The 41,468-nt window shown below is 62.5% G+C and carries 38 protein-coding genes; 12 read left to right on the top strand and 26 right to left on the bottom strand.

The window, feature by feature from the left end:
* Positions 1 to 288: 288 nt before the first annotated feature.
* Positions 289 to 918, top strand: coding sequence for a flavin reductase family protein (locus HX881_RS29700; protein ID WP_017123997.1), 630 nt, complete (start codon positions 289 to 291; stop codon positions 916 to 918).
* Positions 919 to 933: 15 nt separating this feature from the next.
* Here HX881_RS29700 and HX881_RS29695 read toward each other — a convergent pair whose 3' ends face one another.
* Together HX881_RS29695 and HX881_RS29690 are read right to left on the bottom strand one after the other, a co-directional pair.
* Complete coding sequence (locus HX881_RS29695; RefSeq protein ID WP_017123998.1) at positions 934 to 1,164, bottom strand: hypothetical protein; 231 nt, start codon at positions 1,162 to 1,164, stop codon at positions 934 to 936.
* 192 nt (positions 1,165 to 1,356) lie between these two features.
* Positions 1,357 to 1,722 carry an antibiotic biosynthesis monooxygenase family protein gene (locus tag HX881_RS29690; RefSeq protein WP_017123999.1) on the bottom strand — a complete coding sequence of 122 codons (366 nt, stop codon included), beginning with the start codon at positions 1,720 to 1,722 and terminating at the stop codon, positions 1,357 to 1,359.
* 346 nt (positions 1,723 to 2,068) lie between these two features.
* On the opposite strand from HX881_RS29690, the gene HX881_RS29685 reads away from it, so the two are divergent.
* Complete coding sequence (locus HX881_RS29685) at positions 2,069 to 2,998, top strand: AraC family transcriptional regulator (protein ID WP_042934492.1); 930 nt, start codon at positions 2,069 to 2,071, stop codon at positions 2,996 to 2,998.
* Here the strand turns inward: HX881_RS29685 and HX881_RS29680 are convergent.
* From HX881_RS29680 to HX881_RS29655, 6 genes are all read right to left on the bottom strand, one after another.
* Complete coding sequence (locus HX881_RS29680; RefSeq protein ID WP_177088143.1) at positions 2,995 to 4,059, bottom strand: ABC transporter ATP-binding protein; 1,065 nt, start codon at positions 4,057 to 4,059, stop codon at positions 2,995 to 2,997. The two genes, HX881_RS29685 and HX881_RS29680, sit on opposite strands and share 4 nt — an antisense overlap.
* An 18-nt stretch (positions 4,060 to 4,077) precedes the next feature.
* The gene (locus HX881_RS29675) at positions 4,078 to 4,926 is read right to left on the bottom strand and encodes an ABC transporter permease (RefSeq protein ID WP_103032688.1); all 849 of its coding nucleotides are present in this window, start codon (positions 4,924 to 4,926) and stop codon (positions 4,078 to 4,080) included.
* The gene (locus HX881_RS29670; RefSeq protein ID WP_042934493.1) at positions 4,923 to 5,831 is read right to left on the bottom strand and encodes an ABC transporter permease; all 909 of its coding nucleotides are present in this window, start codon (positions 5,829 to 5,831) and stop codon (positions 4,923 to 4,925) included. Before HX881_RS29670 ends, HX881_RS29675 begins: the two co-directional genes overlap by 4 nt.
* Positions 5,832 to 6,060: 229 nt before the next feature.
* Positions 6,061 to 7,164 (bottom strand): ABC transporter substrate-binding protein, encoded by a 1,104-nt coding sequence (locus HX881_RS29665; RefSeq protein WP_017124004.1) that lies wholly within the window; start codon positions 7,162 to 7,164, stop codon positions 6,061 to 6,063.
* Between the two features lie 208 nt (positions 7,165 to 7,372).
* Positions 7,373 to 8,821: an aldehyde dehydrogenase family protein gene (locus HX881_RS29660; RefSeq protein WP_177088142.1), complete on the bottom strand. Its 1,449-nt coding sequence runs from the start codon at positions 8,819 to 8,821 to the stop codon at positions 7,373 to 7,375.
* Positions 8,821 to 10,458 (bottom strand): 5-guanidino-2-oxopentanoate decarboxylase, encoded by a 1,638-nt coding sequence (locus HX881_RS29655; protein ID WP_177088141.1) that lies wholly within the window; start codon positions 10,456 to 10,458, stop codon positions 8,821 to 8,823. Before HX881_RS29655 ends, HX881_RS29660 begins: the two co-directional genes overlap by 1 nt.
* A gap of 142 nt (positions 10,459 to 10,600) precedes the next feature.
* Between HX881_RS29655 and HX881_RS29650 the strand changes: the two genes are divergently transcribed.
* The gene (locus HX881_RS29650; RefSeq protein ID WP_177088139.1) at positions 10,601 to 11,491 is read left to right on the top strand and encodes a LysR substrate-binding domain-containing protein; all 891 of its coding nucleotides are present in this window, start codon (positions 10,601 to 10,603) and stop codon (positions 11,489 to 11,491) included.
* A gap of 51 nt (positions 11,492 to 11,542) precedes the next feature.
* On the opposite strand, the gene HX881_RS29645 is transcribed toward HX881_RS29650, so the two are convergent.
* Positions 11,543 to 12,214, bottom strand: coding sequence for a DNA-3-methyladenine glycosylase I (locus HX881_RS29645; RefSeq protein WP_177088137.1), 672 nt, complete (start codon positions 12,212 to 12,214; stop codon positions 11,543 to 11,545).
* Between the two features lie 10 nt (positions 12,215 to 12,224).
* Positions 12,225 to 13,049: a tRNA 2-thiocytidine(32) synthetase TtcA gene (gene ttcA, locus HX881_RS29640; RefSeq protein WP_177088135.1), complete on the bottom strand. Its 825-nt coding sequence runs from the start codon at positions 13,047 to 13,049 to the stop codon at positions 12,225 to 12,227.
* A gap of 302 nt (positions 13,050 to 13,351) precedes the next feature.
* Between ttcA and HX881_RS29635 the strand changes: the two genes are divergently transcribed.
* Together HX881_RS29635 and HX881_RS29630 are read left to right on the top strand one after the other, a co-directional pair.
* Complete coding sequence (locus HX881_RS29635) at positions 13,352 to 13,954, top strand: Yip1 family protein (protein ID WP_017124010.1); 603 nt, start codon at positions 13,352 to 13,354, stop codon at positions 13,952 to 13,954.
* Between the two features lie 130 nt (positions 13,955 to 14,084).
* Positions 14,085 to 14,579: a SprT family zinc-dependent metalloprotease gene (locus HX881_RS29630; RefSeq protein WP_017124011.1), complete on the top strand. Its 495-nt coding sequence runs from the start codon at positions 14,085 to 14,087 to the stop codon at positions 14,577 to 14,579.
* A gap of 33 nt (positions 14,580 to 14,612) precedes the next feature.
* Here the strand turns inward: HX881_RS29630 and HX881_RS29625 are convergent, their stop codons facing one another.
* Positions 14,613 to 15,794 (bottom strand): CaiB/BaiF CoA transferase family protein, encoded by a 1,182-nt coding sequence (locus tag HX881_RS29625; protein WP_177088133.1) that lies wholly within the window; start codon positions 15,792 to 15,794, stop codon positions 14,613 to 14,615.
* Between the two features lie 163 nt (positions 15,795 to 15,957).
* Complete coding sequence (locus HX881_RS29620) at positions 15,958 to 17,289, bottom strand: dicarboxylate/amino acid:cation symporter (RefSeq protein ID WP_017124013.1); 1,332 nt, start codon at positions 17,287 to 17,289, stop codon at positions 15,958 to 15,960.
* Positions 17,290 to 17,622: 333 nt separating this feature from the next.
* Here HX881_RS29620 and HX881_RS29615 point away from each other — a divergent pair, with 333 nt between their 5' ends.
* Positions 17,623 to 18,621 carry an AraC family transcriptional regulator gene (locus tag HX881_RS29615; RefSeq protein WP_177088131.1) on the top strand — a complete coding sequence of 333 codons (999 nt, stop codon included), beginning with the start codon at positions 17,623 to 17,625 and terminating at the stop codon, positions 18,619 to 18,621.
* A 4-nt stretch (positions 18,622 to 18,625) separates the two neighbouring features.
* Here HX881_RS29615 and HX881_RS29610 read toward each other — a convergent pair whose 3' ends face one another.
* Complete coding sequence (locus HX881_RS29610; RefSeq protein ID WP_017124015.1) at positions 18,626 to 19,975, bottom strand: ATP-binding protein; 1,350 nt, start codon at positions 19,973 to 19,975, stop codon at positions 18,626 to 18,628.
* Entirely contained in the window at positions 19,972 to 20,649 is a 678-nt protein-coding gene (locus tag HX881_RS29605; protein WP_017124016.1) for a response regulator, read from the bottom strand. Before HX881_RS29605 ends, HX881_RS29610 begins: the two co-directional genes overlap by 4 nt.
* Positions 20,650 to 20,872: 223 nt before the next feature.
* On the opposite strand from HX881_RS29605, the gene HX881_RS29600 reads away from it, so the two are divergent.
* Positions 20,873 to 21,598, top strand: a complete 726-nt coding sequence (locus HX881_RS29600; RefSeq protein WP_218171805.1) for a 4'-phosphopantetheinyl transferase family protein — start codon at positions 20,873 to 20,875, stop codon at positions 21,596 to 21,598.
* Between the two features lie 10 nt (positions 21,599 to 21,608).
* Here HX881_RS29600 and HX881_RS29595 read toward each other — a convergent pair whose 3' ends face one another.
* Together HX881_RS29595 and HX881_RS29590 are read right to left on the bottom strand one after the other, a co-directional pair.
* Positions 21,609 to 23,216: an ATP-binding protein gene (locus tag HX881_RS29595; protein WP_017124018.1), complete on the bottom strand. Its 1,608-nt coding sequence runs from the start codon at positions 23,214 to 23,216 to the stop codon at positions 21,609 to 21,611.
* A complete protein-coding gene (locus tag HX881_RS29590) occupies positions 23,213 to 23,935 on the bottom strand; it encodes a winged helix-turn-helix domain-containing protein (protein ID WP_177088127.1) in 723 nt (240 codons plus the stop codon). Before HX881_RS29590 ends, HX881_RS29595 begins: the two co-directional genes overlap by 4 nt.
* A 736-nt stretch (positions 23,936 to 24,671) precedes the next feature.
* On the opposite strand from HX881_RS29590, the gene HX881_RS29585 reads away from it, so the two are divergent.
* Positions 24,672 to 27,578 (top strand): ribonucleoside-diphosphate reductase subunit alpha, encoded by a 2,907-nt coding sequence (locus HX881_RS29585; RefSeq protein ID WP_103032550.1) that lies wholly within the window; start codon positions 24,672 to 24,674, stop codon positions 27,576 to 27,578.
* 342 nt (positions 27,579 to 27,920) lie between these two features.
* Here HX881_RS29585 and flgE read toward each other — a convergent pair whose 3' ends face one another.
* The 6 genes from flgE to HX881_RS29555 all read right to left on the bottom strand — a co-directional run bounded on the left by flgE (position 27,921) and on the right by HX881_RS29555 (position 32,944).
* Positions 27,921 to 29,258: a flagellar hook protein FlgE gene (flgE, locus tag HX881_RS29580; protein WP_017124021.1), complete on the bottom strand. Its 1,338-nt coding sequence runs from the start codon at positions 29,256 to 29,258 to the stop codon at positions 27,921 to 27,923.
* A gap of 32 nt (positions 29,259 to 29,290) precedes the next feature.
* Positions 29,291 to 30,019 carry a flagellar hook assembly protein FlgD gene (flgD, locus tag HX881_RS29575; RefSeq protein ID WP_017124022.1) on the bottom strand — a complete coding sequence of 243 codons (729 nt, stop codon included), beginning with the start codon at positions 30,017 to 30,019 and terminating at the stop codon, positions 29,291 to 29,293.
* A gap of 15 nt (positions 30,020 to 30,034) precedes the next feature.
* Positions 30,035 to 30,478 carry a flagellar basal body rod protein FlgC gene (gene flgC, locus HX881_RS29570; RefSeq protein WP_017124023.1) on the bottom strand — a complete coding sequence of 148 codons (444 nt, stop codon included), beginning with the start codon at positions 30,476 to 30,478 and terminating at the stop codon, positions 30,035 to 30,037.
* 3 nt (positions 30,479 to 30,481) lie between these two features.
* The gene (flgB, locus tag HX881_RS29565) at positions 30,482 to 30,889 is read right to left on the bottom strand and encodes a flagellar basal body rod protein FlgB (RefSeq protein ID WP_017124024.1); all 408 of its coding nucleotides are present in this window, start codon (positions 30,887 to 30,889) and stop codon (positions 30,482 to 30,484) included.
* A gap of 248 nt (positions 30,890 to 31,137) precedes the next feature.
* A complete protein-coding gene (gene cheR, locus HX881_RS29560; RefSeq protein ID WP_042934494.1) occupies positions 31,138 to 31,965 on the bottom strand; it encodes a protein-glutamate O-methyltransferase CheR in 828 nt (275 codons plus the stop codon).
* Positions 31,966 to 32,017: 52 nt separating this feature from the next.
* Positions 32,018 to 32,944: a chemotaxis protein CheV gene (locus HX881_RS29555; protein WP_042934495.1), complete on the bottom strand. Its 927-nt coding sequence runs from the start codon at positions 32,942 to 32,944 to the stop codon at positions 32,018 to 32,020.
* Positions 32,945 to 33,023: 79 nt separating this feature from the next.
* On the opposite strand from HX881_RS29555, the gene flgA reads away from it, so the two are divergent.
* The 4 genes from flgA (at position 33,024) to HX881_RS29535 (ending at position 35,633) form a co-directional block, all read left to right on the top strand.
* Complete coding sequence (gene flgA, locus HX881_RS29550) at positions 33,024 to 33,785, top strand: flagellar basal body P-ring formation chaperone FlgA (protein WP_042934496.1); 762 nt, start codon at positions 33,024 to 33,026, stop codon at positions 33,783 to 33,785.
* Between the two features lie 171 nt (positions 33,786 to 33,956).
* Entirely contained in the window at positions 33,957 to 34,277 is a 321-nt protein-coding gene (gene flgM, locus HX881_RS29545) for a flagellar biosynthesis anti-sigma factor FlgM (protein ID WP_017124028.1), read from the top strand.
* Between the two features lie 48 nt (positions 34,278 to 34,325).
* A complete protein-coding gene (locus tag HX881_RS29540; protein ID WP_017124029.1) occupies positions 34,326 to 34,793 on the top strand; it encodes a flagella synthesis protein FlgN in 468 nt (155 codons plus the stop codon).
* A 96-nt stretch (positions 34,794 to 34,889) separates the two neighbouring features.
* Positions 34,890 to 35,633, top strand: coding sequence for a flagellar brake protein (locus HX881_RS29535; protein ID WP_042934498.1), 744 nt, complete (start codon positions 34,890 to 34,892; stop codon positions 35,631 to 35,633).
* A 72-nt stretch (positions 35,634 to 35,705) separates the two neighbouring features.
* Here the strand turns inward: HX881_RS29535 and HX881_RS29530 are convergent, their stop codons facing one another.
* The 4 genes from HX881_RS29530 to HX881_RS29515 form a co-directional block, all read right to left on the bottom strand.
* On the bottom strand, positions 35,706 to 37,046 hold the full coding sequence (locus tag HX881_RS29530) for an MFS transporter (RefSeq protein WP_017124031.1): 1,341 nt from the start codon (positions 37,044 to 37,046) through the stop codon (positions 35,706 to 35,708).
* Between the two features lie 157 nt (positions 37,047 to 37,203).
* The gene (locus HX881_RS29525) at positions 37,204 to 38,445 is read right to left on the bottom strand and encodes a glutamine synthetase family protein (protein WP_177088230.1); all 1,242 of its coding nucleotides are present in this window, start codon (positions 38,443 to 38,445) and stop codon (positions 37,204 to 37,206) included.
* A 201-nt stretch (positions 38,446 to 38,646) separates the two neighbouring features.
* Positions 38,647 to 39,339 carry a sensor histidine kinase gene (locus HX881_RS29520; protein ID WP_017124033.1) on the bottom strand — a complete coding sequence of 231 codons (693 nt, stop codon included), beginning with the start codon at positions 39,337 to 39,339 and terminating at the stop codon, positions 38,647 to 38,649.
* Entirely contained in the window at positions 39,336 to 40,940 is a 1,605-nt protein-coding gene (locus HX881_RS29515; protein WP_017124034.1) for a tetratricopeptide repeat-containing response regulator, read from the bottom strand. Before HX881_RS29515 ends, HX881_RS29520 begins: the two co-directional genes overlap by 4 nt.
* Between the last annotated feature and the right edge of the window lie 528 nt (positions 40,941 to 41,468).

Here is a 41,468-nt window from a genome sequence, read left to right as displayed (position 1 = left end):
GCCAATGCTGTCGCCGCTGACGGCTACGACAAGACCCCTGGCGCTGCTGCCATCAGCTGATTGATCCCGGTGGCATCACAGCCCGGCTTCGGCCGGGCTTAGTCGTTTCTGGGGGAAAGGAAAATACTGATCGTTCCCAGGCTCCGCATGGGAATGTCTCTCAGGACGCTCTGCGTCACTGGCTGCTTTGCTGCGCACAGGAACGATCCATGATGCGTGAGCTATCGCATTTGCTCTCGATGCCAAGCACACTATCGACCTCCACCCAGCCCGCGGAACCCTCGAACCATGTCCGACGATATCCACTATTACGAACCCGCCAACGGCCACGGCCTGCCTCACGACCCGTTCAACGCTATCGTCGGCCCGCGCCCCATCGGCTGGATTTCGTCGCAGGACGCCGAAGGCCGCCTGAACCTGGCGCCCTACAGCTTCTTCAACGCCTTCAACTACATCCCGCCGATCATCGGTTTCTCCAGCGTCGGCCGCAAAGACAGCCTGAACAATATCGAACAGACCGGCGAATTCGCCTGGAACCTCGCCACCCGCCCACTGGCCGAGGCAATGAACCAGAGCTGTGCCGCCGTGCCGGCTGCGGTCAACGAGTTCGAACTGGCCGGCCTGACGCCCGCCGCCTCGAAGATCATTCGCGTGCCGCGGGTGCTGGAAAGCCCGGTCTCCTTCGAATGCAAGGTGACCCAGATCATCCAGTTGCAACGCGCCGACCAGGCCCTGGTGCCCAGCTGGCTGATTCTCGGTGAAGTGGTTGCCGTGCATATCGCCCGGCACCTGCTCAAGGACGGTATCTACGACACCGCCGCCGCCGAACCAATCCTGCGTGGCGGCGGTCCGGCGGACTATTTCCAGTTGGGCCCGGAGTCCCTGTTCAAGATGTATCGCCCGCAAGTGGCGAAGTGATCGCCCGGGAAACGCTTACCAGGACAACCCGCCCTCGGCATCGACGTCGATCAGCCGCGCCAATGCCTGCTCGGCGGCCTGGTCGGCTTCGAGAGCCGTCTTGAACGTCTGGTCTTCAAGGATTTTGTGGAAACGCGGGGCATCGAAACCGCCCAGGGCCTTTACCGCAATGGCTGCGCTATAACCGGCCTCACCGCGAACTGCTGCTGAAACTGCTTCGAACTGTGCAAACTCTTTACGTGCCATGCCTGTCTGTCCCGGCCAATTGATCGGCCGGTATTCTATTCCCCTGCCTCGCAAATACGCTCATGTTTTGGCGAGTGCCTGTAGTTCTCGGGCAAGGCACCGGGACGAGTCAGAGCCCGTTATGGCGAGGAGCGGCAAGGCAGCATGGGGCGATAGGTGCCGCCAAAATTAAGCAGGATTTTCGTGCGTCCTTCAGCTGGCCAACTTCTGCAGGGAACCTGCGCTGGACAGATGAAAATCGCACTGGGCACGGGCGGCGGACACATCGCTGAAGGTGTGGAAGTCGAAGCTGTTGACCACCAGGTCCTGCACCAGCTCGGCAAAGATCTGCATCGCCGGGGTATTGAAATAGGCGGTCATCGCCGGTTGGTTGATCCAGAAACCGGACACCAGCCAGAGGTCGGCATCGGCCAGGGAGTGTTGCAGGGAAAACTGCAGGCAACCGGGTGCCTGGCGGGAAGGTTCGATCAGGCTGCTCAGACGCGAACCCAGCTCGGCGGAACGCCCTGGACGTGCGCGAACAAAGGCCATGTGACTGACGGGGATATGCTTGGACATGCTCGGCTCTCCCGAAGAGAAGGTTGTACTCGCTCCATCAACCGCCGGACTGACGGCGACAGGAGCAGAGATTAAGGCTTCAGGCGAGAGGTCGTTAGTCGATTCCTGTCGGGTTATTGCACAATCCTGTCGGAGCGCGCTATTGGCCAGGCCAAGCGTGCGTGCCAGCGGCGTCCGGCGTTTCAGAGTTTTAAGCAAGTTCGCCCCTCTCGCCGGCCAGTCATCAGACTGTCACAGGGGATCAAGGCAGGATCAGGCAAGAATTGGGCAGGATTCGGCTGGCGGTCCGACTTGCCCAAACTTAAGCTATGAACCGTTGAAAGTGACACTCTCGAGGGGATTCTCCATGTCGTTGTCCGTACATCCGCAAGAAGCTATCCCCCCGGAGATGGAGAAACAGCGCCTGGAACTGGCCGATATCATCCGTCGCCACACCGATGAGGACGGTAGCTACCAGACCGCCGTCGGCTCCCTGGTACTGGGCCGGCACAATCACCCCTACGATTTCAATCCGGTGCTGGCGCAACCGGCGCTGTGCATCATGGCCCAGGGCCGCAAGGAAGTCCGCCTGGGTGACGACCACTTCATCTACGACCCACTGAATTACATGGTGATATCGGTTTCCATGCCGATGAGCGGTCGGGTCCTGAATGCCTCGCCGCAGATGCCGTTGCTGGCATTGCGCCTGGACATCGACCCCAACGAAATCAGCGCGCTGATCGCCGAGGCCGGGCCCATGGGCGTGCCCACCCGACCGACCGGGCTCGGCCTGTATGTCGAGCGGGTCGACACCCAGATGTTCGACGCCCTGCTGCGCCTGACCCGGCTGATCGACACGCCGAAGGATATCCCCATGCTCGCGCCGCTGATCCGTCGGGAGATCCTCTATCGCCTGCTGCGCAGCCCGCAGGGTTATCGCCTGTACGAAATAGCCATCGCCAACAGCCAGGGGCACCGGGTGAACCAGGCGATCAAGTGGTTGAACGGCAATTTCGAGCAGCCGCTGCGGATCGACGACCTGGCGCGGGAAGCCAACCTGAGCGTGTCGACCCTGCACCACCGGTTCAAGGCCATGACCGCCATGAGCCCGCTGCAATACCAGAAGCAATTGCGGCTGCAGGAAGCACGGCGGCTGATGCTGGCCGAAGGGCTGGACGCCTCCGCGGCGGGTTACCGGGTGGGTTATGAAAGCCCCTCGCAATTCAGCCGCGAATACAGCCGGCTGTTCGGCGCGCCGCCCCTGCGCGACCTGGCGCGGCTGCGCCAGAGCGTCTAGGCGCCGGACCCGAGCATCCGACAGGCCTCGGCCGGAATCGTCAGCGAGACCCTGTGCCCCACGTCCAGGCCGATCCCCTGGCATGGCGTGTTCAGCGCCGTGAACGACACGCCGGAACACTCGACGATGGTTTCAATGGTCGAACCGATATCCCGCACGAAGGTCACGGTGCCGAGCAGGCAATTGCTCGCCGGCGTCGCCTGGGGCACGGACAGTTGCAGATCCTCCGGGCGCACCAGCATCCGCACCTGCTTCCCGGCCTCCACCCCGGCACTGCCCGGCACCTCGATGCTCTCGCCCCCCGGCAGCCCGACCCGGCCGTCGCCCAGCACGGTGGCCGGGAAGATATTGCCCGAGCCGATAAAGTCGGCGACGAACTCATTGGCCGGATGCCGATAGATCTCGATAGGCGTACCCACCTGCTGCACGCGGTGCTCGCCCAGCACCACCACGATATCGGCCATGGTCATGGCTTCACGCTGGTCATGGGTGACCATGATGGTGGTGATGTTCAGGCGCTGTTGCAGTTGGCGGATTTCCACCTGCATCGATTCGCGCAATTTGGCGTCCAGCGCCGACAGCGGTTCATCCAGCAGCAGAATCTTTGGCCGCGCGGCTATCGCACGGGCAATCGCCACCCGCTGACGCTGCCCGCCGGAGAGCTTGGACACCGGCCGGTCGATCATCTCGCTCAGTTGAATCAGTTGCAGCAACTCGACCACCCGGGCCTGTTGCTCGTCCCTGGCGACCCCGCGCAGTTTCAGCGGATAGGCGATGTTCTCGCCCACGGTCATATGGGGAAACAGCGCCAGGGACTGGAACACCATGCCGAAGTTGCGCAGGTGCGCCGGCGTCTGGCCGATGTCCTCGCCGTCCAGGCGGATCTCGCCGGCGCTGAGGGTTTCCAGGCCCGCGATCATCCGCAGCAAGGTGGTCTTGCCGCATCCCGAAGGGCCGAGGAAACACACCAGCTTGCCTTCGGGCAGATGCAGATTGACGTCCTTCACCGCACAGGCCGTGCCGTAGTACTTTTCGACGTTTTCCAGAATCAGTCCAGTCATGTTGCTCACCTCAAGAAATCAGAAGGAAACGCCGCCCTCGCCCACCAGCTTCTCCAACGCCCAGATCAGGACGAAGTCGATCAGCACGATCAGCACGGCAAAGGAGAAAACAGTCGGGTCGAGGGACGAGACGGTGCGGCTGTACATCCAGATCGGCACGGTCATCACGTCGATGGTGTAAAGGAAATAGGTCACGGTGAATTCGTTGAACGAGACGATGAACGCCAGCAGCATCCCGGCGAGAATCCCCGACTTCATCAACGGCACCACCACATCGAGGATCGCCCGCTGCGGTGAAGCGCCCAGCATCTGCGCAGCCTCCTCGACCTCGCTGCCGATGGAAAGCATGGCCGCCGTGCAGTTCTTCACCACGAAGGGCAAGGCCAGGATCACGTGGGCGATGACCAGCCGCGAGAAGCTCATCTGGAACGGCAGGCTGTCGAACACCAGCAGCAACGCCAGTCCCAGCACCACCATCGGAAACACCAGGGGCAGCGACATCAGTTGCAGCGCCACGGCCTTGCCGCGAAATTCGCAGCGCACCAGCGCATAGGCGGCGGGCACCGCCACCAGGGTGGCAAGCACCATGGTCAGGCAGGCCACCAGCAGGCTGGTGGTCATCGCCTTGCCCAGGCTCAGCACATCGCTGGCATCCGGCGAGACAATGGTGTGCCAGGCCGCGCGATACCATTGCAGGCTGTAGCTGCTGGGCGGGAAGTCGAGGTTCGAGGCGCCGCTGAAGGACATGACGATCATGGTCAGGATCGGCAGGACCGCCAGCAGCAGGATGATTCCCGAAAGAATCCCGGCGAAACGCCCGGTCTCCCCCGGCAGGATCGACAGGCGCTTGGACGACGACAGGCTCATTGGCAGGACTCCAGCATCCGGCGTCGACGGCCGGTGACGTATTCGGACAGGGTCATGATCGCCAGAGTGGTGATGATCAGCACGACACCGGCCGCCGAGGCCGCCGGCCAGTTCATCAGCGGGGCGATCTGGTCATGGACCATCACCGCCAGCATCGGCACGCGCCGGCCGCCCAGCAGCAGGGGCACGACGAAACTGCTGGCGTTGTAGGCGAACACCAGGGTCGCGCCGGTGATGATGCCCGGCAGGCTCATGGGCAGGACGACCTGGCGAAACACCTGCAAGCGGCTCGCGCCGAGGGTCGCGGCGGCCTCTTCATAGGTGCGCGCGACACCGCGCATGGCGCTGGCGATCGGCAATACCGCGAGGGGGAAGGCGGTCTGCACCAGGCCCATCAACACGCCGTTCTGGTTGTACAGCAGCATGATCGGGCGCTTGATCAGGCCAAGGCCCATCAGCGCCTGGTTGAGCATGCCGCCGGGACCGAGGATCACCAGCCAGCCATAACTTTGCAGCAGCAGGTTGACCAGCAGTGGCAGGAGCACGGCGGCGAGGAAGATCCGCCGCACGAACGGCGAGGTCAGGCGCGACATGGTGTAGGCCACGGGAATCGCCAGCAGCACCGCGATCACGGCGCTGAACAGCGCCAGGCGCAAGGTCAGCAGCAGCGACTTGAGGTAGTAGGGTTCCAGCAGTTGCGCGTAGCTGGCGAGGCTGAAGCCGGTCCATTCGGCCCCCTTGGTGCCGACGCTCATCCGTAGCACCAGCAGGCTGGCGAGAATCAGCACGGCGAGAAACAGCATCGACGGCGAGAGGAAAAGCCAGGCCCGGGCGGTGGGCGAGATCCCCGTTCGAGGGCGCGACAAAGCCACGCCGACCGGCCGGGTCAGAGGTTGGTGTTCCATAGAAAGAGTCTCGACAGAGAGAAATCATCAACAAGGCAGAGGCTTGGCGGACAACGTCGATCGCCAGGATTGACACGGTCCCTGCAGGAGCCGGCTTACTGGCCATGGCGATCTGACGGCCAACATCCTTGTCGCCTGATACACCGCTATCGCCAGCAAGCCGGCTCCCACAGGTTTCGCGACAGGTTCAAGACCTGCCCGAAAGTTTCAAGCCTCCTGCGCCTGCACTTCAGGACGAAAAGATTTCCGTATACCGGCGGATCCACTGGTCATGCACCGTCGCCAGGAAGGCGTTGTCGTGCATGATGGCTTTCTCGGCGATCTGTTCCGGCGTCAGGATGTACGGGCTCTTGCGTGCCTCGGCGGAAATGATCGCCTTGGCGTTGACCGGACCGTTGAAGATGTCTTCGGCCATCTTGCCCTGTACCAGCGGGTCGAGCGAATGGTCGATAAAGGCGTAGGCCAGGTCGGTATCGCCGGGGCGGTTCTTCGGCATCACCGAAAGCATCAGGTCGGTGTAGAAGCCTTCCTTCATGCCGAACGTCGCGCCCAGGCCATAGGCCGGATCGCGGATCTGCTTCGGAAAGAACGCCGGGGCATACAGGCCGCCCAGGTCCAGCGAGCCGGTGCGGAACAGCTCGGCGATCTGGTTGGGGTTCTCCCCGAGGGTGACCACGCGGTCCTTGAGCTCGGCGAGCTTCTTGAAGCCCGGCTCGATATTGTGCTCGTCACCACCGGCCAGCTTGGCGGCGATGATGATCAGGTCCATGGCCTCGGTCCAGTTCGGCGGCGGCAGGAACAGGTTGCTGGCGAAGTCCTTGTCCCACAGCGCCGCGTAGCTGTCCGGCGCCTCCTTCACGGTGCGGGTGCTGTAGACCAGGCTGTTGCACCAGAGCAGGTAGCCGATGCCGTGGCCGTTGGCCCCGGTGCGGTACTTTTCCGGCACGTCGACCAGGTTGGGAATGCGGTTCAGGTCGGGCTTTTCCAGGAGCCCGGCGGCGGCCAGGCCTTCGGCGCCGACACCGGCCAGGGTGATGATGTCGTACTGCGGACGATCCCCGCCGGCCTTGAGCTTGGCGACCATTTCCGAGGTACTGCCGGTGCGGTCGGCGATGACCTTGGCGCCGGTCTTGGCCTCGAAGGTCGCGGCGATATTGCGCAGTGCGGCAAGGCCGGTGTCATCGGACCAGGTCAGCAGCTTCAGGGTCTTGCCCTGGAAGCGGGTGTCGCTGGCATTGGCCCGGATAAACGGCATGCTCATGGCGGCCGCGGCCACCGAGGCGACGCCCACGGTCTTGATGAACTGCCTTCTGTTCAGGTCGTGCTGGCCCATTTCGGACTCCCTTTATTCTTTTAGGTATGAGGTCGGTCGCAACGCGTTCCGCCGGTCTTCGATCTCGCTGAAGCCCCCGTAGACCGTGGGTCGTAGCTGAGTCGGCGGGTTCATCCTGAGGTCGCCCGGAACCGGCAACAATCGAAAGTTTGTCATTGAAGCCATGCGCCCGGCGCATGCCTCATTTCGAGGCATGCGCCGCCCTGTTTTATACGGCGCGAATCACGTGCTTGATCTCCTGGAAGGCCTGCAGCCCCCAGGGCCCCAGCTCGCGACCGAGGCTGCTCTGCTTGTAGCCGCCCCAGGCGGTCTGCGGGAAAATCACCTGCGGTGCGTTGATCCACACCAGCCCGGCCTGCAAGGCATTGGCGACCCGCTGCGCGGTTTCGTCATGGCTGCTGACCACGCTGGCCACCAGGCCGAACTCACTGTCGTTGGCCAACGCCAGCGCCTCGGCCTCGCTGCTGAAACTGCGCACACAGAGCACCGGGCCGAAAATCTCCTCGCGCCACAACGCACTGTCCAGGGGCACTTCAGTGAAGATCGTCGGCCGTAAAAAATAGCCGCGTGTCAGCTCGGGCGGACGCCCACCACCACAGACCAGCCGCGCGCCGACACTCAGGCCACGGTCGATATGACCCAGCACGCGCTGGTACTGCGCCTGGTTGACCAGCGCGCCCATTTCCACCTCGGGGTCGAACGGGTCCGCCACGCGAATGGCGTTGGCCCGCGCGGTCAGGCGCAGCAGGAACTCATCGGCGATCTCCTCCGCCACCAGCACCCGGCTGGTGGCCGAACACATCTGCCCGGCATTGAAGAAGCCGCCGCCGCTGGCGAGTTCCACCGCGAGATCGAGATCCGCATCGGCCATCACCAGCAACGCGGATTTGCCGCCCAGTTCCAGGCTGACGCCCTTCACGGTTTCCGCTGCCCGCTGCATCACCTGGACCCCCACCGCATTGCTGCCGGTAAAGGAAATCTTCGCCACCCGCGGGTCGGCCGCCAACGGCGCGCCGACGGCCAGGCCGGTGCCGCAGACCAGGTTGAACACTCCGGCCGGCACACCGCTGTCGGCGATGATCGCGGCCAGTTCCAGTTCCGGCAGCGGCGTGACCTCCGATGGCTTGAGCACCACGCAGCAGCCGGCGGCCAGGGCCGGGGCCAGCTTCCAGGCGGTGGTGACCATCGGGAAATTCCACGGCACGATCAGTCCCACCACCCCACACGGCTCACGGCGCACACGGGCGGCAAAGGCGTCGCTGGGCAGCTCGACCGTCTTGTCCTGCTGGCCGTCGAGCGTCTCGGCCAGACCCGCGTAGTATTCGAAGGTGGCAATCACATCGTCGACATCGATGGCGGCCTCGAACAGCGGTTTGCCGTTGTTGCTCGACTGCAGGTGGATCAGGGTTTCGCGGCGCTCGCGCACGCCGTCGGCAATCCTGCGCAACACGGCGCCACGCTGTGCCCCGCTCGTCGCCGACCAACCGGCAAACGCCCGGCTCGCCGCGCTCACCGCCTGCTCCACCGCCTGCCCGTCACCGCCGGAAACACTGCCGAGCAACGCCTCGGTGGCCGGGTTGATCACCCGTAGCTGCTCACTGCCGGAACGCCACTGGCCATCGATGTAGAGACCGTCCTGATTCATTTGCGCCTTCATCACCAGGCCGCTCCTTCCATCCACAGACGCTGGTCGACTTCGATCAGGGTGGGGCCCTGGCGATCCGCGGCGAGCTCCAGGGCGGTACGCAGGGTCTCGACTCCGGAGACGGCCTCGGCCGCACAGCCCAGGGCCCGCGCCACGCCGATAAAGTCCGGGGTATAGATATCCACGCCGACAGGCGTGATGGCGCGATTGACCATGTATTTCTTGATCTCTTCGTAGCCCTGGTTATTCCACAGCAGTACGATGATCGGCGTTCGCGCTTCTACCGCGCAGGCCAGTTCCGACAGGGTGAACTGCAAGCCGCCGTCGCCGATCAGGCACACCACTGGCGGCCGCTGGCCGCGGTCGCTGGCGCCGCCCAGCCAGGCGCCGATGGCAGCCGGCAGGGCATAGCCGAGGGTGCCGTAGCCGGTGGACGAGTTGAACCAGCGGCGCGGGTGCTCGGGGTTCAGGGTCAGGTTGCCGGTATACACCGGCTGGGTCGAGTCACCCACCAGCACCGCCTCGGGCAGCACGTCGAGAACGGTGTTGAGGAATTGCGTCTGGGCGCGGGTCGGTGCATCCCACAGCGCGTCCAGGTCGGCGCGCAACCCGGCGGCACGCTTGGCGCCCCAATCGCCCTGACGCTCGGCCAGCACCTGGCCTTCGACAGCCGCAAGCAGCGCCTCGGCCGCTGTCCGCGCGTCGGACACCAGCGCGACCTTGGGCGGATAGTTGCGCACGGCCTGGTCCGGGTCGATATCGACACGCAGCAGGGTGCCGGGAATCTCGAAGCCGCCGGCAAAGGTGATGTCGTAGTCGGTTTCCGCCAGTTCCGTGCCGATGGCCAGGACCACATCGGCATCCGCCACCAGGGCGCGGGTGGCGACCATGGACTGGGTCGAACCGATCAGCAACGGATGACGCGACGGCAACATGCCCTTGGCATTGATGGTCAGCGCCACCGGGGCTTCCAGCCGCTCCGCCAGCCGGGTCAGCGCCGCCGCCGCATCGATGGCGCCGCCGCCGGCAAGGATCAGCGGACGGCGGGCCTTGGCCAGCAACCCGGCCATTTGCGCGACCGCCGCGGGGGCAGCGCCGGCCGGGGTAATCCGCACCGGCTGGCTATCGAGCAAGGCATCGGCGTTTTCCACCAGCACATCGAGGGGAATCTCGATATGCACCGGACGCGGCCGCCCGGCCTGGAACAGGGCGAAAGCCCGGGCCAGCACCGCCGGCAGCTCGGCCGCCGACATCAGCGTATGGGAGAACGCCGCGACACCCGCCACCAGCGTGCCCTGGTTCGGCAGCTCGTGCAGCTTGCCACGCCCGCCGCCCAGTTGATTGCGCGACTGGACACTGGAAATCACCAGCATCGGGATCGAATCGGCATAGGCCTGGCCCATGGCCGTGGTGATATTGGTCATGCCGGGGCCGGTGATGATAAAGCACACACCGGGCTTGCCGCTGGTACGGGCATAGCCGTCGGCCATGAAGCCAGCGCCCTGTTCATGGCGCGGGGTGACGTGCTCGATACTCGACGACGCCAGGCCGCGATATAACTCGACTGTATGCACACCGGGAATGCCGAACACCTGCTCGACCCCGTAGCCTTCCAGTAACTTGACCAGTACTTCACCGCACGTCGCCATCAATTCCACCCTTCTTGTTCGTATAAGCCATGCTGTCGATAAGCACGGCGATAGGGTTATTGGAGCGTTTGGCCAATGGCGGGCACAAGGCAAAAATAGTCATACTAGGCATGTCCTGTCGTCATGCCTGAGCTGCCCCACCATGAAACGTCCACCACCGCTGCCCGCTCTGCATACCTTCCTGGTCACCGCCCAGTGCTGCAACTTCACCCGCGCGGCCGAGCTGCTGCACATCACCCAGGGGGCGGTGAGCCGGCAGATCGCCGGGCTGGAAAGTCACCTGGGCTATGCGCTGTTCCAGCGCCAGGCCCGCGGCCTGAGCTTGACCGCCCAGGGTCGCGAGCTGTTTCCACGGATCCAGCAGGTGTTCAACCTGATCGACGAGGCGGTGGATCAGGTCGGTGCCCGCCGCGAGGCCCTGCAACTCAAGGCCCCGACCTGCATGATGCGCTGGCTGCTGCCACGCCTGTTGCAATGGCAGAAGGAGCGCCCGGACGTGCCCGTGGAGCTGACCACCACGGTGCAGCACGCCGTGGATTTCCGTCGGGAAGAGTTCGATGCCGCCGTGGTCTATGGCGCGGTGCCGGGTCCTTCGGTGGCCTATCACCATCTGTTCGACGAGCAACTGACGCCGGTTTGTTCGCCGCAACTGATGAATGGCCCGGTCCCCTTGAACAACCTGGCCGACCTCGAGCGGCACATGCTCCTGCATCCCACGCGCGACCAGCGGGACTGGGAGGCCTGGCTCAAGATGGCCGGGGCGCGGGTCAGCAATATCAGCAAGGGACAGCATTTCGACACCCTGGACCTGGCGATGAGCGTGGCATCCCAGGGCACTGGCGTGGCCATTGGCGATTGGGCGTTGATCGGCGAGGACCTGAGTGCCGGGCGGCTGGTCATGCCGTTCGATTTGCGCGTGCGTACCGGGCAGGCCTACTACCTGGTCTATCCGGAGCGGGCCGGAACGGCACCGCAATTGCGAGAACTGATGGAGTGGCTGGTGGCGCAGGCGGCGGAGCGATCCGCCGCCTGAGCCGCCGGCAACACCGGCAGGAACCGGCTCGGCGGCCCCTGCGCTGCATGTTCAATAGTTGACGGTAAACGCCAGCATCATCGACAGCTGGCACATCGGCCGCCCGCTCTCGGCATGCCACTGGTTGAAGGCATCCTGGACGATCGCCAGGTCGCGCAGGCTGGTCGGCACCTTGTCGACGATCTTCTGCGCATTGAGCGCCGCCACCACGTCATAACTCGGCACGAAGGTGTCCTTGCCGACCATCCGCAGCAGGCGCGGAGCCGACAGCCCGCCCAGTTGATGGCCGTGCTTGGCGAGGTATTTCCACAACCCGGTGATCTCGGTCACCGGCCAGTCGGCGATCAGGTTGCCGAAACTGCCCTTCTCCTTCGCCACGTCCAGCACCATCTGCGCATTGCGCGGCACGCTCTTGAGCTTGCCCAGGTGGCGGATGATCCGCGCATCCTGCATCAGCCGCTCCAGGTGTTCGGCGCCCATCAGCACCACTTTCTCCGGATCGAAACCGAAGAACACCTGCTCGAACACCGGCCACTTGGCATCCACCAGGCTGTGCTTGAGACCGGCGCGGAAAACCCGCAGGGCAATCATCGACAGATAGCGGTCATCACCGAACCGGCGCAGTTGCGCCGCCGTGCACGGCTCGGGCAGCTCGGCCTCCAGGGCCGCCGCCGAACCGAAGCGGTTCAGGCAGTACTCGTGCAGCCATTTGTAGTCGCGCATGCCGCTTCCTTCAGAGATTCACGACATTGACGAAGCGCGAGGCCGCCGTTTCGTCGATACGCAGGTTGGTGAAATCGAACAGGTTGCGGTCAGCCAGTTGCGAAGGGATGACATTCTGCAAGCCGCGGAAAATGCTCTCGGTGCGGCCCGGGGTCTTGCGCTCCCACTCCTGCAACATCTCCTTGACCACCTGGCGTTGCAGGTTTTCCTGGGAACCGCAGAGGTTGCACGGAATGATCGGGAACTGCTTGAAGTCCGAGTAGGCCTGGATGTCCTTCTCGCTGCAGTACGCCAGCGGCCGGATCACCACGTTACGCCCGTCATCGGCCCGCAGCTTGGGCGGCATGGCCTTGAGGGAGCCGTTGTAGAACATATTGAGGAAGAAGGTCTCGACGATATCGTCACGGTGGTGACCCAGGGCCATCTTGGTCGCCCCGATCTCGTCGGCGAAGGTATACAGGGTGCCACGGCGCAGACGCGAGCACAGCGAGCAGGTGGTCTTGCCTTCCGGCACCAGCTCCTTGACCACCGAGTAGGTGTCCTTCTCGACGATGTGGTATTCCACACCCAGCTCTTTCAGGTAGGCGGGCAACACGTGCTCGGGGAAGCCGGGCTGCTTCTGGTCCATGTTCACGGCGACGATGTCGAACTTGATCGGCGCCACTTTCTGCAGGTGCATCAGAACGTCGAGCATGGTGTAGCTGTCCTTGCCGCCGGACAGGCAGACCATGACCTTGTCACCGTTCTCGATCATGTTGAAGTCGGCGACCGCCTCCCCCGCCTGCCGGCGAAGGCGTTTCTGCAGTTTGTTCTGATTGACCGAAAGAGTGCCCATAGCCCTTGAAATCCGCGAGGTGTGTCGAAAAGGCGGCTATTTTACGCATAAACCCGCCGCGGGCGAAGACTCTGTGCTGCGGGAGCGGGCCTTGTCGGCTGCCGCCCGATGCAAATGCTACAACGCGATTACAATCGCAACCGACAGTGCGATTTGCTCTAAAGCCCCGGATTTATTGGCCTCAGCGCTCTCTATACTGCGACATAAGGTCGCAGACATATCCAGACCTCTGATTACTTTGGCCTCTTGGCCGGTAGGCGCTCCGCTGGGGGGCGACGGTAATAACAAAAGGAGTGACTGACATGATCCATCACGTCGTGGGACTGTTCACACACCCTGATCAGGAATGGCGGGAAATCCGTGGCGACGCCGAGGAAAGCATCGGCCACATGTACCTCACCCACACCCTGATCCTTGCCGCGATCCCGGCGGTTTCAGCCTTTATCGGCACCACACAGGTCGGCTGGGTCATCGGCAACCGGGCGCCGGTCATGCTGACCCAGGAAAGCGCGATCTGGATGACCCTCATGTCCTATATCGCCATGCTCGGCGGTGTGGCGGTGATGGGTGCCTTCATTCACTGGATGGCCCGCACCTACGATGCCAACCCCAGCCTGGCGCGCTGCGTGGCCTTCGCCACCTACACCGCCACGCCCCTGTTCGTCGGCGGCCTGGCGGCGCTCTATCCGCATATGTGGCTGGGCATGATCGTCGGCACGGCCGCCATCTGCTACACCGTCTACCTGCTGTATGTCGGCTTGCCGACGTTCATGAACATACCTTCGGATGAAGGTTTCCTGTTCTCCAGTTCGGTACTGGCCGTTGGGCTGGTCGTACTGGTGGCGATCATGGCCTTCACCGTGATTGTCTGGGGCCTGGGAGTCGGCCCGGTCTACACCAACTGATAACCAGAAACCTGCCGACACGGGCCGCCGCAAGGCGGCCTCTTTATTCCGGCATGACCATTCGGCGCCTGACGGATTCGGAATCGCCGGGGTTTGCGGCATACTCGACGTCTCTGGAGAGACGTACAGCATGCCCGAGCAACTCAACACCCGCGTCGAAGACTGTTTCCAACAAGCCGAATCCTTTTTCAAACGACCTTTCAAACGCCCGATCGTCAGCCTCAAGCTGCGCGGCCAGAAAGCCGGTGTCGCGCACCTGCACGAAAACCTGCTGCGCTTCAATCCGCAACTGTACCGGGAGAACAGCGAAGACTTCCTGCGCCAGACCGTGCCTCACGAAGTCGCGCACCTGATCGCCCACCAACTGTTCGGCGAACGCATCCAGCCCCATGGCGAGGAATGGCAACTGATCATGCGCGGGGTCTATGAGCTGCCGCCCAACCGTTGCCATACCTATGAAGTCCAGCGGCGCAACGTGACACGCTACATCTATCGCTGCCCCTGTGCCGACAGCGACTTCCCGTTCTCGGCCCAGCGCCATCGACTGGTGAGCCAGGGCCGACGCTACCTGTGCCGGCGTTGCCGACATACGCTGGTGTTCACCGGCGAGACCCGCACCGAGTAAGCCGGGGACGTACACCGGCGCCTGCAATCGTGCTCAGCCAATCACACCCGAGGCGCACAGTTGGGCAATCCGCTCCGGGCTGTAGCCCAGCTCTCGCAATACCTCTTCGCGATGCTCGCTCAGCCGTGCGCCGATATGCCGGGGCTCAGGCAGCCCCTCGGAAAACTTCAGCGGACAGGCCATCTGCGCCTGGCTGCCGCCATCGCCGCGGGGCACCTGGACCACCACTTCACGGGCCTTCAACTGCGGATGCCCGACCGCCTCGGCCAGGCCGAGAACCGGTTCGACACAGGCATCGGTCGCGGCAAACAACGCGCACAGCGCGTCGTAGTCGTGCTTTTCGAACTCTATCTGCAGCTCCTGCTTGAGCTGGCGTTGCTGCACGGGATCCGAGGACAAGCCCTGGTGAATCAACTCCGGACGCCCCAGCGCGGTACATAACGAGCGCATGAAATTCGGCTCCAGGCTGCCCACGGCAAACCAGCGACCCTCGCGACTGCGGTAGTAGTCATAGAAACTGCCGCCATTGAGCATCTGCTCCTCGCGTCCGGGCTCCACGCCACAGGCCAGGAAACCGGCGCCGGACAAGGCATTCAGGCTGAACGCGCAATCGGTCATGCTGACGTCGACATATTGCCCGAGCCCCGTCTGCTGCCGGGCGATCACCGCCGCCAGCAGACCGATCACCCCGTGCAGCGAGCCTCCCGCCACATCCGCCACCTGCATGGCCAGCGGCAACGGCCCGGCGTCCTGGCGCCCGGTGTAGCTGGCCAGCCCCGACAGCGCCAGGTAGTTGAGATCATGCCCGGCGCGGTCGCGGTAGGGGCCGGTCTGGCCGTAGCCGGTGATCGCCACATGGATCAGGCGTGGATTGATGGTCTTCAGGGTTTCATAACCCAGGCCCAACCGGTCCATGACCCCGGGACGGAACTGCTCCAGCAAGATGTCGTACTCGCGCACCAGTTGATGCACGATCGCCACGGCCTCGGGCTGCTTCAGGTCCAGGGCCAGGCTGCGCTTGTTGCGATTGAGGTAGGCATGGGCGGCGGAAGTGCCCTGGTCATGGGGCGGCAGCACCCGCAGCAGGTCCAGGCGGCTGGGCGATTCGATACGCAGCACATCGGCGCCCATGTCCGCCAGCAGCAACGAGGCGAATGGCCCCGGGAGCAATGTCGAGAAATCCAGAACCTTCAATGATGCCAGCGGACCTTGCATGGGCGCTCCGTAATCCAGGTCGATGAGTTCCAGAGTAGGCAGCCCATCGCCGGGCGGCAATCACCGCAACGCTCAGCGGTCCTGACGCAAACGCTCAGCGGACATTTTGCGCAGGCATGAAAAAACCCATCCGAAGATGGGTTTTTTCATTCAGCAGGCGATCTTACTTGACGCTTGGCGCCTGGCCTTCGGCCACGCCCAGGTCGTCCAGTACACGCTCGTCTTCAATGCCGCGACCGCCGGAAGCCAGTTCCGCGTGCAGCTTGTCTTCGTCCAGCTCCTTGACCCACTTGGCCACGACCACGGTCGCCACGGCGTTACCGACCAGGTTGGTGAGCGCGCGGGCTTCGGACATGAAGCGGTCGATACCGAGGATCAGCGCCAGGCCGGCAACCGGCAGGTGGCCGACGGCGGACAGGGTGGCGGCCAGAACGATGAAACCACTACCGGTCACGCCCGCAGCGCCCTTGGAGGACAGCAGCAGCACCAGCAGCAGGGTGATCTGGTGGGTGATGTCCATGTGGGTGTCGGTCGCCTGGGCGATGAACACGGCCGCCATGGTCAGGTAGATCGAGGTGCCGTCGAGGTTGAAGGAGTAACCGGTTGGAATCACCAGGCCGACTACCGACTTCTTCGCACCCAGGCGCTCCATCTTGATCAGCATGCGTGGCAGGGCCGATTCCGACGAGGAAGTACCCAGTACGATCAGCAGCTCTTCACGGATGTAGCGAACCAGCTTCAGGACGCTGAAGCCGTGTGCGCGGCAGATGGCGCCCAGCACGACCACCACGAACAGGATGCAGGTGATGTAGAAGCAGATCATCAGCTGGCCGAGTTGCACCAGGGAACCCACGCCGTAGGCACCGATGGTGAAGGCCATGGCACCCAGCGCACCCAGTGGCGCCAGTTTCATGATCATGTTGATGATGTTGAACATCACGTGGGCGAAACGATCGATGAAGTCCAGCACCGGCTTGCCGTAGGCACCCAGGCGATGCAGGGCGAAACCGAAGATCACCGAGAACATCAGCACTTGCAGGATGTCGCCGTTGGCGAACGCGCCGACGATGGTGGCCGGGATCACGTTCAAGATGAAGCCGACGATGCTCTGGTCTGCGCCAGCGGAAACGTAGGCAGCGACTTTCGAGGCATCCAGGGTGGCGACGTCGATGTGCATGCCGTTGCCCGGCTGGATCACGTTGACCACGACCAGACCGATCAGCAGCGCGATGGTCGAGACGATTTCGAAGTACAGCAGGGCGTAGCCGCCGGTCTTGCCGACCGATTTCATGCTTTGCATGCCAGCGATGCCGCTGACCACGGTGCAGAAAATGATCGGGGCGATGACCATCTTGATCAGCTTGATGAAGCCGTCACCCAGTGGCTTGAGGGCCACGCCGGTCTGTGGGTAGAAGTGGCCGAGCAGGATGCCGATAGCGATTGCTACGACTACCTGGAAATACAGGGATTTGTACAGTGGCTGACGAGTCGTCATTGCAAAGTTCCTCAAGAGATCACACAACTGTCATCCATCTGACAGATGCATAACCTGAAGCACGAACCCTCCTGCGCTGGAGGGATTTGTTGTTTGTCGAACTGCGTGGGGCAGACCTCTCGCCTATCGCAAAGCCCGTGCCACTTTCGGAAAACTCCGACAAAGCCTTTAGCCATCAGCCCTTCACGGATTTTCTGTCAGCCAGCACTTACAGCATAGATGGCGGATTTCCGCCCTTCCACCACCGACAGCCGTCGATTTTGGCGGATATCCGCCTTGTTCATGGCGGACATCCCTGGCTAAGATCCGCCATTCAATGGACGGGACCGCCCCATGCGAGAACGCAGCATCGCCAGTCATTTCGCCCACGCCGCCCTGGAAGGCGCGCGGCGGCGGGGTCACGCCTGTTCGGGCCTGCTGCAACGACTGGGGATCGCTCCCGAACTGCTGAGCGAACCGAAGGCGCGCCTGGCGCCCGAACAGTTCACCCAACTGCTGCAAGGCCTGTGGCTGGAACTGGACGACGAGTACCTGGGCTTCGGCCAGAGCCGCTGCCAGCGTGGCACCTTCGCCATGATGTGCCACTCGCTGATCCATTGCACCAGCCTGGAAAAGGCCTTGAACCGCGGGTTGCTGTTCTACGGGCTGTTTCCCGACGCGCCGCGCCTGAGCCTGGTCCGCGAAGGCGACAAGGCCCGCCTGATCCTCGACACCTCGAACCTGTGGGACCCGGATCATTTTCTCTGTGAATGCCTGCTGGTGATCTGGCATCGCCTCGGCAGCTGGCTGATCGGCCAGCGCATCCGCCTGGAACAGGCCACGTTCGAGTACCCGCGCCCCGAACACGCCAACGAGTACGACCTGCTGTTTCCCTGCACCCTGGAATTTTCGGCGACGCACACCAGCCTGCTGTTCGCCAGCCGCTACCTGGGCATGCCGTTGTTGCAGGATGAGCGGACCCTCAAGCAGTTTCTCGGCCGGGCCCCGGCCGACCTGCTGGCCCGCCCCGACGACGGCGACAGCCTGAGCAGCCAGTTGCGCCGCCTGCTCAGCCGTGACGCCAGTCGCTGGCCCGACCTGGACGCCGTGGCCCAGCACCTGCACATCAGCGCACAGACCCTGCGCCGGCATCTGCGCGAGGAAGGCACGAGCTTCCAGGAACTCAAGGATCAGCTGCGGCGGGATATCGCCATCTACCACCTGGGACGCAGCGAGCTGTCATTGCAACAGATCGCCGAGCAGTTGGGCTTTTCCGAACCTTCGGCGTTCCACCGGGCGTTCAAGAAGTGGACCGGGCTGACACCGGGCGCCTATCGCGCCCGGGAGTCGTAGGGCGTCAAAGCGCCGGGAAGTGGATACGGAACGACGCGCCGCCCAGGGATGAATCGCCCAGGGTCAGTTCGGCGTCGTAGCTTTCGATGATGTCCTTGACCACCGCCAGGCCGATGCCCTGCCCGGGATGCTGGCGGTCCAGGCGCTCGCCGCGCTTGAGAATCCGCGCGCGCTGGTCGGGAGGAACGCCGGGGCCGTCATCCTCGACGTACACTTCGATGCCCTGCAAGCCACGCCGCAGGCTGATGCGGATCTGGCTCAGGCACAAGCGATAGGCGTTTTCCAGCAGGTTCCCGAGCAATTCCAGCAAGGCGCCCTGCTCGATCGGCACATGGCTGAACTCGGGCACATCGATGTCCACCCGGACCTGCTTGTCGCGATAGACCTTGTCCAGGGTGTTGCACAGGCTTTCGAGTACCGGCCGCAACTCGACCTGGTGCCGGACCAGGCCGCTCTTGCGCAGGCTGGCACGCTGCAACTGGTAGCTGATCTGCTGGTTCATGCGTTCGATCTGGCTTTGCAGGATCCACGCCTGGTCGCGATCCTGCGGGCGCTGGGCCATGCCTTCGCTGACGCCCTGCAAGACCGCCAGCGGGGTCTTCAGGCTGTGGGCCAGGTCATCCAGGGAATCGCGGTAGCGGCTGCGCTGCTCGCGCTCGCTGTGCAGCAGGCGGTTGAGGGAACCGGTCAGGCGCAGCAGTTCGCGCGGGTGCTCTTCACTGAGGCTCTGCAGTTCGCCGCTTTCAATCTGGTCCAGCTCCTGGCTCAGGCGCCGCAGTGCCCGCAGGCCCCAGGTCAGGCCGATCCAGAGCAGCGCCAACAGCACCGACAGCGCCGCGCCGAAGCCCAGGTAGAGCTTCTCGCGCAAACCGGCGAGGGTCATCTTGTATTCGCGCATCGGTTGCAGGGCGACAAAACTGTAGGCCGCGCTCTTGCCACCGAGCAGCTTGACCTCGACATCATAGACAAAGAATTCGTGGCCGTTGTCCTCGCGAATCTTCGCGAACTCGTTGCCGCGCCCGTCATAACGCGGCTTGTAGTTGATGTTTTCTTCCTGGGTGGCCCGTGAGCGCCAGACCAGCCGGCCGTCGCGGTCGAAGATGTAGCCGAGCAGGCGACTGTCCGGCAGGTTGAACTGTTCGTCGGGCAACAGCTCGGGCATCTGCAGCTGCTTCTTGTTGTCCACCCGCGCCGCGGAAATCAGCGTGGTGACATCCGAGGCCAGGCGTTGCTCGATGGAGTCCTGCAATGCCAGGCTGAAAGCCCCCTGCATCGCCGGCAACAGCGCCAGCATGAATAGAATCGCCAGGGTCGTGGCGGCCAGCATCAGCCGCACCCGTAGCGAACGAATCACCGGCAGCGCTCGTTGAACAGATAGCCCAGGCCACGCACGGTATCGATCGGCTTGAAGCCCACCGGACCTTCCAGCTTGCGCCGCAGGCGTCCGACCAGCACTTCGATCACGTTCGGATCACGCTCGTCGTCGTCCGGGTACAACTGCTCCATCAGGCGGTCCTTGGCGACCACCTGCTGGTGATGACGCATCAGGTATTCGAGGATCCGGTATTCGTAGGCGGTCAGGGCCAGGGGCTGGTCCTCGAGGGACGCCTGCTTGCGATTGAGGTCCAGCAGCAGCGGCCCGGCGGTGATCGTCGATTGGGTGAAGCCGCTGGAACGACGCAGCAGGGCATTCATCCGGGCCTCCAGTTCCTCGAACTGGAAAGGCTTGACCACATAGTCGTCGGCACCGGCGGCCAGGCCCTCGACCTTGTCCTGCCAGTTGCCGCGGGCGGTCAGGATCAGGATCGGGAACACCTTGCCGCGCGCGCGCAACTGGCGGATCAGGTCCAGGCCGCCCATTCCCGGCAGGCCAAGGTCGATCACCGCCAGGTCATGGTTGAACTGTTCGGTCTGGTACAACGCCTCTTCGGCATTGCCGACCGATTCGACCACATGGCCACTGTCGGTCAATCGGGTTTGCAAGTGATGGCGCAACAGCGCCTCATCTTCTACCACCAGCAACTTCATAACGCTCTCCAACGATCCGGGCATCGCCTCACCGATAACGGTAACTCAGTTCGGCCAAAGTGTTTCGTAAAAGATACGGCAAACCAGCGGCTGCAGACCCGGCGCATCATCACCGATACAGAGTACCCAAGTGGCCCTGAACTCCCCCTGAACACAGGCTGAACCGGACCTGAATCGGATTGGCCCCTACCCAGCCCGGGCCGGACCCGGCAAAATGCCCGGTATGAACCCGCTCCCCGCTCTTCCCGCCTGCTGCACACCGCTCGACGAACATTGGCCACTACCGCTGGCCGTGCCTCACAGCGTGCTGCTCGGCACCCACTTCAACCCGGGCCACCTGGCCGCGGACGACTTCCAGCGCAGCCGGATAGAAGCACCGGCGAGCATCCAGCGCTCGGTGGCCAAGCGCCAGGCCGAATTTCTCGCCGGACGCCTCTGTGCCCGCGCTGCCCTGTTGCAACTGGACGGCACCGACTGCGTGCCGCCGATCGGCGAAGACCGCGCTCCCGTCTGGCCCGGTCATGCCTGCGGTTCGATCACCCACAGCAGCGGTCGCGCGGCGGCCATCGTCGCCGACAAGCGACACTGGCGCGGCCTGGGGATGGACCTGGAAAACCTGCTGTCCCACGAGCGCGCCGAACGCCTGGCGGGGGAAATCCTCACCCCTGGCGAACTGCAGCGCATGGCCGCGGCTCCCGCGCAGCAGATCGCCCTGCTGGTGACCCTGACCTTTTCCGTCAAGGAAAGCCTGTTCAAGGCGCTCTACCCGCTGGTGCACAAACGCTTCTATTTCGAGCACGCCGAAGTACTGGAATGGGATGAGCAAGGCCATGTGCGCCTGCGCCTGCTGACCGACCTGTCCGGCGAATGGTGCCAGGGCGTCGAGCTGCAGGCGCAGTTCGCGCTCCAGGACGGGCACCTGCTGAGCCTGGTCAGTATCCCGGCCTGAGACCCGCCGCCTACTTCTCCTGGTGGCGCGGCCAACTGAGGCTGAAGCAGGCTCCGCCCAGGCTCTTGCTCTTGCCGATCAGGGCACGACCGTCGTGCCAATGAATGATCCGTCGCACGATGGACAGCCCCAGGCCATGGCCGCCCGAAGCCCGCGTACGGCTGTCGTCCAGGCGCATGAACGGCGTGAAGATGCGTTCCCAGGCACTTTCCGGTACGCCGGGACCGTCATCCTCGACATCCACCCGACAGCGCAACTGGCCGACCTGATAACTGATGGTCACGTGCGACTGGGCATGGCGCATGGCGTTGCTCACCAGGTTCTGCAAGGCTCGATGCAGGTAACGCGGCTCCGCCTCGACCCAGGCATCGTCACAATCGGCCGCCGACAGGCAGATACCCCGCGAAACCCGCACATCCGCCCGCAGCGGTGCCAGTTCGCCGATCACCTGGTTGACCAGGGCATCGAGATCGATCCGCTGGAAGTTCAACGCCGGAGAACCCTGCTCCAGCCGCGCATAGGTCAGCATCTCGTCCACCAGGCGGTCGAGGTCCTGGATATCGTTGTCCATGCCTTCCATGTATTTGGCGCGGGCCTGCGCGGTGGTCGCGTCGCCGATCATCTCCAGGCCGAAACGCAGGCGTGCCACCGGTGTGCGCAGCTCGTGGGACACCGCCCGCACCAGTTCGCGCTGGATCATCAAGGAGCGCTGCAAGTGCTCGGCCATGTCATTGAAGGCACCGGCCAGGCGTCCGATGGAGTCCGCCCCACCGGCCGGCACCCGCGTCTCCAGGCTGCCCTGGGCGAGCCGCGTGGCAGCCGAGGCCAGGCCTCGCAGGCGGCGCTCCAACTGACGGACCAGCAGGTAGACGATCAGGCCGATCAGGCTCAGTCCCAGCACGGCGATCAGCACCAGCCACTGGGGCGGATACGGGTTCATCTGGTACAGCGGGCCGATTTCCAGGACCCAGGGGGTTCCCGCCACGCCGGCAAACACCCGGATCGAGTCGCCGCCCTTGCCCAGCGCCATGACCGTATCGCCTTCGGTGATACGCCGCCGCTGGTCCTCGTCCATGTCGGCCTGTTCGAGGGTGACCAGGCGCATGTCGAAACCAAAGCCCTTGTCATGTTTCAGCGCGGCCAGCCGGGCCGGCTGCTCGGCCACCGGATAACGCACCAGCTCATCGGCCAGCAGGTAGATGGTCGCCCGCGCCAGCTGTTCGCTGATCTGCTGGACATCCCCGGCCAACAGCAACTGCTGCTCGTCACTGACCAGGCGGTAGACCCGCGCCGCATAGGGTCCGCTCTGGACTACCAGGGCCTGGCCCCGCAGCACCCGGGTCCGCTGGCCGAGGTCGAGATGGGCCTCGCCGATCGATTGCAGCGACAGCGGAATCCCCAGCAGCCGCTCCCAGACCGCCAGGGCCCGGCGCCGCTCGATATCGGCCATGGGCTGCAGGTTGTCGGCCATCAGCGAAAAAGTACCGTGGGCCAACCGCTCGCGGTACTGCTCGCCACGCACTTCGTTGAGCAGGTGCAGCGCCAGCACCCCGAGCAATGCCACCAGCACCAGGGCGGCGCACATGCCACCGTAGATGCGCAGGAAGATCGAATTCACGGCGCCAGGTCTGCCGCCGCTTCGGGCACGAACAGGTAGCCCTTGCTGCGAATGGTCTTGATCAGCCGCGGATGCTCGGGGTCATCGCCGATCTTCGGGCGGATGCGCGAGATGCGCACATCGATGGAGCGGTCCTGGCCGTCATAGCCGATCCCCCGCAGGGCAGTGAAGATCTCTTCCCGGGAGAGAATCCGCCCGGCGTTGGCCACCAGCAGCCAGAGCAGGTCGAATTCGGCGCTGGTCAGCTCGATACCCGCCTCGTTCAGCCAGGCTTCGCGCAAGGCCTCATCGATCACCAACGGTCCGAACTGCAGGCGCCGTACCTGCTGGGGGGCGACGTCAACCGGCTCGCTGCGCCGCAGCAAGGCCTGGATGCGCGCCAGCAGCAGGCGCGGCCGCACGGGTTTGCACACATAGTCGTCGGCGCCCAGGTCCAGGCCCTGGATCTGATCGAGGTCATCGGTGCGCGCCGTGAGCATCAGGATCACGCCGTCATATGCATCGCGGACCTTGCGGCAGATACTCAGGCCATCCTCGCCGGGCAGCATCAGGTCGAGAATCACCAGGTCCGGCTGCTCGCGCACGATCCGTTCGGCCGCCAGGGCGCCGTTGCCTTCAATGGAGACCCGCAGGCCATTGCCTTCAAGGTACTCGCGGGTCAGCTCGGCCAGACGCTCGTCATCCTCGACTATCAATACCTGCCAGGCCTCTTGCTCCACGGATTACCTCTGCTTGCAAATCTCGGTTGGGAAAGGGTCCGCTCGTCTTTTTGTCATGATGGGAGCGGAGAGTGAAAGCATGCGATCGGCCGATTGTAGCAACGGTGCGGCAATAGCACACACGCCAGGATTTGCACTCGGTGATGGGTATTTTCTGTGATAGGGTTCGCGCCCGCAAAAATCCGTCCCGGCCCTGTCCGGGCGGTAAAAAACAGTGACAAACGGTCCGGTCCAGTGCTGCCGTGGCCTACACGCGCTTTCAGGCTTTCATACACAAATTACGCACAGATTTATCCACAGGTAGCACGTTGCAATCGCCCCCAAAAACGCATTATCTTGTAGCCCGGCGGCAAAAAAACCCTAGATGTAGGGTTTTCCGTCAAAAAACCCAAACACATTTCGGACGAGAAACTCAAGCTCTTTTCTTGCTTCCGTGGGGTTGAACTAAACAGATTTTCAGAAGACCAAACCGCGCGTGCGGATGGCAGCCGTTTTCCCCTTCTGCGCGGGAAAACGGTACGGGTGTTGCAGTACATGACTGTCACCCACCAGGAATTCGGCAGCGGGCCATGGCCCGCCGCCAGTGAAACTTCGGCAAGGAAGCGGCGCCCACAGCCCCCTTCCTCCTGTCCCGAAGTGGTTATGCCCGACGACGCTCGTCGGTTGTAGTGCTTCAGGACGGAACGGTGGGCACCTTCGTGGTGCCCAAACAAACATAAAGAACGTGGAGACACCCATGCAAACCGACACAACTCGCGAGAACCCGCAGGGCACCGTGCCGCAGGCTTCCGATTCGAACCTGGATCTGTCTGCTACCGCGCCGGGCCAACTGCGTGTGATCAAGCGTAACGGCACTGTCGTTCCTTACACCGATGACAAGATCACCGTCGCCATCACCAAAGCGTTTCTTGCAGTTGAAGGCGGTACCGCCGCTGCCTCGTCGCGTATTCACGACACCGTCGCGCGCCTGACCGAACAGGTCACCGCGACCTTCAAGCGGCGCATGCCTTCGGGCGGCACCATCCACATCGAGGAAATCCAGGACCAGGTCGAACTGGCCCTGATGCGCGCCGGCGAACAGAAAGTCGCGCGCGACTACGTGATCTACCGTGACTCGCGCGCCAAGGAGCGCGCCACCCGTTCGCCGGCCGAAGAGCCGGTCAACGCCCACCCGTCGATCCGTATCACTCGCGCCGACGGCAGTGTCGCGCCTCTGGACATGGGCCGCCTGAACACCATCGTCAGCGAAGCCTGCGAAGGCCTGGAAGAAGTCGACGGCGACCTGATCCAGCGCGAAACCCTGAAGAACCTCTACGACGGCGTGGCCCTGAAGGACGTCAACACCGCCCTGGTGATGACCGCCCGCACCCTGGTGGAACGCGAGCCGAACTACTCGTTCGTCACCGCCCGCCTGCTGATGGACACCCTGCGCGCCGAAGGCCTGAGCTTCCTCGCCGTGGCCGAGAGCGCCACCCACCACGAGATGGCCGACCTGTACGCCAAGGCCCTGCCAGCCTACGTCGCCAAGGGTATCGAGTTCGAACTGCTGAACCCGGTCCTGGCCGAGTTCGACCTGGAAAAACTGGGCAAGGCGATCAACCACGAGCGCGACCAGCAGTTCACCTACCTGGGCCTGCAGACCCTGTACGACCGTTACTTCATCCACAAGGACGGTATCCGTTTCGAACTGCCGCAGATCTTCTTCATGCGCGTGGCCATGGGCCTGGCGATCGAAGAGAAGCAGCGTGAAGACCGCGCCATCGAGTTCTACAACCTGTTGTCGTCCTTCGACTACATGGCTTCGACCCCGACCCTGTTCAACGCCGGCACCCTGCGTCCACAGCTGTCGAGCTGCTACCTGACCACCGTGCCGGACGACCTGTCGGGCATCTACGGCGCGATCCACGACAACGCCATGCTGTCGAAATTCGCCGGCGGCCTGGGCAACGACTGGACTCCGGTGCGCGCACTGGGCTCGTACATCAAGGGCACCAACGGCAAGTCCCAGGGCGTCGTGCCGTTCCTGAAAGTGGTCAACGACACCGCCGTGGCGGTCAACCAGGGCGGCAAGCGCAAGGGCGCGGTCTGTGCCTACCTGGAAACCTGGCACATGGACATCGAAGAGTTCATCGAGCTGCGCAAGAACACCGGCGACGACCGTCGTCGTACCCACGACATGAACACCGCCAACTGGATCCCCGACCTGTTCATGAAGCGCGTCTTCGATGACGGCAAGTGGACCCTGTTCTCGCCATCGGAAGTGCCGGACCTGCACGACCTGACCGGCAAGGCCTTCGAAGAGCGCTACGAGTACTACGAAGCCCTGACCGAGTACAACAAGATCAAGCTGTTCAAGGTCGTCCAGGCCAAGGACCTGTGGCGCAAGATGCTGTCCATGCTGTTCGAGACCGGCCACCCATGGCTGACCTTCAAGGACCCGTGCAACCTGCGCAGCCCGCAGCAGCACGTGGGCGTGGTCCACAGCTCGAACCTGTGCACCGAGATCACCCTGAACACCAACAAGGACGAAATCGCCGTCTGCAACCTGGGCTCGATCAACCTGCCGAACCACATCGTCAACGGCCAGTTGGACACCGCCAAGCTGCAGCGCACCGTGAACACCGCCGTACGCATGCTCGATAACGTGATCGACATCAACTACTACTCGGTGCCTCAGGCGAAGAACTCCAACTTCAAGCACCGTCCGGTCGGTCTCGGCATCATGGGCTTCCAGGACGCGCTGTACCTGCAGCACATCGCCTACGGTTCCGACGCTGCCGTCGAGTTCGCCGACAAGTCCATGGAAGCGGTCAGCTACTACGCGATCCAGGCTTCCTGCGACCTGGCCGACGAGCGCGGTGCCTACGAGACGTTCCAGGGTTCGCTGTGGTCCAAGGGCATCCTGCCGCTGGATTCGCAACAGATCCTGATCGAAGCCCGTGGCCAGAAGTACATCGATGTCGACCTGAACGAAAGCCTGGACTGGGCCCCGGTCCGTGCCCGCGTGCAGAAAGGTATTCGTAACTCCAACATCATGGCCATCGCACCGACCGCGACCATCGCCAACATCACCGGCGTATCGCAGTCGATCGAACCGACCTACCAGAACCTGTACGTGAAATCGAACCTGTCGGGCGAATTCACCGTGATCAACCCGTACCTGGTTCGCGACCTGAAGGCGCGTGGCCTGTGGGACTCGGTCATGATCAACGACCTGAAGTACTACGACGGTTCCGTGCAGCAGATCGAACGCATCCCGCAAGAACTCAAGGAGCTCTACGCGACTGCATTCGAAGTGGAAACCAAGTGGATCGTCGATGCCGCCAGCCGTCGCCAGAAGTGGATCGACCAGGCCCAGTCGCTGAACCTGTACATCGCCGGCGCTTCGGGCAAGAAGCTCGACGTGACCTACCGCATGGCCTGGTACCGTGGCCTGAAGACCACCTACTACCTCCGTGCCCTGGCCGCGACCAGCACCGAGAAGTCGACCATCAACACCGGCAAGCTGAACGCTGTTTCCAGCGGCGGCAACCACGGTGACGATTCGGTCCTGGCCGCACCGACCGTATCGGCCCCAGCCGGTCCGGCACCCGTGCCAAAGGCCTGTGCCATCGACGAGCCGGATTGCGAAGCTTGCCAATAAGCTGAGCGGGCAAGCGCCTTCGGGCGCGAACCCGAAAGCCCCCGCCAGACCCCGGGTCTGGCGGGGGTTTTCTTTTGCCTGGCGAATGGAGCGCCCGACTCCCAGGTGACACGGATGACCGATGTGTGTGGAGGGGGGCTGGCGTGCTGGCGATTGAGACAGGACAGCCAGCAAATGGGCTGCCTGAGACACCGCTATCGCCAGCAAGCCGGCTCCTACGATAAACAGCCAGGCCAGAATGCCGAGTGCGACAGCCAGCCCAGAATACCGAGTGCGACAGCCAGGCACAAAAAAGCCCCGATCAAGGGGCTTTTCTGGTGGAGCGTCTTCAGCCAGCCATTATCAGGTCATCTGGATGATGGTCTGCATGATGGTGCTCTGGGTGGAGATGGTCTTGGCGTTGGCCTGGTAGTAGCTCTGGCCCTTGATCAGGTCCACCAGCTCGCTGGTCAGGTCGACGTTGGAGCCTTCCAGGTTGCCGGAAACGATCGAACCGTTGGTACCGACCTGACCACCGTCGTAGGCGGGTTGGCCCGAAGCAAAGGTCTGCACCCAGGCGGTGCCGCCTTTCGGCTGCAGACCCTGCTCGTTGGTGAAGCTCGCCACCGCGACCTGGCCGATAGCCTTGTGCTGGTTGTTGCTGAAGTTGGCGAAAATGGTACCGGTGCCATCGATGCTGATATCGGTGATCTGGCCGGTGGCATAGCCATCGCTGATGATGTTGGCACGGGAAGTATCGGCGTTGAACTGGGTAGTCTTCGACCAATCGCTCGTGATGCCCTTGCCAGTAGGATCGTTGGAACCCGCACCGTTGGCAGCCCAAACACCGTTGGTCACGACACCCGGAACCCAACCCAGGACCGGGATTGTCGTTGCACCCGCGACACCACCAATACTCTGCAGTTTACCCGAGGAGTCAAAGACCATTGCCACCGGCACAGGGTCGGTCGCGGCAGGCGGAACGGTAGGCGGTACGGTCGGAACGGTAGCCGCCGTGCCATTCGGGTTGCGCCCGTCGATCAGTGTGTAGACGTTCCAGGTATTGGCGCCGGTCTTGACCACATACTGGTCCAGCGAGTGCTTGTTACCCTGGGTGTCATAGATATCGGAGCTGAACGGCTTGGTGTAGCTCGCCTGGTTCGACGGGTCGAACGGCGTGGTTGCCTGGTTGATCACCGGCGACTTCGAATCGAGGTTGATCGTCGCACCCACCGTGGTGCTGGTCTGCGGTGGCAGGTTCGATACGTCGATGCGCAGGTCGGTCAGTACGCCCGGAATGATATTGCCCTTGGAGTCGGCGGCAAAACCTTGCAGGCGGGCAGTACCGTCGGAGTTGGTGATGTAGCCGTCCTTGTCGGTCTTGAAGGTACCGGCACGGGTATAGCTCAGCGAACCGTTGCTGCTCAGGGTGAAGAAACCGTTGCCCTGGATACCCATGTCCAGCGCGTTGCCGGTGGCGGTCATGCCACCGTTGCCGAAGTTCTGCGAAACGTTGGCCAGGTTCACACCGTTACCGATGGTCTTGGCGGCCACACCCAGCTTGGTCGCCGAGTAGACGTCCTCGAATTCCGCGCGGGAGGATTTGAAGCCGGTGGTGTTGACGTTGGCAATGTTGTTGCCGGTTACGTCGAGCTGTTTCTGGGCCGCATTGAGACCGCTCAAACCGATATTAAAAGACATAACTCACTCCTTTGTTTCGCGTTGGTCGGCTCTTACAGGCCAATGGTCTGGACTTTGGACAGAGCAATGCTGCCCAGGCCCGCCAGGTTAAGCATCATTTCGCCGCCGTTCTGACCCAGGCTTACGCTGCTGACGGTCGCCGGCAGGTTGGTGACCATGGCGGTCGCCTTGCTGTCGATCTGCGAGGTGGCATTGAAGGTGTAGGTACCGTTGGCCAGCAAGGTGCCCGAATCGTCCTTGCCATCCCAGGCGAAAGCGGCGTTGCCGGCTTTCTGGCTGCCCATGTCGATGGTCCTGACCACCTTGCCGGTGGAGTCGGTGATCTTCAGGGTCAGGTTGTCCACGGAACTCGGGATCGTCACCGTGCCGGTAAACGGCTTGCTGGTATCGACCACGGCCTTGTCGGTCGGCACGATGACCGAGCGGCCGACCAGCGACGAGGCCTGCAGGGCCTGGGACGACTGGAAGGCACCGGCGATGTTGTTCACGCTGGTGTTGAGCGTGGTAATGCCTTCCAGGCTGCTGAACTGGGCCAGCTGGGCGACGAAGGCGCTGTTGTCCTGGGGATCCAGCGGGTTCTGGTTCTTGAGCTGGGTCACCAGCAATTTCAGGAACGCGTCCTTGCCCAGGGTCTGCCCGCCGGTGGCACCGCCGATGGCGTTGCCCAGTGGATCGGTGTTGCTGTTATTCGCCACCTTCTGGTTGGAGGCGTTGATGATGTCGTTGAGGCTGGGACCGCTGGTGGAATCGGAAACACTCATGGCTGTCGCCCCTTATCACTGACCCAGGGTCAGAACCTTCTGCATCATGGTCTTGGCGGTGTTCATCATTTCCGCGTTGGTCTGGAACGAGCGGCTGGCAGAGATCATGTCGGCCATTTCCTCGACCACGTTGACGTTCGGGTAGTAGACATACCCCTTGGCGTCGGCCGCCGGATGGTTCGGTTCGTAGCGGGCTTCCAGGTTGCTCTGGTCCTCGACCACGCCCATCACCTGAACGCCCTGACCGGCCGCGTCCTGGTTCTGGAACAACGAATCGCTGCCGCCGCTCTGGCCGTTCTGGAACATGGTGGCGAACACCGGGTGGCGCGCACGGTAGGTCTTGTCGATACTCGACGAGACGGTCTCGGCGTTGGCGATGTTACTGGCGACGGTGTTCAGGCGAGTGGTCTGGGCACTCATGCCGCTACCGGCAATGTTGAAAACGCTGGCGAGGGACATGGCTTACTCTCCACGCAGGGCTGACACCAGCCCTTTGAATTTACTGTTGAGCAGGGTGAAGCTGGCCTGGAAGTCGACCGCGTTCTGTGCATAGTTCGATTGCTCGATCTGCGCATCCACGGTGTTCTGGTCGATCGACGGCTGCATCGGCGTGCGGTATTGCAACGCCGCATCGCCATCGCTCAGGCCCTGGGCTTCGATATGACGGCTGTTGGTGGTGTTGAGGGCGAAGGTGCCGTTCTTGGCCTTTTCGCTCTGCTCGGCGAGCACCGAGGAAAAGTCCATGTCCCGAGCCTTGTAGTTCGGGGTGTCGGCGTTGGCGATGTTGTTGGCCAGCACTTCGGCACGTTGGGCGCGGAAGCCCAGGGCTTTCTCATGGATACCGAGCGCTTTATCGAAGCTGATGCTCATGTCGGGAAACCTTCAAGAGTTGACCTGATCGTTGAAACAGGCTTTTCGTTGACAGAGCTATAGCAAGCCCCATGCCAATTCCTCAAAGGCCGTAAATCAAGGCTTTGCGGGGTGGCAGACAGCGGCAATGCCAGAAAAGCGGCAAAGCATTTCCGCCACGCGTCAGCAAAGCGGCAAGGCGGGCGGCAAGAAAAGTGGCAAAAAAAAGGGAGCCCCCGGGGCTCCCTTTTCTGCGTTGGACCTGCTGCCTACTTGGCCTGGTAGATGATTCCAGGACTGCATTGCACCATCTGGTAATGGTCCGGCAGGCCGTTCAGGGCCTCGGAGGCACCGAGGAACAGATAGCCGCCCGGCTTGAGGGTCCCGTGAATACGCATGAGGATGTCCTTCTTCACCTCGGCGGAGAAGTAGATCAGCACGTTACGGCAGAACACGATATCGAACTTGCCCAGGCTGGCGTAGCTGTCCAGCAGGTTGAACGAACGGAACTCGACCCGGCTCTTGATCGGCGCCTTGACCGCCCAGCGGCCCGGCCCTTTCGGATCGAAGTAACGCTGCAGGCGCTCGGGGGACAAGCCACGACCGATGGCCAGGCTGTCGTACTCCCCCGTCTTGCAGTTGGTCAGCATCAGCCCCGACAGGTCGGTGGCGACGATCTGCGCGCCCGCCTTCAACTGGCCCATGTTGGTCCGCTCGAACTCGTCGATCGACATCGAGATCGAATAGGGTTCCTGCCCCGATGAACAGGCCGCCGACCAGATACGCAGGCGCTGTCCGGGACTGGCCTTGATCGCTTCCGGCAATACCTTGCCCTTGAGCACTTCAAACGGATAGGTGTCGCGAAACCACAGGGTTTCGTTGGTGGTCATGGCATCCACCACCTGCTCGCGCAAACCGCTGCGCGGCTGGGCCTGGATCTTCTGGACCAACTCGCCCAGAGACTTGATGCCTTGCTGTTCCATCAGTTTGTTGAGACGGCTGGAAACCAGATATTGCTTGTTTTCACCGAGCAGAATGCCACAGGCCTTTTCCAGGAAGACCCGGAACTGTTCGAAATCCAAATTACCCGTAGACAATGATGCCGCCTCTTAAATCGTCTGTACCGCCGGGGACGAAAGTCCCCGGCCGTTATTCTGCTGCCTTGATCCGGTCAACCACCCGGGATGCCAGGTCATCAGGACGGAACTTGGCGAGGAAGTCATCAGCACCGACCTTCTTCACCATCGCCTGATTGAAGACACCCGACAAGGAAGTATGCAGGATGATATGCAACTTTTGCATGCGAGGATCGTTGCGGATCTCCGCTGTAAGGGTATAGCCGTCCATTTCGGGCATTTCGATGTCCGAAATCATCATCAGGAACTCTTCTTCCGGCTTCTTGCCCTCGTCGACCAGCTTGCGCAGGTAATCCAGCGCCTGCCGGCCGTCGTTCAGCGCCACCACCTCGACACCGACCGTCTGCAGGCAGCGCGTGACCTGCTTGCGCGCCACCGACGAGTCATCGACCGTCAGCACCCGCAACGACACCGCCTTGCTCTGGGTCTCGACATCGACCACGCCGAGGGAAATCGACTCGGACGTGGGCGAGACCTCGGCCAGGATCTTCTCGACGTCGATGATCTCCACCAACTGGTTGTCGATTCGCGTCACTGCCGTCAGGTAGTGATCGCGCCCGGTGCCCTTGGGCGGCGGATGGATCTCTTCCCAGTTCATGTTGACGATGCGCTCCACCGACTTCACCAGGAAACCCTGGGTCTTGGTGTTGTACTCCGTAATGATCACAAACGGATTACTCTGGTCCTTGAGTGCCCCGGAGCCCGTGGCCATCGCCAGATCGAGGATCGGGATGGTTGCCCCACGAATATTCGCCACACCGCACACCACCGGATTGGACTTCGGCATCAGGGTCAGCTTGGGGCATTGCAGCACCTCGCGTACCTTGAAGACGTTGATTCCATACAACTGCTGGCCGTCGAGACGGAACAACAGCAGTTCAAGGCGATTCTGCCCGACCAGTTGCGTACGCTGGTTCACCGAATCCATTACACCAGCCATGCCTGACCCCTCTCACCAAAGCTTCAGATCCGATGCACATTCAAGAGTAAACGGCACGGGCCTTGCTTTTTATACTGTTATGAAAGCACAAACGACATTTTTTCGACGCCTGACATCACAGTACCGCAGATTGCTCTGGGTTTTGTCGGCTTTATGCTGTCTGAACCCCAGCGGCCCTGCCCTTGCGGAATCGGCGACCCTGCCTGATCAGCTTATCGGCGTGACCCAAGGCTTTCTTGAGTTCACCGTAGAAGACTACCTGGCTACCAGTCAAACCGAAGGTCGTTATGAAATCCAGGTCAATCAACTGGATCCGCGCCTGCGCATGGCCGCCTGCGACAAGGAATTGACAGCCAGCCTGGAGAGCCCCGCGACGCCGATTGGCCGGGTCACCGTGAAAATCCGCTGCGAGGGCACCTCGCCCTGGACCGTGTTCGTACCGGCCCAGGTCAAGCTGTTCCGCGACGTGGTGGTGACCACCCGCCCGCTCAAGCGTGCCGGCATCATCGAACCGGGTGACGTGGCGCTGCGTGAGCGGGATATCAGCCTGATCAACCAGGGCTTCCTGACTTCGCCCGACCAGGCCATCGGGCAGAAACTTGTCCGACCAATGGTCATGGATCAGGTCATCACCCTGGTGCATCTGGAACAGGCCGAAGTGGTCCGCAAGGGCGACCAGGTGGTGATCAGTGCGACGAGCGGTGGCCTGGTAGTGAAGATGCCGGGAGAAGCCCTGTCCAATGGCGGGCTCAACGAACAGATCCGCATCAAGAACCTCAACTCGCAACGTGTCATCAAAGCCCGTGTCACCGCGCCCGGGCAGGTAGAGGTAGCTTTATGAAGAGAAAAGTGGCCTTGTAGATAACTGGCGCGAAGTCGCCACTTTTCCTAAACTGTGCCCCAGACAGGGATACAGCCGACACGTGCAGACTCATTCTCAGATGAGCCTAAAGTTTTTCCGGGTATGGCCGAAAACAAGGCAAGCGTCCAAATACCCAGAGGTTTTTTTATCATGGTCATCGATTTCAGTCGTTTGAATAACGCCCCGTCACTGACAGGCAGCACGCGCAGCAGCGCCAGCAAGGAAGCCGACAGTGCCGGCAAGTCCGCGTCCGTCAACAGCCAGGCCGACTCGGTCAGCCAGAGCGGGGAATCGGTACACCTCAGCAATGAGGCTCAGCAGTTGCAAAAGGTCACTGACAAGCTGCAGCAGCAGCCTGTGGTCAACAGCGCCCGGGTGGCCGAGTTGAAGCAGGCAATTGCCGACGGCAGCTACAAGGTCGACAGCAACCGCGTAGCCAGCAAACTGCTCAACTTCGAAGCCCAGCGCTAGGCTCCGGCCCGCGCCAGGCTTTTGGACGCTTAAAACCCAAGGCCAGCCATGCACGACACCACTCTACTGCAACTGATCACCGAAGATTTTGCTCCAGCTCAAGACCTGCTTGAGTTGCTGCGCGCCGAATCCCTGGCGCTCCACGGACGCAACATGTTCGAGCTGGAAGATATTCTGGCGCGCAAGCAAGCGCTGATCATTCTGCTGGAACAGCATGGCCGCAAGCGCAGCCAGATCCTCGCAAGCCTCAATCTGCCCACCAATCGCGCCGGCCTGGAACAACTGGCCGCACAGTCGAGCGTGGGCGATGAACTGCTGAGCCAGAGCGACGTGCTCACCCGACTCCTGGCCGATTGCCAGGCAGCCAACGAGCTCAACGGACGCAACATCCAGGTTCAGCAAGCGACTACCGCGAACCAGTTGAAGATCCTGACCGGCGGTGAGCCTCCCGCGCTCTACGATGCCCGCGGCTCGACCGCCAGGCTTGCGAAGCCTCGCCCACTCAGTCAGGCTTGAAAGCGAACTGGTGCGCGCTCTATCCAAGGCGCGCAACATGCTGGCAAAATGCTGGCTTTTGCGTGTAGTCGTATTTTGTCTGGAGATTGATGAACCGTGTCCAATGCCCCAAGCGCGGACGATGCTCCGCAGCCACCCAAGGTGCTAACCACACCTCTGGAAATTGCCGCCAACCTGCGGATGCTGCAGGAAAGCCATGACCCGTTGATCATCACGTTCCACGAACGCACCCAGCGCTTCCAGAGTTTTGTGATCGATGTCGACCGGGAGGCCGGCACCCTGGCCCTGGACGAAATGATGCCGCGCGACGGCGAACGCTTCCTGTCGGCAGGCGAGCCTTTCCGTGTCGAAGGTTTCCACGAGGGCGTGCGCATCACCTGGGAACAACCCCAGCCGATGACCATCGACGAAACCGAAGGCTGCTACCGTGGGACGATCCCCCAGGAAGTCGTCTACCACCAGCGCCGCAATGCGTTTCGCGCCGCCTTGAAGCTCACCGCCCTGGTGAATGTCGAGCTCAGCGGTGAAAAGCTCAAGGCTCCGGTCACCGGCAAGCTGCTGGATATCTCCGCCAGCGGTTGCAAGCTGCGTTTCGAAGGCGATATCTCCGACCGCCTGCAGTTGGGCCAGGTCTACGAGCGTTTTATCGCCGCCCTGCCCTTCGGGCCGATGACCGCTCCCGTGGAGTTGCGTCACCTGCATTTCGAAGAAAGGATCAACACCACCTTCGCCGGCGTGCGTTTCCACAACATGAGCGGCCTGGTACAACGCCAGGTCGAGCGTTTCGTCTACCAGTTGCAGCGCGAGGCACGGCGTTTCGACAAGGACGACGATTACTGAGTCAGGCGCTTTCACTCTCCAAAAAAAAACGGGCCACCCTTATCAGGTGGCCCGTTTTTTTCATCAGTGCTATCAGTTGCTCGATTTGTGCGCCGGCTCCGGGTCCGACTCATCGACCTCGGCAACCACCTCGGGCTCTGGCGCCGGGGGCACCACGCTGTCGCACATCTGATCCAGCACGATCTGCTCGTCGACCCGTGGATCGAGGGCCGCCCCCAGGGGCGACATGGCTTCGGGCATGACCACGTGCTGCAACGGCGCATCTTCGACCTGGTGCAGGTTGGTCACGGCCTTCGGCCGGATACGCCAGACCAGGATCAACGCGAAGAAACTGAAGAACGCGTAGAGCATATGGCTGCCGAACAGCTTCATCAGGATACCCGCCGCCAGCGGCCCCATGCTCGCACCGATACCGTAGGTCATCAGCAACATGGCCGTCAGGGACACCCGTCGATCGCCCTCGATATGGTCGTTGGAAAAGGCTACCGCCAGCGGATACAGGCAGAACTGCAACAGCGACACCACGAACCCGGAGATAAACAGCACTTCCAGCGGCGCCGTGGAGAATACCGCCAGCGGCAAGGAGGCCAGGGCCAGCAGGAAAGCGACGCTGCGGATCAGCACGGCCCGATCATAGCGATCGGAGAGCCAGCCCAGCGGCCACTGCACCAGGAAGCCGGCAAAGATGCAGCAACCCATGAACAGACCGACCTGCTCGGTGGAAAGCCCCTGCTGGGAGGCATAGAGCGGCGCCAGGCCATAGAAGGAGCCGACGATGATCCCCGCGCCCATCACCGTGGTCAGGGACTGCGGCACCCGCTTCATGAAAAAGCGTGGTTCCAGCGGCGCCGGATGCAGGGGCGCCGGGTGAATGCGCCGGGTCATCGCCACCGGCACCAGGCACAGCGCGAAGCACAGCGCGACCAGCATCAGCAGTTCAAGCCCGAGGGCCGGGTGCATGACCAGGATCAGTTGCCCCAGCACCAGGCCAAGGTAGGAGGCGATCATGTAGCCGCTGAACACCACCCCGCGCTGCTTGGCCTCGGCCTGCTCGTTCAGCCAGCTTTCGATGACCATGTACTGGCACATCATGCCCAGGCCCACGATCATCCGCAGGAACAGCCAGGCCGGCAGCCAATCGATCAACCCATGGCCCAGCACCGCCGCGCCGACGATCCCGGCGCAGGTGGCGTAGGCACGGATATGTCCGACCCGTGCAATCAGCCGGTGGCCGATCTTGCCCCCCAGCACCAGGCCGAAGTAGTTGGCCGCCATCAGGGCACCGACCCACAGGCCGTCGACATGGTCGGCCGCCAGGCGCAAGGCCAGGTAGGTACTGAGAAGACCCGAGCCGATCAACATCATCAGCGAGGCGAAATAAAGCGCTCGAAAGGATTTCCAGATATGGCGCATCGGCGTTCCGAGCGGCTCCTTGAATGAGGTTTCGGACTACCCGAGAAGATAGCCCGACTATAAAGCCAGGCGCTGTAAAAACGTAGCGAGCACAGGAAATACAGGTCCGTTTTCAACGCAGTATTTCCACGCGCATTGCTTTTACAGCGCTTGGAGCCTAAGCCTGGGCGGCCAGGACACGCCTTTCCCAGGGAGTAATTTCGTCCAGGAAACTGGTCAGCTCCATGGTCTTCGAAGCGATGTAGCCTTCGATGAACTCCTTGCCGAACAGATCCTTCGCCAACTGGCTACGTTTCAGACGCTCCAGAGCAGCGTGCAAGGTACATGGCAGCGACAAAGAATCCGGAACCTCGAATTCGCCCTGGATCGCGGCCGTCGGCTCCAGTTTCTGTTCGATCCCGTGCAACCCGGCGGCCAGGCTCGCGGCGATTGCCAGGTAGGGATTGGCATCCGCTCCCGGCAGGCGGTTTTCCACCCGCCGCGCCACCGGCGAGCTGGCCGGAATGCGCAGGCCGGCGGCCCGGTTGTCGTGGGACCAGCAGGCATTGTTCGGTGAAGCGAACGGGTGGCACAGGCGCTGGTAGGAATTCACGTTCGGCGCGAACAGCGCGGTGAAGTCCGCCATGCCCGCCTGCTGCCCACCGATAAAGTGGCGGAACATAGCGGTCGGTTCCCCGGCGGCATCGCTGAAGACATTTCGCCCGCTGCCAATTTCCACCACGCTCTGGTGAATATGCATCGAGCTGCCCGGTGTCTTCGCCAGTGGCTTGGCCATGCAGACCACGGTCAGGCCATGCTTGAGGGCCACTTCCTTGAGCAGGTGCTTGAACAGGAAGGTCTGGTCGGCCAGCAACAGCGGATCACCGTGCAACAGGTTGATCTCGAACTGGCTGACGCCCATTTCATGCATGAAGGTGTCGCGCGGCAGACCGAGCGCCGCCATGCACGCATAGACCTCGCTGAAAAACGGCCGCAAGCCGTTATTGGAACTGACACTGAAGGCCGAATGACCGTCCTCGCGACGACCATCGAGGCCCACGGGCGGCAGGAAGGGTTGGCTCGGATCGGTATTGGGCGCGAAGACAAAGAACTCCAGCTCGGTCGCCACCACCGGCGCCAGGCCACGCGCCGCATAGCGGGCGATGACCGCCTTGAGCTGACCACGGGTCGACAGGCGGGAGCTCTCACCTGTCAGTTCGTCCGCGTCGCAGATCGCCAGGGCACGGGGCTGCTGGCTCCAGGGCAGGCGATGGATCTGCTGCGGATCGGCATTGAGGGCCAGGTCGCCATCGTCGCTGCCGTAAAAACGCGCGGGTGGGTAACCGCCCATGATGCACTGCAACAGCACCCCGCGGGCCATCTGCAAACGCCGTCCCTCGAGGAAACCTTCGGCGGTCATTACCTTGCCGCGCGGTACGCCATTGAGGTCGGGCGTGACACATTCAATCTCATCAATGCCGGTCAATCGCTGCGCGAGTGAACTCTGGCCATCGGTCGTCATGACTCAATCCTTGTTGTTGTACAAGCCGTGAACGGCGTCCCGTACAAAATACGCACCACCTGTTCGGGATTTCAAGCAGGGGCGAGGAAAAAGCCTGGTTCAGGGAAGATAGAGGCTGAACAATGCACCGCCGAGAGTGCCGCCATTGCCGATCTCGATTCGCCCGCGCACGCCGTTGCGCTCATGCAGGGCGGCAATACGTGCCGCGAAATACAGACCCAGGCCGGTACTGCCCGTGGTGGGGTTGATGCCCTGCACATAGTCCGCCTGCCGCTCGAGCATCTGTGCCGGGTAGCCCGGACCATCGTCATTGATGGTCACTACCAGTTGTTCGCCCTCTTCACGCACACCGATCAGCAAGGCATGACAGGCATAGCGAATGGCATTGGTGACGATATTACCAACGACCGAGCCGATCAGCTCCCGGTCGAAGAAACCCAGCGGGCTGAAATCGTCGACCTCGTAGCTGGCGACAATCCCGCGACTGCTCAGGACTTCCTGACGGCACGCCAGTTGCGCCTCGATGAAATCGTCCATTTCATGGTAGTCGGGGCGCAGCGGTAGCTGATTGACTCCCAGCTTGTACAGGCCCAGCAGTTGTACCAGCATGCTGTTGAGGTGAGCGAACTCATACTCGATGACCCCGTGCTCGGGGACCTCGCGCTGACTCGCGGGCAGGCGGCTTTGCCACTGGCCATGGGCTTGCATCAGCATCGCCAGCGAGTTCTTCATATCGTGCACGGTCGAGGCGATTACCGTGGAAAAATCCAGCCCCTGGTCATCGCCACTCATTCGCCGAACGCCCGGATGCGCAATTTCTGATACCTCTCATAACGTGGATCGGTGTCGGGCATCTTGCCGACCATTTTCAGGCAGGCACGACACTCTTCGAGGATCGCGGCGTCGGCAGTCTTCTGCGCGCTCACCAACAGGGCCTGCGCGGCGTTGAGGGCGATACTGATATTCTTCGGTTGCAGCGCCAGGGCGCGCCGGAACAGGTCCTGCGCCTCTTCCAGGTTGCCGCCCTTGTAGCTGCGCACCCCCTGCACGTTGAGATCGATCGCGGCCTTGCCGCTGCCGAGGATCTCCGGGTCGTCGGTCAGTTTGGCGATCCCTTTCATCACAGCAGGATCGTCACCGTAGATCTCCACGCAGTTCTTGAGCATCGAGGCACCGGCATCGACCTGGCCCAACTGCTGCAGTTGCTTGGCTACCAGCAAGGCCGCCTCGGCACTCATGAAGTTCTCCATTCCCTCAAGACGCGCCATCGCCTGCTCGGTGAGCTTGTCGGCGGTTTCGGCATCATTGAGCAGCAGGCTGGTGGCCTTCATCAGGCGCGCACGCACCTGCAGTCCCGGATCGTTGGCGTTTTCCTTGGCGACCGCGCTGAGGGTCTGGTTGATCTCCAGCCGCGTACGTGTATCCAGGCCCCGCTCGCTGCCCTTGCTGATCAAGGCATGGGCCAGGCCGAGATTGCTTTCGGGATCCTTGAAGCGTGATTGCTCGCCCTGGGACACGGCCTGGCGATAGGCTTTCGATGCACTCTCGAAATCCTCGTTGGCCATGGCCAGCTTGCCCAACAACGACTGCCGGCGTACCGCCAGCGGGGACAACCGTACAGCCTCCTCCAGAACGCTCTGGGCACGCCGGGTATCGCCCTGCTGCATCAGCACATCGGCGAGCCCGTCGTACAGCGCCGGCATCATCGGAAAGGCCTTGAGCGCGGTTTCGTAGAGTTCCCGGGCCTGAGTGATCTGGCCGCGCTTGTAGAGCAGTTGCCCGAGCATCGCATAAGCCCATGGCAGCGGACGATCGTTGAGGATGCCATTGAGGAAGCGTTCCAGTGGCTCATTCTGGTTGAGCGCGCGCATGGCGTCGGCGCGATAGCGCAGGCACAGCGGTGCGAAACGGGTGTCCTGCTGGGTCAGGCGGGTACAGGCAGCCAGCACTTCGGCCGGTTTGTCACGGTCGAGTGCCTGCATGATCGGCTTGAGCAGGTTCTTGCGCTGGACCAGCTTCTCCAGGCGCTGGGCAAGGCTGGCACGGTTGAACGGCTTGGTCAGGTAGGCGTCGGGCTCGTGTTCCAGGGCACTGAGTACCATGGCCTGGCTGCTTTCCGCGGTGACCATGACGAACACGCTTTCATGGCTGATCAGCTTGTCGACCATCAGGTCTTCAAGCACCTGCTGCCCATTCTTCCTGCCATCACCGAGATGGTAATCATGCAGGACAAAATCGTAGCGCTTCTGCGCACACATGCGCAGGGCCTGCTCCCCGGTGTCGGCGGTGTCCACTTCCTTGACGCCCAACTCGCGCAGCATGGACCTGACTGAACTGCGAAAATCGGAGAAATCGTCGACGATCAGAAAGCTTTTTTGGTGATACGCCAGCATCGAGATTCCTGTCATGGGAAATAGAAGATGGGCCCGGGGACAATCACAAGAGCGGGTCCAGCCTCACTGCCACTTTCGCGTGCAGATAATAAATAGAGTCAAAATGCCATCAAACAATTTTACACCAACCCGGGGTTCCGTTGAGCAGCTTGTGCACCGTTCTTCGATTCAGGGCTACCCAGGGACTGCTGGTGTTTTATGTATAGCTGATCAGGATATCGCCCGCCCGAGGCTAAACCTGAGGGTGTGGGCATGGAATTAAGCCACAGAGATAGCTCATCCCCGCCCCCTGTGAGAGCCAGTTTGCCGGGACGCCGCAGAGACGGCCTCATCCCCCGCCCCCCTGTGGGAGCACGCTTGCCGGAACGCCGCAGAGACAGCCTCATCCACGCCCCCCCTGTGGGAGCCGGCTTGCCGGCGATGGCGGCCGCCAGATCCCCGCAGGACTCAAGGACCTCATCACCGCGGGTTTTCCGCAGCGCAAAAACAAAACCCCAACTGCTTTCGCAATTGGGGTTTCGGAATTTA

Source organism: Pseudomonas gingeri (genome assembly GCF_013386115.1).
Classification (GTDB): domain Bacteria; phylum Pseudomonadota; class Gammaproteobacteria; order Pseudomonadales; family Pseudomonadaceae; genus Aquipseudomonas; species Aquipseudomonas gingeri.
This window is presented reverse-complemented; position numbering and strand designations above follow the sequence as displayed.

Excerpts from the sequence above, each read along its gene's own strand:
- HX881_RS29655 (WP_177088141.1), bottom strand. The coding sequence starts at position 10,458 with ATGGCGACGTGCGGTGAAGTACTGGTCAAGTTACTGGAAGGCTACGGG.
- HX881_RS29630 (WP_017124011.1), top strand. The coding sequence starts at position 14,085 with ATGCCCGAGCAACTCAACACCCGCGTCGAAGACTGTTTCCAACAAGCC.
- flgM (WP_017124028.1), top strand. The coding sequence starts at position 33,957 with ATGGTCATCGATTTCAGTCGTTTGAATAACGCCCCGTCACTGACAGGC.
- HX881_RS29605 (WP_017124016.1), bottom strand. The coding sequence starts at position 20,649 with ATGAAGTTGCTGGTGGTAGAAGATGAGGCGCTGTTGCGCCATCACTTG.
- HX881_RS29525 (WP_177088230.1), bottom strand. The coding sequence starts at position 38,445 with ATGACCGCCGAAGGTTTCCTCGAGGGACGGCGTTTGCAGATGGCCCGC.
- HX881_RS29690 (WP_017123999.1), bottom strand. The coding sequence starts at position 1,722 with ATGTCCAAGCATATCCCCGTCAGTCACATGGCCTTTGTTCGCGCACGT.
- HX881_RS29645 (WP_177088137.1), bottom strand. The coding sequence starts at position 12,214 with ATGCGCGACTACAAATGGCTGCACGAGTACTGCCTGAACCGCTTCGGT.
- HX881_RS29625 (WP_177088133.1), bottom strand. The coding sequence starts at position 15,794 with ATGCAAGGTCCGCTGGCATCATTGAAGGTTCTGGATTTCTCGACATTG.
- flgE (WP_017124021.1), bottom strand. The coding sequence starts at position 29,258 with ATGTCTTTTAATATCGGTTTGAGCGGTCTCAATGCGGCCCAGAAACAG.
- HX881_RS29520 (WP_017124033.1), bottom strand. The coding sequence starts at position 39,339 with ATGAGTGGCGATGACCAGGGGCTGGATTTTTCCACGGTAATCGCCTCG.
- HX881_RS29700 (WP_017123997.1), top strand. The coding sequence starts at position 289 with ATGTCCGACGATATCCACTATTACGAACCCGCCAACGGCCACGGCCTG.
- HX881_RS29600 (WP_218171805.1), top strand. The coding sequence starts at position 20,873 with ATGAACCCGCTCCCCGCTCTTCCCGCCTGCTGCACACCGCTCGACGAA.
- HX881_RS29665 (WP_017124004.1), bottom strand. The coding sequence starts at position 7,164 with ATGGGCCAGCACGACCTGAACAGAAGGCAGTTCATCAAGACCGTGGGC.
- flgB (WP_017124024.1), bottom strand. The coding sequence starts at position 30,889 with ATGAGCATCAGCTTCGATAAAGCGCTCGGTATCCATGAGAAAGCCCTG.
- HX881_RS29615 (WP_177088131.1), top strand. The coding sequence starts at position 17,623 with ATGCGAGAACGCAGCATCGCCAGTCATTTCGCCCACGCCGCCCTGGAA.
- flgD (WP_017124022.1), bottom strand. The coding sequence starts at position 30,019 with ATGAGTGTTTCCGATTCCACCAGCGGTCCCAGCCTCAACGACATCATC.
- HX881_RS29695 (WP_017123998.1), bottom strand. The coding sequence starts at position 1,164 with ATGGCACGTAAAGAGTTTGCACAGTTCGAAGCAGTTTCAGCAGCAGTT.
- HX881_RS29515 (WP_017124034.1), bottom strand. The coding sequence starts at position 40,940 with ATGCTGGCGTATCACCAAAAAAGCTTTCTGATCGTCGACGATTTCTCC.
- flgC (WP_017124023.1), bottom strand. The coding sequence starts at position 30,478 with ATGTCCCTCGCCAGCGTTTTCAACATTGCCGGTAGCGGCATGAGTGCC.
- HX881_RS29555 (WP_042934495.1), bottom strand. The coding sequence starts at position 32,944 with ATGGCTGGTGTAATGGATTCGGTGAACCAGCGTACGCAACTGGTCGGG.
- HX881_RS29620 (WP_017124013.1), bottom strand. The coding sequence starts at position 17,289 with ATGACGACTCGTCAGCCACTGTACAAATCCCTGTATTTCCAGGTAGTC.
- HX881_RS29650 (WP_177088139.1), top strand. The coding sequence starts at position 10,601 with ATGAAACGTCCACCACCGCTGCCCGCTCTGCATACCTTCCTGGTCACC.
- HX881_RS29670 (WP_042934493.1), bottom strand. The coding sequence starts at position 5,831 with ATGGAACACCAACCTCTGACCCGGCCGGTCGGCGTGGCTTTGTCGCGC.
- HX881_RS29635 (WP_017124010.1), top strand. The coding sequence starts at position 13,352 with ATGATCCATCACGTCGTGGGACTGTTCACACACCCTGATCAGGAATGG.
- HX881_RS29660 (WP_177088142.1), bottom strand. The coding sequence starts at position 8,821 with ATGAAGGCGCAAATGAATCAGGACGGTCTCTACATCGATGGCCAGTGG.
- HX881_RS29680 (WP_177088143.1), bottom strand. The coding sequence starts at position 4,059 with ATGACTGGACTGATTCTGGAAAACGTCGAAAAGTACTACGGCACGGCC.
- ttcA (WP_177088135.1), bottom strand. The coding sequence starts at position 13,049 with ATGGGCACTCTTTCGGTCAATCAGAACAAACTGCAGAAACGCCTTCGC.
- HX881_RS29585 (WP_103032550.1), top strand. The coding sequence starts at position 24,672 with ATGCAAACCGACACAACTCGCGAGAACCCGCAGGGCACCGTGCCGCAG.
- flgA (WP_042934496.1), top strand. The coding sequence starts at position 33,024 with ATGAAAGCACAAACGACATTTTTTCGACGCCTGACATCACAGTACCGC.
- HX881_RS29530 (WP_017124031.1), bottom strand. The coding sequence starts at position 37,046 with ATGCGCCATATCTGGAAATCCTTTCGAGCGCTTTATTTCGCCTCGCTG.
- HX881_RS29675 (WP_103032688.1), bottom strand. The coding sequence starts at position 4,926 with ATGAGCCTGTCGTCGTCCAAGCGCCTGTCGATCCTGCCGGGGGAGACC.
- HX881_RS29685 (WP_042934492.1), top strand. The coding sequence starts at position 2,069 with ATGTCGTTGTCCGTACATCCGCAAGAAGCTATCCCCCCGGAGATGGAG.
- HX881_RS29540 (WP_017124029.1), top strand. The coding sequence starts at position 34,326 with ATGCACGACACCACTCTACTGCAACTGATCACCGAAGATTTTGCTCCA.